General features: G+C 55.0%; 37 protein-coding genes (2 of these 37 only partly in view). 17 read left to right on the top strand and 20 right to left on the bottom strand.

Annotation, left to right across the window (positions count from 1 at the left end):
* The 7 genes from ACAW75_RS09690 to ACAW75_RS09660 all read left to right on the top strand — a co-directional run.
* A protein-coding gene (locus ACAW75_RS09690) for a fibronectin type III domain-containing protein (RefSeq protein WP_370728495.1) crosses the window boundary here: on the top strand, positions 1-2,882 show its 3' portion. 646 nt of this gene lie to the left of the window's left edge; only the last 2,882 of its 3,528 coding nucleotides appear in the window; the start codon falls outside the window, past its left edge; its stop codon occupies positions 2,880-2,882.
* Entirely contained in the window at positions 2,870-3,343 is a 474-nt protein-coding gene (locus ACAW75_RS09685; RefSeq protein ID WP_370728494.1) for a hypothetical protein, read from the top strand. Before ACAW75_RS09690 ends, ACAW75_RS09685 begins: the two co-directional genes overlap by 13 nt.
* A gap of 188 nt (positions 3,344-3,531) precedes the next feature.
* Positions 3,532-5,712 (top strand): prolyl oligopeptidase family serine peptidase, encoded by a 2,181-nt coding sequence (locus ACAW75_RS09680; protein ID WP_370728493.1) that lies wholly within the window; start codon positions 3,532-3,534, stop codon positions 5,710-5,712.
* A 22-nt stretch (positions 5,713-5,734) separates the two neighbouring features.
* Positions 5,735-6,388 (top strand): hypothetical protein, encoded by a 654-nt coding sequence (locus ACAW75_RS09675; RefSeq protein ID WP_370728492.1) that lies wholly within the window; start codon positions 5,735-5,737, stop codon positions 6,386-6,388.
* Between the two features lie 32 nt (positions 6,389-6,420).
* Positions 6,421-7,563, top strand: coding sequence for a hypothetical protein (locus tag ACAW75_RS09670; protein WP_370728491.1), 1,143 nt, complete (start codon positions 6,421-6,423; stop codon positions 7,561-7,563).
* A gap of 192 nt (positions 7,564-7,755) precedes the next feature.
* Positions 7,756-9,153: a DUF418 domain-containing protein gene (locus tag ACAW75_RS09665; protein WP_370728490.1), complete on the top strand. Its 1,398-nt coding sequence runs from the start codon at positions 7,756-7,758 to the stop codon at positions 9,151-9,153.
* 14 nt (positions 9,154-9,167) lie between these two features.
* Positions 9,168-10,580 (top strand): DUF418 domain-containing protein, encoded by a 1,413-nt coding sequence (locus tag ACAW75_RS09660; protein ID WP_370728489.1) that lies wholly within the window; start codon positions 9,168-9,170, stop codon positions 10,578-10,580.
* 76 nt (positions 10,581-10,656) lie between these two features.
* Here ACAW75_RS09660 and ACAW75_RS09655 read toward each other — a convergent pair whose 3' ends face one another.
* On the bottom strand, positions 10,657-11,229 hold the full coding sequence (locus tag ACAW75_RS09655; RefSeq protein WP_370728488.1) for a pentapeptide repeat-containing protein: 573 nt from the start codon (positions 11,227-11,229) through the stop codon (positions 10,657-10,659).
* Positions 11,230-11,531: 302 nt separating this feature from the next.
* Between ACAW75_RS09655 and ACAW75_RS09650 the strand changes: the two genes are divergently transcribed.
* Entirely contained in the window at positions 11,532-13,445 is a 1,914-nt protein-coding gene (locus ACAW75_RS09650; RefSeq protein ID WP_370728487.1) for a S9 family peptidase, read from the top strand.
* Between the two features lie 27 nt (positions 13,446-13,472).
* Here the strand turns inward: ACAW75_RS09650 and ACAW75_RS09645 are convergent, their stop codons facing one another.
* Positions 13,473-14,264, bottom strand: a complete 792-nt coding sequence (locus ACAW75_RS09645; RefSeq protein WP_370728486.1) for a hypothetical protein — start codon at positions 14,262-14,264, stop codon at positions 13,473-13,475.
* 322 nt (positions 14,265-14,586) lie between these two features.
* Between ACAW75_RS09645 and ACAW75_RS09640 the strand changes: the two genes are divergently transcribed.
* Both ACAW75_RS09640 and ACAW75_RS09635 read left to right on the top strand, forming a co-directional pair.
* Positions 14,587-15,903 carry an esterase-like activity of phytase family protein gene (locus ACAW75_RS09640; protein WP_370728485.1) on the top strand — a complete coding sequence of 439 codons (1,317 nt, stop codon included), beginning with the start codon at positions 14,587-14,589 and terminating at the stop codon, positions 15,901-15,903.
* Positions 15,904-16,107: 204 nt separating this feature from the next.
* Positions 16,108-17,268 (top strand): cysteine desulfurase family protein, encoded by a 1,161-nt coding sequence (locus ACAW75_RS09635; RefSeq protein ID WP_370728484.1) that lies wholly within the window; start codon positions 16,108-16,110, stop codon positions 17,266-17,268.
* A gap of 183 nt (positions 17,269-17,451) precedes the next feature.
* Here the strand turns inward: ACAW75_RS09635 and ACAW75_RS09630 are convergent, their stop codons facing one another.
* Both ACAW75_RS09630 and ACAW75_RS09625 read right to left on the bottom strand, forming a co-directional pair.
* The gene (locus ACAW75_RS09630; protein ID WP_370728483.1) at positions 17,452-17,952 is read right to left on the bottom strand and encodes a hypothetical protein; all 501 of its coding nucleotides are present in this window, start codon (positions 17,950-17,952) and stop codon (positions 17,452-17,454) included.
* A gap of 159 nt (positions 17,953-18,111) precedes the next feature.
* The gene (locus ACAW75_RS09625; RefSeq protein ID WP_370728482.1) at positions 18,112-18,705 is read right to left on the bottom strand and encodes an NAD(P)H-dependent oxidoreductase; all 594 of its coding nucleotides are present in this window, start codon (positions 18,703-18,705) and stop codon (positions 18,112-18,114) included.
* A 108-nt stretch (positions 18,706-18,813) separates the two neighbouring features.
* Between ACAW75_RS09625 and ACAW75_RS09620 the strand changes: the two genes are divergently transcribed.
* From ACAW75_RS09620 to ACAW75_RS09610, 3 genes are all read left to right on the top strand, one after another.
* The gene (locus ACAW75_RS09620) at positions 18,814-19,656 is read left to right on the top strand and encodes an SDR family oxidoreductase (RefSeq protein ID WP_370728481.1); all 843 of its coding nucleotides are present in this window, start codon (positions 18,814-18,816) and stop codon (positions 19,654-19,656) included.
* A 98-nt stretch (positions 19,657-19,754) separates the two neighbouring features.
* Positions 19,755-20,570: a toxin-antitoxin system YwqK family antitoxin gene (locus ACAW75_RS09615; RefSeq protein ID WP_370728480.1), complete on the top strand. Its 816-nt coding sequence runs from the start codon at positions 19,755-19,757 to the stop codon at positions 20,568-20,570.
* A gap of 201 nt (positions 20,571-20,771) precedes the next feature.
* Positions 20,772-21,599 (top strand): hypothetical protein, encoded by an 828-nt coding sequence (locus ACAW75_RS09610; protein ID WP_370728479.1) that lies wholly within the window; start codon positions 20,772-20,774, stop codon positions 21,597-21,599.
* 125 nt (positions 21,600-21,724) lie between these two features.
* Here ACAW75_RS09610 and ACAW75_RS09605 read toward each other — a convergent pair whose 3' ends face one another.
* A complete protein-coding gene (locus tag ACAW75_RS09605; RefSeq protein WP_370728478.1) occupies positions 21,725-22,192 on the bottom strand; it encodes a RidA family protein in 468 nt (155 codons plus the stop codon).
* Positions 22,193-22,455: 263 nt separating this feature from the next.
* The gene (locus tag ACAW75_RS09600; RefSeq protein ID WP_370728477.1) at positions 22,456-23,523 is read right to left on the bottom strand and encodes a DUF3500 domain-containing protein; all 1,068 of its coding nucleotides are present in this window, start codon (positions 23,521-23,523) and stop codon (positions 22,456-22,458) included.
* A 187-nt stretch (positions 23,524-23,710) separates the two neighbouring features.
* Here ACAW75_RS09600 and ACAW75_RS09595 point away from each other — a divergent pair, with 187 nt between their 5' ends.
* Positions 23,711-24,760, top strand: a complete 1,050-nt coding sequence (locus tag ACAW75_RS09595; RefSeq protein WP_370728476.1) for a methyltransferase — start codon at positions 23,711-23,713, stop codon at positions 24,758-24,760.
* 110 nt (positions 24,761-24,870) lie between these two features.
* Complete coding sequence (locus ACAW75_RS09590) at positions 24,871-25,305, top strand: hypothetical protein (protein WP_370728475.1); 435 nt, start codon at positions 24,871-24,873, stop codon at positions 25,303-25,305.
* Between the two features lie 98 nt (positions 25,306-25,403).
* Here the strand turns inward: ACAW75_RS09590 and ACAW75_RS09585 are convergent, their stop codons facing one another.
* From ACAW75_RS09585 to ACAW75_RS09565, 5 genes are all read right to left on the bottom strand, one after another.
* Positions 25,404-26,522: a trans-sulfuration enzyme family protein gene (locus ACAW75_RS09585; protein WP_370728474.1), complete on the bottom strand. Its 1,119-nt coding sequence runs from the start codon at positions 26,520-26,522 to the stop codon at positions 25,404-25,406.
* A 319-nt stretch (positions 26,523-26,841) separates the two neighbouring features.
* Complete coding sequence (locus tag ACAW75_RS09580) at positions 26,842-27,471, bottom strand: YceI family protein (RefSeq protein WP_370728473.1); 630 nt, start codon at positions 27,469-27,471, stop codon at positions 26,842-26,844.
* Between the two features lie 37 nt (positions 27,472-27,508).
* Positions 27,509-27,973 carry a MarR family winged helix-turn-helix transcriptional regulator gene (locus ACAW75_RS09575; RefSeq protein ID WP_370728472.1) on the bottom strand — a complete coding sequence of 155 codons (465 nt, stop codon included), beginning with the start codon at positions 27,971-27,973 and terminating at the stop codon, positions 27,509-27,511.
* 114 nt (positions 27,974-28,087) lie between these two features.
* A complete protein-coding gene (locus tag ACAW75_RS09570; RefSeq protein WP_370728471.1) occupies positions 28,088-30,076 on the bottom strand; it encodes a BamA/TamA family outer membrane protein in 1,989 nt (662 codons plus the stop codon).
* 72 nt (positions 30,077-30,148) lie between these two features.
* Complete coding sequence (locus ACAW75_RS09565) at positions 30,149-30,664, bottom strand: GNAT family N-acetyltransferase (protein WP_370728470.1); 516 nt, start codon at positions 30,662-30,664, stop codon at positions 30,149-30,151.
* Between the two features lie 116 nt (positions 30,665-30,780).
* Here ACAW75_RS09565 and fdhD point away from each other — a divergent pair, with 116 nt between their 5' ends.
* Positions 30,781-31,635, top strand: a complete 855-nt coding sequence (gene fdhD / locus ACAW75_RS09560) for a formate dehydrogenase accessory sulfurtransferase FdhD (protein ID WP_370728469.1) — start codon at positions 30,781-30,783, stop codon at positions 31,633-31,635.
* A gap of 271 nt (positions 31,636-31,906) precedes the next feature.
* Here the strand turns inward: fdhD and ACAW75_RS09555 are convergent, their stop codons facing one another.
* A complete protein-coding gene (locus ACAW75_RS09555) occupies positions 31,907-34,747 on the bottom strand; it encodes an alpha-amylase family glycosyl hydrolase (protein WP_370728468.1) in 2,841 nt (946 codons plus the stop codon).
* A 360-nt stretch (positions 34,748-35,107) separates the two neighbouring features.
* Between ACAW75_RS09555 and ACAW75_RS09550 the strand changes: the two genes are divergently transcribed.
* Entirely contained in the window at positions 35,108-36,970 is a 1,863-nt protein-coding gene (locus ACAW75_RS09550; RefSeq protein WP_370728467.1) for a DNA polymerase III subunit gamma/tau, read from the top strand.
* Between the two features lie 66 nt (positions 36,971-37,036).
* Here the strand turns inward: ACAW75_RS09550 and ACAW75_RS09545 are convergent, their stop codons facing one another.
* The 8 genes from ACAW75_RS09545 to ACAW75_RS09510 form a co-directional block, all read right to left on the bottom strand.
* Positions 37,037-38,551, bottom strand: coding sequence for a tagaturonate reductase (locus tag ACAW75_RS09545; RefSeq protein ID WP_370728466.1), 1,515 nt, complete (start codon positions 38,549-38,551; stop codon positions 37,037-37,039).
* 124 nt (positions 38,552-38,675) lie between these two features.
* Complete coding sequence (locus tag ACAW75_RS09540) at positions 38,676-40,022, bottom strand: MFS transporter (RefSeq protein ID WP_370728465.1); 1,347 nt, start codon at positions 40,020-40,022, stop codon at positions 38,676-38,678.
* A gap of 99 nt (positions 40,023-40,121) precedes the next feature.
* Entirely contained in the window at positions 40,122-41,909 is a 1,788-nt protein-coding gene (locus ACAW75_RS09535) for a hypothetical protein (RefSeq protein WP_370728464.1), read from the bottom strand.
* Between the two features lie 9 nt (positions 41,910-41,918).
* Positions 41,919-47,264 carry a hypothetical protein gene (locus ACAW75_RS09530; RefSeq protein ID WP_370728463.1) on the bottom strand — a complete coding sequence of 1,782 codons (5,346 nt, stop codon included), beginning with the start codon at positions 47,262-47,264 and terminating at the stop codon, positions 41,919-41,921.
* 51 nt (positions 47,265-47,315) lie between these two features.
* Entirely contained in the window at positions 47,316-50,471 is a 3,156-nt protein-coding gene (locus ACAW75_RS09525; RefSeq protein WP_370728462.1) for a hypothetical protein, read from the bottom strand.
* Complete coding sequence (locus ACAW75_RS09520; protein WP_370728461.1) at positions 50,468-53,920, bottom strand: DUF6603 domain-containing protein; 3,453 nt, start codon at positions 53,918-53,920, stop codon at positions 50,468-50,470. The genes ACAW75_RS09525 and ACAW75_RS09520 overlap by 4 nt, the downstream gene beginning before the upstream one ends.
* Positions 53,921-53,932: 12 nt before the next feature.
* Positions 53,933-56,299, bottom strand: coding sequence for a S8 family serine peptidase (locus tag ACAW75_RS09515; protein WP_370728460.1), 2,367 nt, complete (start codon positions 56,297-56,299; stop codon positions 53,933-53,935).
* 291 nt (positions 56,300-56,590) lie between these two features.
* Positions 56,591-57,671, bottom strand: partial view of a hypothetical protein gene (locus ACAW75_RS09510; protein ID WP_370728459.1) — the 3' portion only. It continues 260 nt past the right edge of the window; only the last 1,081 of its 1,341 coding nucleotides appear in the window; its start codon lies off the right edge, out of view; it ends in the stop codon at positions 56,591-56,593.

Raw genomic sequence — 57,671 nt, 5'->3', positions numbered from 1 at the left:
TTACGCCCACTAACATCCGGAATTTTGGGGCCAATGCCAACGGCAGCAGCAATTCCATTAAACTGACCTGGACTGGCTATGGTAAAGAATCGGGCATTACAATTGAGCGCAGCGAGGATGGCGGACGTACCTGGAGTAGGGTGAAAGACTGGCTGGCCGATGGGGGCGAATACACCGACACGGGTTTGCAGGCCGGTAAAGAATATTGCTACCGCATTCAGGAAAGTGGCCATGCCGTGTCGGAAACGAAATGCGCCACCACAGCCCAGCTGGTGCCCGAGCCCCCCCGCAACCTGCGGCTAACGGTCAACTCGTCGCAACAGATTACCCTCAACTGGGATCAGAGTCCATCAACCTTTGCCAGTGGCTATTACATTGAAGTAGCCGACAACCAGGGAGGGAATTATACGCGGCTGGACGAGGTCAGTGGGGTGGGTACGACCGAGTATGTGCACAGGAACCTGACGCCCAGCAGGCAATACTGCTACCGGGTAAAGACCAAATACAATACTACCCTGTCGAACCCCGGTAACGAACGGTGCGAAACCACCCAGGCACCGCCCATCACGCTGCCGAGCCCACCAACTGAACTGGCTCTACAGGTCGTCGGCGATAAGCAGATCACGCTTCGCTGGAAGGATAACAGCGATAACGAAACGAACTTCGCCATTGAACGGAGTACGGATGGAAAACGTACCTGGCAGCGTCATAAAGAGGTAGACAGGAACACAACCAGCTACGACGACGGTGGCCTGAACGCTAACACCGAGTATTGCTACCGGGTATTTGCCTACAACACGGCGGGCAACAGCCGTACTACCGACGAGCTTTGTAACAGCACCCAGGCCCCACCGGTTGTTAAGCCCAGCGCCCCGGCCCGGTTATCGGCCAGTGCCATCAGCTCATCGCAGATCAGGCTGGAATGGGCCAACACCGCAGGCAATGCCACGGGCATCCAGGTGGAGCGGTCGGAAACGGGAAGCGGAGGCAGTTACAGCAAGGTGAAAGACCTGGGGCCAACTGAAACGAACTGGACAGACGGAGGGCTTTCGCCTGCCAAAGCGTACTGTTACCGCATCCGGGCGGTCAACGGAAACGAAACGTCCGATTTCACCGAACCCAAATGTGCCACTACGCAGGCGCCACCCGTCACCGTACCGGCCCCACCTACCGAGCTGGTGGTGCAGGCCGTGAACGAGAAGCAGCTCGCCCTTCGCTGGAAAGACAACAGTGACAATGAAACGGGCTTTGCCATTGAGCGCAGCACCGACGGGAAACGTACCTGGCAGCGCCTGACAGATGTAGGGCCAAACAGTGGCACTTTCGACGATGGCAACCTGGCCGCCAGTGCCACCTACTGCTATCGGGTGCTTGCCTTCAATTTGGCCGGCAGCAGCCGGCCAACCGATGAGGTGTGTGCCACGACGCAGGCCCCGCCCGTTACGGCCCCCGCCCGGCCAACCGACCTGAAAGCGACAGCCACGTCGAGCACCGACATTGCTCTGACCTGGACGGATAACAGCCCGAACGAAACGCGCTTTGAACTACAGCGGTCGTTGACCGGCAATGACCCCTGGGAAACGGTAGACGCTAATTTGCCCCCCGATACCAAACAGAAAACGGACGGTGGCCGCGTGCCATCGACCCGTTACTATTACCGGGTTCGGGCGGTAGTGGTCGCGCCGACGGGAGCATCCCTATACAGCGACTGGTCAGACGTTGCCAATGACATCACGCAGGCCCTGCCACTCACGGCTCCAGACGTGCCGAGGGGGTTGAACGCCGTTGCCGTGTCGAGCACGGAAATCCGGCTGACCTGGACGGATGGCAGCGCCAACGAGTCGGGTTTTGAGGTCGAACAGTCCGACAGCCAGACAGGTACGTTTGTGAAGGTATGGACAACCGGGCCCAACGCCAGCGAGTACACGGTAGGGGGCCTGCAGGCCAGCCGCACCTACTGTTTCCAGGTACGGGCTGTCAATGCGGCGGGCCGGTCAGCCGTTGCGGGTCCAGCCTGCGCCACCACGCAGGCCCCACCGCTTACGCCGCCGACGGCACCGCTGGCGTTCAATGCCAGTGCGGCATCGACGTCGCAGATTAACTTAAGCTGGACCGATAACAGCAACAACGAAACCGGGTTTGACCTTCAATGGAGTACTGCCAGTGCCGGCCCGTGGACGAGCTTACCCACGCAGGCGTCGAACGTGACCACGTTTGCCCACACAGGCCTGTCGCCCAACACGCGCTATTATTACCAGCTTCGGGCAACGAATACGGTGGGCAGTTCGGTCTGGGTAACGGCCAACGCCATCACGCCCGCCCTGCCGGTTCCGTCAACGACGGCTGACCTGAAAGCAGAAGTTGCCGATTACGACCAGATAAAACTGACCTGGGGAGCCATCACCAATACCCCAGCGGGCATTGTGGTGGAGCGGTCGACCAGCCCAACTGGTAGTTTTATACAGGTTGGACCGGTGCTGCCGGGAACGGCTACCACGTTTACGGATACCGGCCTCCCCGAACTGACAACCTTCTACTACCGGATTCGGTCGACCAACGCCAATGGCCAGTCGGGAAACAGCAATATCGCCTCGGCCAAAACCCCGGAGTCGATCATTGCGGTACGGCCACAACCACTGCCCGAGGGAATCTACGCCCATGTAGACCGGGGCACCCTGTTCGTCACGCTGAACTGGAACCAGTTCAAGGAAACACAGCTGCGGGTAATCGGCCTCACTGGGCGCGAGTTGCTAACCGATCAGTGCCGCGTCAATGGTGGGATTCTGTTCCAGTATGATGTGGCCCACCTGCCTGCCGGGGTGTATGTGCTTTGCCTGGATACCGACAAAAACCGATTCACGAAAAAGATATGGATACCATAAAAAAATCCGCTGCGGGCCGCCGCAGGGTTTATTGTCTGCTGTTTTCAGTTGCTACGCTGCTCTTCCCGGCCTGTCAGCCTAAAGCACCGGAGCCGCTGTCGATTGGGAAAGTCTGGAAAGCGCAGGTGGTGAAGGAAGGCGATCAGGTGGTGTATACACAGGGCGGTACCGGCAATACGCAGCCTGGGTACGTTAATTTCCGCCTCGACCTGACCAACCCGCAAAAGGTGACGCTGATCGACCGCGATGGGAAGACCATCGTAGGTACGTGGTCAGTCTCGCCGGATAACAAACGGTTGATTCTGGAAAACCTCAAGCCCATTCCGTCCAGCACTATCGGGACCATCGAATATTACATCACCACTCCGCCAACGCCAGGTACGTTGCCGTTGCAACGTACCGCTGAAAGCAGGAAAACGGGTAACACGGTGAATGACTACCAACTCGTGCCACTGGAATAGGTGACAACGATTCTATTGGTATACCCAAGGCCCACTCAACATGCATTGAGTGGGCCTTGTTGGTTCTGGTCACCGATAAAACATTGATTTACCGGTGGCTCAAGTCATATATATATCCGATAACTGCCTATTAGTTAGTTAAATACCTTTGGCTCATTCTATACGATCACCTTAAAATCGATCTACTTATGCGCCAACTCACTGTTCTGCTCGCTTTTCTGGCCGTTCATACGGCCGTAGCACAGGCACAACCTGCTTTGCCCGCCACGCCCAGGCGCCCTGTGTCTGATACCTATTTCGGCAAGACCGTCGTCGATAACTACCGCTGGCTCGAAGATATGAAGGCGCCCGAAGTCAACGAGTGGTTCAAAGCGCAGGGCGACTATACCAACGCCACACTCGCCCAGATTCCGGGCCGCGATAAGCTGATTCAGACGTTTGTCGAGTACGACAAGCTGCTGGCCGTGCGGTATGGCGAGATCAAAAAGCGGGGAAATACATACTTCTATCGGAAAACGCTGCCCAGCGAGAAGGCGGGTAAGCTTTACATGCGGCAGGGTAAGGCCGGTGCCGAAACGTTGCTGTTCGATCCGATGGCCTACGAACCCGGCAAGACGTATATGATGACGGCCTTCACACTGAGCTCTGATGGAAAAAAGCTGGTCATCGGTTTGCAGGAAGGTGGGGCTGAACTATCGACTGTGCGGACGATGGACCTGACAGCCAAAAGCGGAACGCCGCCCGCATTCAGTCCGGAGAGTATCACGGCGGTATTTGGCGGGGAAGTGAGCTGGCTACCCGACAACAGCGGCTTTCTCTACACGCCCAACAACTCGATGGATACCAAAGACCCGAATGGTACCCTCAACACCAAAGGGCGGCTTCACAAACTGAAGACCGACCCAACCACTGACCCGGAGCTGTTCTCCATCGCGAAAAACCCCGACTTCGGCATCAAGCCCGATCAGTACCCGATCATGTATTACTCCGATGACCAGACGCAGGTTTACGGCATTCTCGGCACGGTGGATCGCCGCACTACAGCCTGGGTAGCCCCGGCAGCGGAAGTGGGCAAGCCGGTGATGGCCTGGAAGCGGGTTTGCGCCGTTGCCGACAGCGTCAGCAGCTTCCTGAAACTGGGGAACCGACTCTTCCTGCAAAGTGTGAAAGGGGCACCCAATGGCCAGATCTTACTAACGGATGCCGCGAACCCTAACCCGGCCACGGCCACGGTGCTCTTGCCCGAAAGTAAGCTGAACATCACCCGCATGGCTTCATCGAAAGATTTTCTGTTTGTGATCCTGAGCGACGGCATCAACGAGAAAATCAGGCAGTACGACCCCCGCACCAACCAATGGGCCGACGTACCCGTTCCCGGTACAGGCACGATGGGGATTGAGTTCTACGACGCCCCCCGATCAAACGAAGCACTGGTGTATTCAATGTCGTGGAATGACCCAGGTACGTTGTATGACTACGATCCGGAAACCCGCAAACTGACGACGAGCACATTCCACGTGCCCATGAACTACCCCGGCGTAGCTGACCTGGTGGTGGAAGAAGTCGAAATCCCCGGCCATGATGGAACGCTGGTGCCGCTGTCGATCATCTACAAAAAAGGACTGAAACGCGATGGTAGCGCGGCCTGTCTGATGAACGGGTACGGCGCTTACGGCATGTCGGGAACGCCTTATTTTAGTCGTCGTAACCTGGCCCTGCTCAATATGGGCGTTGTGCTGGCTGAGACGCACCCCCGCGGTGGCTCCGAAAAAGGGCAGGCGTGGTACAAGGCAGGCTATAAAACAACCAAACCCAACACCTGGAAAGATTTTATATCGAGCGGAGAATACCTGATCAAAAACGGCTACACCAGCGCCAGCAAACTGATCGGCATGGGAACGTCGGCGGGGGGAGTGCTCATTGGCCGGGCCATCACGGAGCGGCCCGACCTGTTTGCGGCAGCTATCAGCAACGTGAGCTGTTCTAACGCGCTGCGCATGGAGAACTCACCAAATGGCCCCATCAATGCGGCTGAGTTTGGCACGGTGAAAGACTCGACCGAGTGCCTGGCGCTGTATGAAATGGATGCGTTTCAGCACGTGAAAGAAGGCGTGAAGTATCCGGCGGTGATCTGCGTAGGTGGTATGAACGATCCCCGGGTGATTGCCTGGCAACCCGGTAAACTCGCCGCTGCGCTGCAAGCCGCCAGCACAAGTGGTAAGCCAGTGCTGATGCAGGTCAATTACGACAATGGCCACTTTACCGAAGACAAACTGGTGACTTTCCGCAACTTCGCCAACATGCTTGCTTTTGGGCTCTGGCAGGCTGGTCACCCCGATTTTCAACCCAAGGCGACGGCAAAGAAGTGATTATCTCCGTGAAACAGGCCTTATGAAAACATTATGCTTTCTGTTACTACTGGCAGGACCTTTCGCCGCCCGGGCGCAAAAACCACTTTCGGCCACGCTGACCAACCCCAAGAGCGTGACGCTGCAGGTGCCGAAGAACCCGAAACTGCCTGTATTGAACCTGCCGTGTAAGATGGCGAATGGGGTAGATGACCGTCCGTTTGCCTGCGAGTTCAGGCTCGACCGGCTAGAGTTCTTGGGGAAAGATGGCTCGCTGCTGGGTACCGTTAAGCGCACGAATGCGCATGTATCGCTGCCATTGAACCAGGCTAAAAAGACCCCGGCGGGCCAGATCACGTATGCCGTCAAAGCCTATTTGACGCGGATCAATAAACCCTCTTTTCCCGTGAATAAAGGGTATCTGATTCAATCATGCGCTGGCGTGGCGTGTACAGCGGCTCAGTACTCTGATATGATCACCCAGCTAACGGGCTTACAGATACCAGCGACGTTGGGGAAACAAACGGTAGTGCCTTTCGATCTGACATGGGCGTATAGCAAAGGCAATGAAAGTCTTTTTCAGATGTATCTGGAGAACGACGTGACGGCCAACATGTTGACACCCAAGCCGGGAACGGTGCTGGCGATGAGCGATAAGGCCGAAGCCTCGATGATTGTAGCCCCCACCGTTAAATAATCCCTCACCGGCCAGACCGTACCCATATTGCCATGTTTCCTTCGCCGCTATACGCTCGTACTACCTGGTTCTTTAAATGCTGCGAATCGGCTCTGGCTGCCATTGCGGTGCTCAATGTACTGATGATGGGGCTCGAACTGCTCCCTCGGGCAGTCATGGTGAAATATGGGTCGTATCTCGACTATGTACTGTTGGGGATCGTTGGGGTGGCGGTGCTCGGCAGCATGGCGTTCAGCTGGCTTTGGCACCGGCGCGAACAGGCTGGGAACAGGGAGGGTGGCCTCTACCACGCCTGGATGCAGGGGGTTATTCGGTACTGGCTGTCGCTGTCGATTGCCACCTATGGGTTTGCCAAAATTCTGAAGACCCAGTTCCAGTCGCCTGACTTTCGGATCGATACCCCCCTTGGCGAAGTGAATGGGTTCGGCCTGACCTGGTATTATTTTGGCTACTCCTACACGCTGGCAGTCATCATCGGCCTGATTCAGGTGGGCGGTTCCATACTGCTGCTCTACCGCCGGACTACCCTGCTGGGCGTTATCATCTTACTGCCGGTGATGGTCAATATCGTCCTGATCAACCTGTTTTATCAGATTGCGCCGGGGGCTTTTTTCAACTCGGTGATGTTTACCCTGGGCCTGATTTTTCTGTTGCTGCTCGATGTACCCAGGCTCAAAGCCGCCTTCTGGGATTTGGTCGAGCACTTACCGCCCGTTACCCTGGGCCGAAACTGGGTAAAGCACGCACTTCGGGTACTGTCTATTGCCCTGGCGTTCGTGTTCATAGCGCAATTTGTTTTCACAGATAAGAGCGACACGTTACTGAAAGGTACCTGGCGCGTTGACCAGCTTACCCGGAATGGAAAGGTAGTGCCCACGTCGGCCTGGCTGACCGATACAACAGCCTGGAATCGGGTGTATTTCGCCGGCTGGCAGGGGTGCGCCTTCAGCCCCAACCCCTATCGCTACAAAGCAACCGAAAGCATGCGCGGTACCTACGAGTTCGATAGCCTGAAAAACAAATTACAAGTCGTGAAACACCTACCTATGGGCTCCGATGCTACCCCCGATGATACGCTTCTGCTTACTATCAGTGAACGAACGGGAAAATCGATGCGGCTCTCAGGTATCATGCAGGGCGACACCATTACCATGACACTGGCCCGCCTGCGCTAAACGCCACCTGAACGTTGGCCCAAGCGCTCACCTGATTTAGTCTGCCAGTACAGACCGGCGAGCAAGTATGGATTGATTCCGGGAAGGCCGTTGCCCTGCCGCTTACACAGTATGAATTTTTAAAAATTGTGTAACCTATTGTTTGGCAAGTATTTATGTTAGATTTATGACCGCTTCTTAAAGCCACTACTTATGGAAAATCAGTCTACTTATACGGTAGAAACAGACACAAATACGGCACCGATAGCTGGTGTTTCTCCGGCAGACGATGAGGCCGCCGTTTACCGCCGGTTCACCCCGCTCAATGTGTTGTGGGGCGTAGCTATTCTGGGGCTGCTGGTGGTGACAATCCGCCCGTTTGGGCTGACTCAGGCGCAGGTCATGCAACTATGGCGCGGGCCTTATGGCGGTACTTACCAGTTGCTGAAGTGGACGCATCTTTTGCTCGATAACGCCATGGCCCCGCTGACGGCGCTCTTATTCGGGGCGGGGATTTTGCCGTTTCTGTCAAGGCCAAAAACAACGGCTGGTTTCTCGGTTCCTGAACGCTACATCCGGGCCAATCTCTGGCTGCTTGTGTTTGGTATTGTCAACGCCTTTGTCCTGCTGTCGCCCGTCGATGTGCTGTTTCATTACGGTATTCTGGGCGTTTTCCTGTTTCCGTTACATCGACTGTCGGCACGCGGTTTTCTGATCGCGGCCATCGTAACCGGCCTGTTTTTCAGTGGGAAAGGGTATTGGAATTACACCGACCAGCGCGAAAAATATACCAAATACCAGAAGGTGGTGGCGTTGGAAAAGAAGAACAAAAAAGTGAAGCTCACCGATGACCAAAAGGGCGATAAATCGGCCTGGGAGGGGATGGTGAAGGGCGTGGCGTATGACGGTGTCAAGGATAAAAAAGCCATTGCCACTACCCGCTCCGCCGATTACAGCGATGTATGGTCATTCCTGGTGCCGCGCTTTCAGTTCGATCAGGCCTGGCAATTCTACCAGCGCAAGATCTGGGAGATTGCTTCGCTGATGTTCCTGGGGATGGCGCTGTTCCGGTGGGGCGTTTTCTCCCACCGATTCTCGACGGGCCAATACGTTGCCCTGGCAGTAGGAGGGCTGGCGGTCAGCCAGGCGGTGGCGTGGTTATCGTTACCATCCTACGAAGCAGCCATGGTCGATTACCCGAAACTGATCAGCTCAGGTACGTTGCCGCTTTCCGACCTGTTAACTCCGGTTGAACGCGCTTTTGGCGCCGTTGGGCTGGTGGGTTTGCTGATGGTACTGTACCGGGTTGGGCGGGCAGGTATGTTGAGCCGCGCGTTGGGCGCTGTCGGCTATATGCCGTTGACCAGTTTCCTGTTGCAGGCGGCTCTGTGCACCTTCTTTTTCTACGGGTATGGCATGAGCTATTTCGGGAGTTTACGCCTGCCCTACCTGTATGTGCTGGTGGCCGAAATAGGACTGATTCAGCTGGTCGCCAGCACACTCTGGTTGCGCCGCTTTGAAATAGGCCCCGCCGAATGGCTTTGGCAATCCCTTACGCTGGCCCGAAAACAACCACTGCGCCCGGCTTCATCTACGCCTATTCTCGCTTAAACTGCCCTGTCAACATGAACACATCGCTACCAACGTACCCAGTCGATGACGCAGCCATTGATTTGACTATTGTCCCGGCCGCAGGCAAAGAACACGCCCCCCGCCCGGTAGAGGCTACCGAACGCATTCAGACGGTTGATCTGGTGCGGGGAATGGCCTTGCTAGGTATTCTGATGATGAATATTCCGCTATTCGGCTACCTGGAATCGGGCATGGCGGCCGTCGTAAAAGACCCTGGCAGCCGCGATTATTTTGCTTTTGCAGCTGTCGGAACGGCTTTCGAGGGGACCATGCGGGCGCTCTTTTCGATGCTTTTCGGCGCAGGGATGGTACTGTTTGCCACCAATAAACCCGAGTCTATCGACGGACCGTCGGTGGTGGAATATTATTATCGGCGACTGCTGTGGCTGGTACTATTTGGGCTGCTCGACGCCTATATCCTGCACTGGCGGGGCGACATCCTGTTTATGTATGGCCTGATGGGTATGCTGCTCTATCCGTTCAGAAAGCTCAAACCGGTTTGGCTGTTGGGTATTGCGCTAGCCTGCCTGTTGATCGGGCTCTATAAAAATGAAGGCTGGCAAAGCAACATGCGCGACGCCAGAGCGGGTTATTTGCAGGCAGTGAAACTGGAGAAGGCCGGGAAAAAACCCTCAGAAAAGCAACTGGAGCAGAAGGCAAGCTGGGAGCGTATAGAAGGCCGCACCAAACCCGACCCGAAGGCTGATGCCAAAGCGCTGAGAGAGATGCGCGGTAACTACGCGTCCGTATTCATGCATATACTACCCGAAAACGCTGGTAGTGAAGTCTGGTATGTCTATCATGGGGCCTGGGACATGCTGGTGATGATGTTTCTGGGGATGGCGCTGCTCCAACTCGGCTTTTTCAGCAACAAACTCTCGACCGATACCTACAAAACGATTTTGCTGCTGGGCTATGGGATTGGTTTGCCCATCAGCTGGTTTTATGTGCAGCACACGGCCCAGATGTACCTGAACCCCGGTTTGGCAGTAGATACCTATCGAATTTCGCCCAACGCACTCTATGACCTGCGGCGGGGGCTGTTGGCCCTTGGGCATGCCAGCCTGCTGATGCTGGTATACCGCTCACAACTGGTGCCCTGGCTCATGCGCGCGCTGACGGCGGTGGGGCAGATGGCGTTCACCAACTACCTGACCCATAGCATCGTATGTGCCTTGTTTTTCAATGGCTACGGCTTGGGGAACTATGGCAAACTGGCTTATCACCAGCTTTATTATGTCGTGTTCGCTATCTGGGTATTCCAGCTTATTATCTCACCCATCTGGCTCCGCTATTTCCGCTTTGGCCCCTTCGAATGGCTCTGGCGTAGCCTAACCTACTGGACGCCGCAACCCATGCGCCGACGGGTAGAACAACCGATGCTGAGCCAGGCAGCAATCGGGTAGTTGGTACTGGCCTGGCGCTGCGTCCCCTGAGCCTGTCGGGGACGCAGCGCCAGGCCAGTACCGTCAGGCAACGTACCTAATCAATAGCAATGTCGTACTTCACCAACAGCCCGGCCACGCCCGACAGGGAGAATTTTGCCTTGGCGAGGCGATTCAACTCGGGGTCGAGCGAGTAGTTGTAAGCGGTTCTGAAGTCAGCTTTTTCCAGGATGGTATGCTCGAAGGCCGCCCGCCGGAGGTCACAGTCGTCGAATTCAGCGCCGGTGAGGTCGGCACCCATAAAGTCAACTTCGTGCAGAATCGATTTTTTGAACGTTGTGTGCTTGATTTTCTGCTTGTAGAAGGATGACTTCGTAAGCACGCACGTATCGAAGCTAACGGCAAATAGAAAATCGTTGCAGTGCTCGAAATGAAGCCCTTCAGCTTTGCAGTTTCTAAACCGCACATCTCGCAGTGCCGTTTTTGTTAGCTTAACGCCACTCAGCTGACAGTCGATGAAGTCACAGTCGTAGAAAACGTTGTTTGATAAGTCGGATCTGGTAAAGTCACAACCTGTAAACCGGCAAAGTTCATACTCACCCGCAGGCAGTTTGCTTTTTGTATAATTGATTTGATCGAACGGCTCGTTAATAAAAAATAAATCGGTCATAGGTAGCATATATTTTGAAGCGAGGCACTTTCGATTCAGAAAGGTCTAGTCAATTTTTGAATAAATCGCCTTCGAAAACAGTGTCTATATGGCCAGATTGTCTTTCCAATCTTCTTGATTGTTACGTACCACTATCGCTTGTAAATATATCTGCAAATTTGTTGACCCAAAAGCAAAGCGATTGGCTGTTCTTACCATCTGTTCGGGAGTTTCGCCGTTTACGAAATAGGTAATGGCTGGTTCTGAACTGTTTAGTAGCTTACATGAACTAGCTATCCCGTTCATCCGTCTACGTCTATTCTATGAAATCACTTCTGTTTCTGCCTGTTGTTGCCCTGTTGAGTGTGGGGTACGTTGCTCGTCCCGCGGCTGGTGATCCGCCGGTCAAAGCGGTTCGTCAGTACACGATCGAGCAGTTTATGAAAACAATTCGTTTTGGGGGCGCCGATCTGTCGCCCGACGAGAAAACGGTGTTGTTCAGCTCGAATCAGGATGGGATCTTCAACCTCTACGAAGTGCCGTTTGCGGGTGGGCAACCCAAACAATTGACTTTCTCAAAGAAAGAATCGCTGTTCACACTTGGCTACTTGCCCGATGGTCGCATTCTTTACGCCGCCGATCAGGGCGGTAATGAACTAACACACATCTACTTACGGGAACGCGATGGAGCCGTGACGGACCTGACACCTGGCCCCGATGCAAAATACCAGTACGCTGGGCTGAGTCACGACCGCAAAGGATTCTTCTATCAGTCGAATGCCCGTGATAAAGCGGCTTTCGATCTGTTTGAGATGGACCTGGCCACCATGAAACCCCGGCTGATTTACCAGAATCCCGGCGGGTATTTTCCCGGCGGCGTTTCGCCCGATCGCAGGTACGTTGCGTTGAGCAAAACCATCACCACAACCAACAGCGACGTTTGCCTGTATGACACACAAACGAAAGAGACGAAATTGGTAACAGCCCACGAAGGCGAGGTTGCCAACAGCCCCGAAGGGTTTAGTCCCGACGGTAAAAAACTGCTTATCGGTTCCGATGCGGGCAGCGAGTTCGCCTACGTATCGGCCTACGACCTGAAAACCGGTAAAAGCGCTCCCCTTGATAAAGCCAACTGGGATATTGCGGCCGATTACTATTCGCACAAAGGGCGCTATCGGGTCGTGTCGATCAATAACGACGCCCATACCGAACTGAAGTTGATCGACACGCGTAGCGGAAAGCCCGTGGCGCTGGCGGCCGATCTGCCCGCTGGTGATGTAACAGGGGTGACAATTGGCGACAGTGAGCAGCGCATGCTATTTTTTGTAAACAGCTCAAATGCCCCCGCCACGCTGTTTAGCTATGATTTCGACTCGAAAAAGGCTACATCATTGGTACAGGGCCTGAATCCGGAGATCAACCCGGCTGATTTGGTTACGGGCGAAGTGATCCGGTATAAATCGTTTGATGGAATGGAGATTCCGGCCCTGCTTTATAAACCAAAGGATGCATCGGCTACCAATAAACGCCCGGCTATATTGCTGATTCATGGCGGGCCGGGTGGGCAAACGCGGCTGACCTACTCGCCGCTGGTGCAGTATCTGGTGAACAACGGGTATGTACTGCTAGCCGTTAATAACCGGGGATCATCTGGATACGGCAAAACGTTCTATGCCGCAGATGACCGCAAGCATGGCGACGCTGATCTGCGCGACTGTGTGGAATCAAAGAAATTCCTGACGGCAACCGGGTACGTTGTTCCTGAAAAAATTGGGATTATGGGCGGATCCTACGGTGGCTACATGACGCTGGCAGGCCTGACCTTCACGCCCGATGACTTTGCCGTTGGCGTCGACATTTTCGGTGTGGCCAACTGGCTGCGCACGCTCAAGTCCATGCCTGCCTGGTGGGGACCACAACGCGACGCCATGTTCAAAGAAATTGGGCATCCGGTCACTGATTCACTGGCGCTGTATAACAAGTCGCCACTGTTTCATACGCAGCGTATCAAGAAACCGCTGATCGTGATTCAGGGCGCCAATGACCCACGCGTACTGAAGGTCGAGTCGGATGAGATTGTGGCGAATGTGCAGAAAAACGGCGTTCCCGTCGAGTACGTCACTTTTCCCGATGAAGGCCACGGCTTTCTGAAGAAAGAGAACGAGATCACGGCGTATCAAGCCATTCGGGTTTTTCTCGATAAGTACCTGCTCGGGAAAGATACAGCGCTACGGTAGGCATATCGGCAGCGTTGACTGACGGGGTCAGTCTGTCAAAAAACCTCCCGGCCTGGTAATTTGTTGCGGCCGAACAGATGGTTGATCTTTCATGAGAACGGCATAGTCGTAACCTGTCAATGGCTGCATGCCGTGGGCCGGAAGTCCCAGTGATTCGGAGGCTAGGTCCCCGTAGAAGAAGTTGAAAATCAGGGCATAATCGTCGCTTTGCTGGTGAATCCGATAGAAAGTGTCGACCGCTTCTGATACCGCCCGGTCGGGCTTTTCTACTGACCTGGCTGTGTGTCTGGCTACAAACTTTTCCTGCTCAACGTGGTCAGCCAGGGTGATGGGTTTGGGGTGAGTCAGCCAGTAGATGGTCCGATAAGCGTATTCGATTGTTCGCTCGGCGATCATCGATGGCGTATACACGTCGCTAGCCCAGAACAACGGCGTGCAGAAACTTCGGCTTACTAAGGCGTTGAGGTTGAACTTGCTGTCATAGTCAGTGGTGAACCGATTGGTCCAGCCCCCGGCAATGTCGTCGGCCAGATTGAGGGCAAGCCGAATCACGTGGTTACCCGGATAAACCGAGAGCGTTGTATTTAACTGGTGCAGCGTATGCCGAATCACGTCTTCAGCGCCTACCTTGTTCAGGTCGATGAGTTTCTGACGAACAGGCTCCTTCGCCATCGGATTGAAACCGCTGATCGGCAGGGCCAGATTTCCCCTGGTATCACCCTGAAGGAGCGCTAGATAAGCCTGAAACCGCTCGATCGTTCGTGGCTTTTCGTAGAGATCGAGCATAACATCCAGCGTTGGCAGTAGCTCAAAAACCATGTTCTCCTTTCGGTTTGATCGCTTTTGTTGATCGGCGTAAAGATAGTCAACTAACTATCTGCCTGAATAGTCGACGCTTGTGGCATGGGTGGGCGGAGGTACAACGTCCTGCCGGTCCAGTCTACCCTGGATCTGCCTGATACCGGCCGGTATCAGGAGGTAGCCAACAATCAGTTACGTAGGCCAGGAAATCCGGTTCTGGAGGAAGCCACACCGCGCAATCATAACAATCCATTCACAAACCGGACTGTCTGCTTTACATAGGGTTAATAGATGAGATCGACTTTTGTAGGTACATTCAGTTCACCTGTTAATCCCTATTATGAAGCACGTCTCACTTCGTCAGACTGTATTTGCGTCACTTGTTCTTGGCCTGGGCGTTGCTGCCTGCGAAGACCACCGCCTATCACCTGAACTTGGCTTCCCTGCCGTTGTTGACGCCACGAACCCAGGTACGTTTTTGCCCAATGTGCTGGCAACGGTAAATGGCGTACAGGTATATAATGGCGGCTTTGGCTCCGCTATCGCGGCTGACCCCAACGACCCGGGCGCTTTTTTCATGCTCACTGACCGGGGCCCAAACATCGACGGTACGATCGCCAATTCCAAAGTGTTTGCAGTGCCGGGTTTTGTGCCGCAGATCGGGAAGTTCCGGGTCAAGAACGGGACAATGGTGCTGGAGAAAATCATTGAACTGAAGAATAGTGCGGGAGGTAAACTGAATGGACTGCCTAACCCGATCAACCAGGGTGGAACCGGCGAAACGGCACTGGATCTGTCTGGTAACAATCTGGGGACAAGCGTGGATGGGATCGATTCGGAAGGGATGGCTGTTGCCGCTGACGGGTCTTTCTGGATCAGTGATGAATACGGGCCGCACCTGGTTCATTTCGATGCCACGGGCAAAACCATTGAGCGGATAAACCCATTCGGTACTGGCACAGGCGGCCGTACGATCCCCCTTGTTTTTGCCACTCGCCGGGCCAATCGGGGCATGGAAGGGCTAACGCTAACGCCCGATGGGAAAACGCTGGTGGGGCTCATGCAATTCCCGCTGTATAATCCATCGTCGGCAGCTGTGACCGGTTCATTGGTGACCCGGATACTGACGTTCGATATTGCCACCGGCGTTACCAGGCAGTTCGTTTACCTCATCGAGCGGGCAAACCTGCAGGCTAACAGCGAAATAACGGCCATCACAAACACAACGTTTCTGGTGCTTGAACGAGATGGCGAATATGGCACCGACGCCAACAAGAGTACGCTTTTCAAGCGGGTATATAAGATCGATCTGGCTGGTGCTACCGATATTTCTGACCCCGGCAATGGCGCCAACGGGAAGCTGTATGGGGGCAAAACTGTGGAAGAGTTGAAAAATGCCGCCACATTACAGACCAACGGAATTGTGCCAGTTAGCAAATCGCTGGTACTCGATCTGGCTACCGACGTTTCGCCCACCTACCCACACGACAAGGCAGAGGGAATGGCGCTCATTACGCCTACCTTACTGGCTATTTCCAACGACGACGACTTTGGCATTGGTGGTGTAGGTACGTATAGCCAGAAAATCCTGCCCGCTACGAATGCCGTTGACAGAAACCGGGTTTACTTCATCGTGCTGAAAGCGCCCGTGAAATAAGCCCGCCGTTAATCGCACAGCTTTACCAGCCCTGTCTGCTGGTGACCATTTTCTAATATGGTCACCAGCAGACAGGGCCTTGTTTTGGGTAATAGGGGCCCGTTAACGCTGGTCGCCTGTTTTGCAGATGGTCGCCCTATGTAGCTCGATCTATGCGACTCAGCAGGATATTTGTACTTTTGCCGAACGATCTTCATACAACCTATGCAACGCGTTTATTTCGATAATGCCGCCACTACCCGGCTCGATCCTGCTGTGCTGGAGGCTATGCTCCCCCTAATGCAGGATAATTTTGGGAATCCGTCATCGATCCACGGGCATGGCCGTGTGGTGCGCTCCGCCATTGAAAAAGCGCGTAAAACGGTGGCCTCGCTATTAAACGCTGCTCCCGCCGAAATCTTCTTTACCTCGGGCGGAACAGAAGCCGACAACACAGCTATTCAGGGTAGTATCGATACCTACGGTATTACCCACGCCATTACTTCGCCGCTGGAGCACCACGCCGTGCTGCACACGCTGGAATACCTGGCAAAGACGGGGAAGATCAAACTAAGCATGTTGCAGGTAGACGAACGGGGCAATCTGGATTATGATCAGCTGGGTACGTTACTCAAGGCGAATCCAAATTCGCTGGTGTCACTGATGCACGGTAATAACGAAATAGGTAACTTGCTGGATATGAGCCTGGTGGGAGAGCTGTGCCAGGAATATGGTGCCGTCTGGCATTCCGATACCGTACAGACGATGGGGCATTACCAACACAATGTTCAGGAGTTGACAGTCGATTTCCTGGTGGGTGCTGCCCATAAATTTCACGGGCCCAAAGGCGTTGGTTTCCTGTATGCCCGCCCCACTAACCGCCCCGCTATCCATCCGTTCATTCATGGCGGTTCGCAGGAGCGTAACCGGCGCGGTGGTACCGAAAACGTGTACGGTATCGTAGGGTTGGCGAAAGCCCTGGAGATCGCTTATGCCGAAATGGCTGCCCATCGCCAGCATATCGAATTCCTGAAACAACGGATGATCAATCAACTTCAGGCGACCATCGAAACTGTTCGCTTCAATGGTGAATCAGCTGATCTGGAAAAGAGTCTGTATACAGTGTTGAGTGTCAGCCTGCCCGCTACCGATATGAGCGACATGCTCTTGTTCAACCTCGATATTGCTGGTATTTCGGTGTCGGGTGGGTCGGCTTGTTCAAGCGGTTCCGACGTAGGGTCGCATGTATTGGGGGCGCTCCCGGGACTCGATCCTGACCGCGGAAATATTCGCTTCTCTTTTGGCAAATACAACACGGCCGATGAAGTCGATTATGCTGTTGCCAAAGTCGCTGAGATGTTTCAGAAGGAGCCTAAACTGGTGTAGGCTCGCCGAGCAAGAAGCTCGGTGCCACGACGACCAATAACGATTCGTAAGCAGCACCGAGCTTCCTGAGCAGACGTCTACCGCGTTGAGAAGGCCCTTTCAGCCGGCAATGGCCTTTAGCTACCCGTTTCCAGAGCGAAACTTGGACGCTCCTGGAGCCTGCTATAAAGCATCTGGAAAGAATCACACCTGAACAGCCGTAGAGTCTGGGGCAACCTGCGCTTCTGACCAGGTGGCGGCAACGAAAAGGCCGATCATAACCAGTAATATGTCGGTTAGCGCATACTGTATGACCAGTGTCGGCGCGTAGAGCAGCGAAAGAACCAATTCGCCGGGGAAGAGAAACAGGGGAAGTGTCGCTACGACTAATTGTAACACGAGTAACCAGACCCCCAACTGGATCAATCGCCTGTTGAGAAAACAGACACCCGCCATGCCATTGAGGCTGATGATACAGTAGCCGCCAACAGGCATAGAGAGTACTCCCCCCGACAGCTGGGCTAGCGTGTGGGTTGCCAGCCAATAAAGTGGCCCACCACCCACGAAAAGCTTGATCAGGCCAAACTCCAGTAAAACAAGCCCGGTGACGATACGCAATATATGACCACTATTCTCGACAAGCCAACGGTTACTGACTGTATCGAGCCGGGCAATTCGGGCAGAAAGGGTATAAAAAACATGCATAGGTTTAATTGTCACTAGACTATACCTACGTATTAAGTATAATAATGGATTGCCCAATCCGTATTAGTCGCCATAAATAATTTGCGGGTAATACGAATTGGGGATAACTACTTAATGAGGAGGCCTTCTGCCGGGCAGATGGATGGGATTACCGGTCAGCTAAACTTCTATGCCAATACCATGCCACCGCTGCGCAACGGCCAATGAATAAGTTATAAAAGCACGAACGGTACGGTCATACACTTCATGGCCAATGAACTGACCAGCTGCGTCGAGGTTTTTATCCGTTTCATGCGACTCGTATAGCTTGGGCGAAATAATCGAGTAGCTGTTGGTGAAACTGATCACTTTGTTGAGCACCGTGGTCATATCGAGCGCGGGCTGGCGACCGCCACGACCGTTGGACGTACCCACCATGGCAAACACCTTGTTTTCAAACAAGTGTTTAAACGCAGGCCCCCCCAGTGTATTAAAGGCATTGATAACCTGTGGCGTAGCTGTCCAGTTGTATTCAGGTGAGGCAAAAAAGACCAGGTCTGCCTCGCCCCAGGCCGTGATGAGTTTCTCTTGAAACGGACTCAGGGTATCTGGCTGCACCCAGGCTGTACCAACAAAAGGCAGGTCATAGGCTTCGAAGTCAACGACCGTTACCTCGTGCTGACCACTTTCCTGCAAAACGTTTTTTGCGAAGTGGCAGAAGCGAAGCGTATTGCTTTTCGCCCGTGGCGAGGTGGAAATCAGAGCAATTTTCATAAGAAATGATTAGTCGGAGTGGGCCGGGAAAAGCCCGGAACTGCCGACAGGAAAACCACTATCTCAGACAGATAGTTTACTCCTCGTAAGTCAACCGAACAGATCATTATGGCAGCGTCACGTATCTGCGTTATTACCGGGGCCAACTCGGGTATTGGAAAGATCACGGCCCAGGAACTGGCCCGCAAGGGATTTTCTATTGTTATGCTTTGCCGGGATATGGAAAAGGGCCAGGCGGCCCAACAGGAAATCCAGGCAATTAACCCAACCGGTACCGTTGATCTGATCCAGTGCGACGTGGCCAGTATAGCCTCTGTTCGGGCCGCCGCAAACGAATTGACTGATCGCTATGACCACGTTGATGTATTGATCAATAACGCCGGACTGTACATCGATCAGGAGCGGTACTCGCCCGATGGGTACGAGCTAACGTTTGCCACCAACCACCTTGGTGCGTTTCTGCTCACCAACCTCCTGCTCGACCTGCTGCGTAGCGGGGAAGAGGCCCGCGTGATCACTATCTCGTCGGAGGCGCATCGGTTGGCAGGTACGTTCCGGCTCGACGAACTGGCCCGACCCACTTCGTACAGCGGCATGAAAGCCTATGGTAAATCGAAACTGTGTAATATTCTGTTTGCCAATGAATTGGCCCATCGCCTGATGGGCGATGGCATCACTTCGAATAGTGTACACCCGGGGGCTGTCAACACCAATTTTGGTGGGGAGATAGGCAGTATCGCCGGGGCTTTGTTCAAACTGGCCAAGCCGTTTATGCGAACGCCCGAGCAAGGAGCCGAGACGAGCATCTACCTGGCGTCGTCGTCGGCGGTGACCCACGTAACGGGGCTCTATTTTGCCGATTGCAAGCCCAAAATGCCTGCCAAAGACGCCCTGAATAACTTTTATGCGAAACGTCTCTGGGACATGAGCGCCGAGATGGTGGGGTTATAGCGGGCGTCGACAACCAACACGAATCCTGTTCCAAAGGCTGAATGACTGCTGCTTCTCGCTAAAATGCGTACTTTAATGTAGTTTTATCGAATACGCTCATGGCGCTCAACTGGCTCAGAATACCCACTTTTTTGCTGCTGAATTTGCTCGTGCTGGTTCACCTGGCAAAGGCGCAGCCGACCGTAGATAAGTCGCCGTTTTCGGTCACAGAATATGAGAACCATGGTAAATATTATGAGCAGATAACCTACATCGGCAAACGGAAAGACCATTTCATCGTAAACACGTACCTGAAGGATAGCACCCTGTACCGGATTGATAATTACAGATATATCGATCAGGGAAATCTGATTGGTGCGCTGGCCGTTCGGCATGGCCCATCCAAAATTCTTTATGACGACGGCCGGCTGTACCTGACCTGCGATTATAACATGAATGTGCTCAATGGCGCATTTATCGTCTATTACAACAACGGCGCCATTAAGCGAAGGGAGTTGTACAAAAATGGAACCCGCAAAAAAAGCGTCTGCTACGATTCGGATGGGGCTGAACAGCCCTGCGAGCCGTTCTATCAACAGGTGAAGTTCATGGGAAATGACCGCGAACTAACAGATTATCTGACGAAAAATCTGGCTCCGGTCTTTGATGGAACTACCGTCAGAATTGCGATGATAAAACTGGTTGTGAATGACATAGGGCAAGTGATCGACGTAGCTTCGGATGTAGGCCGAGACAACCCAAAGGTACTGGCGGGTATAAGGCGCGTTGTGCAGGAGATGCCCCGCTGGCGCGAAAACGAATCGAACTGGAAGTCGGCGCAAATGGATAGCGTACCGGTCTCGGGCGTATGGGTGATGCAGGTATATCGGGATCGGAGCTACATCCAGGTAAACATCCCACACAACGTGGATTAGTGGCTTGGTTGATTTGGTAAATAACCGATCGGGGGGCTGCTCCAGGCACCCGGCTGGTACGTGATCTCAGGTAACAAATTGCCTGGTGCATCAGTTTTTCCTGCTTGTACTATGTATACCGGGTTGGTAAGGACACCTTAGTGAAAAGCTATTGTGAATGAAGTAATTGATTCTATTGAGCCCTATATAGCCTTGTCGATTATGAAATCGTATTTACAACAAATAGCTATTTTTTTAGTCGCTTATTTTCTTGTGCCGATTTCACTAGTGAAAGCCCAACCTAGATTTGGCTCGAATTCATTGATTAGTGAAGGATATCAAATGCACGACGACTATTACGAGCGCATAGTCTATTTAGGTAAGAAAAAAGATAATTTTATCGTTGAGACCTACCTGAAAGACAGTACGTTATACAGCACAGCCTCGTTTACGTATAACAAGCCAAAGTTCATTTGGGAGGATATTATTGATGGCCATGGCCCGGTCAGACATGGTCTGACAAAAATTATGTATCCTGACGGAGGCCTCTATTTATCCTGTACTTATAAACTGGACTATTTGGATGGCGCTTTCATGGTATTTTATCCAAACGGCAGGATAAAGCGCAGGGGATTATATCACAAAGGTGTCTTGAAAAAAAGCGTCTGTTATGCGAATGATGGCCAGGAAATAACATGCGACTTGTTCTTTCAGCCGCCAGAATTCGCTGGCGATGCGGCGATATTGACGGCTTATTTCAACGAAAAGTTGATGCCGATCGTTGACGCCAACGTGTTACTTGGCGAGATGAGGGTGGTAATTAATGAAATTGGGCAGGTGGCCGACGTGGAGCTACATACCAGTAAGCAGGATACATTGCTCGCGGCGGTTATTCGGACAGTGTTTAAGGAGATGCCCCGCTGGCGCGAGAATGAAACGAACTGGAAACCGGCCCGTATGGATGGCGTCCCGATCGCGGGAAGCTGGATGATACGCATGTATCGGGATGGTCGTTTTTTACGCCTCAGTTTCCCCGGCTCATCGAAATAAATTAACAGGTTCCGACCGGAACGACTGATTAGTAATCAGTCGGCGTAGAGTCATTGCTGATTGTAATTATGGAGAAAAGAGAACGTACCTGACAACCAAGTTCAGGTACGTTATGGAAATGACGCCTACTCCTCCAGCTCGAACACTGCTTCGATCTCAACCGAGATGTTGCCGGGAAGCGATCCCATACCTACGGCACTGCGAACGCCAATGCCGTTCTCTTCACCCCAGATTGTAGCGAACAATTCGCTACAGCCATTAATAACCTTTGGGTGTTCTTCAAAACTATCTGCGGCATTAACCATACCCAGCACTTTCACCACGCGTTTCACCCGATTCAGGCTGCCCAGTGCGGCTGTTAGGGTCGACAGAATGGCGAGGCCGGTTTGCCGGGCCGCTGCTTTGCCAAAGGCCAGATCCACTTCAGAGCCTACGCGGCCGGTCATCAGGCTATCGTCGGGGCAATAGGGGCCGTGGCCCGATACGTAGATGAACTGGCCAACAATCAGGCTGGGTTTGTACACGCCTTTGGGGGTAGGGGCGGGGGGGAGTTCGAGGTGTAGCGCGGCGAAATTTTGGTCAGGAGTCATCATGTTGTACGGGCGTAACTAGCGTCGCCTTCCGGCTATTTATTGATTTAGACAGCAATCAGTACATTCCCGGCCGTTTCTCCAAATGAGCCGTAGCCCGAATTCACAACCACCATACCCCTGAAACCACTGGCGAAGGCGCATCAATCGACCTGCCCCTTCCTGTAATGCCATTGGTTGTGTCGTAGTCGTGCATGGTGTCGTAATGCCAGATGCTTTTCCGGTACTTGCCTAAACAACAGGGAGAAAATAAGGTAAACAAGTGACTAATGCTTTCCTTCCAGGTAATGCTGTTTGAGCAGGTCGTTGCCAAAATCCTGACCTTTTTCGCGAAGGATGGCGTGGATGTGATTGCCGTCGTTCTGAAAACCAACGTTATCGTATTCGATCAGGAAATCGGGCCCGTTGATAATGTAATAATGCGGTTTGTTGTTTTCGAGGCTGCCAACCCAGGCAAAATATACCTTGTCGATACCCGACCTGGTTATTTTCTCGAAGAGTTGATGTGCCTTAGTGTGTTCAAAATTGTGGGTATATTCCTGAATCAACAGGGTCAGTATGTCTTGCTGATCGGCTGTGAACTGACTGGCAGAAATTCCGTAATAGCTCGTGATGCGCTGACTGCCCTGTGGCGACGTGATGATGTCTTTGGGTACGTCCTGCTTCAGCATGGCCACCGATTTTTGCCTATCGGTTAGGGCATTGATCAGCAGAAAACCGTAGTCTTCTTCCTTGCTCAGCACGCGTAGGCCGGCATATTTTCCAGACTTAACCTCCGATGGATCGGTGCCGATAAAATAGGGAGACATGGACACCGATCGGCCATTGGAGGTCAGACTCAGTGCCAGATGGTGGCCCCCGAAGTTTAACCCCCAGGCCGCGCCAGCCTGTGGTTGGCCCCAGACCGAGATGAAATAATTGCCATGTGCCCACTTCATGTTCTGCATCATGTTGAGCATGCGCTGATCTATTTTTCCGTTGTCGAAAGCCTGTTGATAGAGCGTGTTCAGGATATCGTCGAGCTGCATGAGGCTGGTCGTTTTCAGATACCCCTGCGAACTCAACATGGCCGACAACACCCGGTGAAAAGCCAGCCGACTCTGATCCGACAACGAACCGTAGGCAATACCGGGCCGGGGCACCAGCCCCACTGGCAGGTTGGTCCATTTATAGCGCAGCGAATCAGAGAAAGCATACTGCGTTTTTTGCCTTTCTTCACCTGACAACGTACCCAGAAACCGGCTGGTCGATTCGGTAATGAGGTTGACCGACTGAGTTCGGCCAGTAGCCACCAGAAAGGTTAAAAAGAGGCAGGTGAAGACGATGGGTTTCATGAATGCAGAAAAAGGCAGGGGTTCATATGCCTGAACAATAAGCCTGTCTGATGGCTAAGATACTCAGTCTGAACGGGGCAACCAGCGGTTAGTGGTTAAGCGGGCAACGTACCCGAGATGGGGAGTCAGCAGCACAGCCGTCCGTCGCCTATCTTTGTTCGATAGCGCAAAAACGATCACTCAACGTATGGCTCTACCGCCCGACCCAGCTCCCATTACCCGTCACCTGAGGGCCATGTTCGGTTCCCGATTAATGCTGGCAGCGATTCACCACCTGCACGTATTCGAGACGCTCAGCGCCGAGCCACTTACATTGGCTGATCTTCGCGATCGGCTGGATCTGGCCGAGCGCCCCGCCATGGTTCTGTTTCCGGCGCTTTGTGCCCTGGATCTGTTGCTGTTCGACGAGCAGCGCCGGCTGACCATTAGCCCATTGGGGCATTACCTGACGCAGGCACACGTACCTACGCTGACGGGGTATACCGGGCTGGAAAAAGAGGATCCGGGCGTGGTAGAAATGGCCCAGCTACTTCGCAACGACGGTCCGCTGGACGCTCCGCAGGGAATTTCTTTCGTGAAAGAAGGAGAAGGGCCCTCCCCCATGGACGATGCTGCCCTGGCGCGCAAGTTCACCATGGGGCTGGCGGGTCGGGCTCAACTGCTCTCCCCCCTTGTAGCGGCCAACCTCCCGAAACGAACGGGCCATCTGCTCGATGTCGCTGGCGGTTCTGGCTATTACACCTACGAATGGCTGCTGCGTAACCCTGCCTCAACGGCCACGCTGTTTGATCGACCGGCCGTGCTGGCCGTTGCGGCCGACCTGCTCGATGAATTTGAACAAAGCAGCCGGCCGGGAGCCGACACGGTGAAAGCCCGGCTGACCTTCCTGCCAGGTGATATGCTGACCGATGATCTGCCAGAAACAGATTTGTTGCTGGCCGCCAGCCTCTTCCATGACTGGCCAACACCGACCTGCCAGCAGCTGGCACACCGGTTTGCCGATGCCCTTCGTCCCGGCGGAGAAATCTGGGTGCATGACTCGTTCCTGAACGACACGCTGGATGGCCCACTAGCCGCTACCGATTATTCGGCGCAGCTTTTTGTGGTAACAAAGGGTCGCTGCTACAGCCGGGCCGAATACCAAAGCTGGTTCGCGGATGCCGGATTAACCCCACTGCCCGCCGCCATTCCCACTCAACTGGACTACGGATTGATAGCCTCCCGGAAGCCCTGGTGAAGGAGGCTTCCCATCGCCATGCGCGGTATCGGGCCGATCGGAGGCTCATCCTGACAGCTAGCCGGATAAGTCGTCAAAACTGTAAGCCAGCTAATCAGGTTAACGGTACTATGAACAACAAACCTGGCTACCTGGTAACGTCTTATCTGACCGATGCTGCCTGCTCTCTTCAACTGTGGTTGCCGGCGCTGATGGGCTGCCTGCTTGCCATAACACTGTCTTGCCAGACAGACCGCTCCGGGCTGGCGAACGGACAGAAAATCAAGCTCAACGTGGGGGATATCAGGGAAGTGACGGTAGCTGCACGTGCTGATACAACCTGGCAACTCGCGGCTACCTCGGATAACCAGGAAATTGTGGATGTGTCGCGCAAGGCTACTCTGCCGGGGGTGGGCACCGGAGCATCAGTAGCGGGAGATGCCGTATTTTTGATCAAAGGCGTTACCGCTGGTACAGCCAGGGTTGTCTTTTCCGAGAAGCAACCGACTACCGACGGCAGCGGACGGATTAAAAAGACGTATACGGTCACCGTCGTTAGCCAGTAACACCGCTACCGATCAGATCAGCCCAACTGTTCAAGCTGGCAGAATAAGGGCTAGGCCATGACGGGCCCATTCCTTATTCTGCCAGCTTATAGTACGATCTAGTCCAGCGCTCGTTTCAGGTCGAAAATCAGGTCGTCGGCGTGTTCGAGGCCGATCGAGATGCGAAGCAGGTTAGGGGGCGTCTGGCTGGTTGGTCCTTCTACGCTGGCCCGATGCTCGATCAGGCTCTCAACGCCGCCTAGGCTGGTGGCACGGGTAAATACCTGCACCTTCGCCGCCGCCCGAATGGCTTCGTCGGCACCACCACGTACCTGAACAGACAGCATAGCCCCAAAACCGGTCATTTGTTTTTTGGCCAGCTCATGGCCGGGGTCAGCGGGCAGGCCGGGATAATGAACGGCTTCCACGTTGGGGTGCGTTGCCAGAAACTCGGCTACTTTACCTGCCGTTTCAGTTTGCAGGCGTACCCGGGCGGCCAGCGTCTTGATACCCCGCAGGACAAGCCAGCATTCAAACGGCGATGGCACCGCTCCACCAACCGATTGTAACCGCCGGATGCGCTGGTACAGTGTCCCGTCTTCCTTGAAGACAAGCGCGCCACCCAACACATCGGAGTGACCGCCAAAATACTTGGTAGTGGCGTGCATCACCACATCGCAGCCCAGGTCAAGGGGACGTTGCAGGATGGGCGTAGCCCAGGTATTATCGCAAACGCAAATGGCACCGCCTGCGCGGGCCATGTCGGCCAATGCCCGGATATCGACGATCTTCAGAAGTGGATTCGACGGCGTTTCGATCCAGATAACCCGTGTATTCTCATGCATGGCGGCACGTACCTGGTCCAGATCCGTCATGTCGACGCGGGTATAGGTCAGCCCCCACGGATGCATTAGCTCTTCGAGCAGGGCGGGAGTGCCGTAATAGGCATCGGTCGGTATCACCACATGATCGCCCGGAGCCAGGGCCAGAAACAGGTTCATGGTGGCGGCCTGTCCCGATGCGTACGTGGTCGTAGCAAAACCGCCTTCAAGCGCAGTCAGACTGCGTTCCAGCGCATCGCGGTTAGGGTTAGCGTTGCGGGCATACAGGTAGCCATGCTTGAACGTACCATCGGCGTCACGTTCATACGTTGTCGACAGGTAGATAGGTGGGGCAAGGGCACCAGCATTACGGTCGTAATAATGCGTTGAGAGAAGGGCAATAGTTTCAGGCTTCATAGCTGCAAACTAATAGAAAAACTGTCATTCCGGCGTTAGGTATTGCCGCTTACTCAAAAGTGCGTCCGGTTGCCTGCTATTCTCCAGCACGTGCTTTGCCATCTCCGGAACGTCTGGTAATATGTACGCAAACAGCCTCGATGATGATTACACAACCTCAGATTGCCTTATTAGGAAGCCTTATAGTCATACTCTGCATGCTGGCGATGGGGCGGATGCTCTGGCTACTTTGGCGCCCCAACGACAAAGGAACGGCATAAAAAAAGCCCCGGCATTAACCGGGGCTTCCCCAAAAAACCGTATTGGTTTTAAAAACTACCTATTTATTGGCGGCTAATGTCAAATCAACGGTGAAGTCGTCATAAATGGCTTTGTCACCGATGTTCTCGAAGAACGATTTCGACCCGTAACGGATATCATATTTCGTACGGTCCAGCTTGGCCTTACCCGTTGCTGTGATCCGATCACCAGCCACTTTCACCGTAGCGGGGAAGCTTACTGCGTTGGTAATGCCTTTGATCGTCATGTTGCCCGTAACATCGTACTGATCACCGCCCTTTGGTGTCACTTTCGTGATCTTAAACGTAGACGTTGGGAATTTAGCGGTGTTGAAGAAATCTTCCGATTTCATATGCCCGATAAATTTCGCGTTGTACTCTTTGTCAGTAAGATCGGTACAGGTAATGCTGTTCATGTCGAAGGTGAACTGGCCACCAGTCACTTTCGTGCCATCGACGGTAAATGAACCGTCCTGCACTTTAATGTTGCCGGAGTGCTCACCCGTTACTTTTTTGCCGTTCCACGATAGAACGCTCTTCGCAGCATCAATTTTATAGGTTGCCACTTTAGGGACAATAACAGCTTTGCTCGACTTGCCAGGGCCAGTAAATGCAGTTGTGGCAGTTAGTGCGATGGCGGCGAAGCCAGCCAGAATCAGGTTGTTTTTCATTGGTACTGTATACTATATAGTGAATAAAAAATGGTAATTAGTCGCTGGTAGCTACGCTACGAAAATCGTTCAGCAGGGCATTGAGTTCGTCGGCGCTGGTGCCTTCATAGGTGCTGAACTGCGCCTCCCAGGCTTCCTGGGCCTCGTCAATTTTCTTAAGTAAGGCCAATCCTTTTTCCGCAATCAGCACGTCAACGGCACGGCGGTCGCTCGGGCACTCATTGCGGATAACCAGTTTCTTGAGAACGAGTTTATCAACCAAACGGGAAGCATTAGACATCTTGTCCAGCATCCGTTCGGTGATGTCATTAATTCGTACAGGGTTGGGGTGCTGCCCGCGCAGAATGCGGAGCACGTTGTACTGAGGCAAGGTCAGATCAAACGGTTTTAACAACCGCATCTGGCTGTCGCACAGCCAGTTGTTTGTATACATCAGGTTCACAATCAGCCGGTGAAGGGGTGATTTGAACTGAGCCTGCTTAATTTCCTCTTCGATGTTCATACGTGTGGTATCGCCAGGATAAGAGCCGGAAAGGCGTCGCTGTCAATATAATGTAGATACATTAATTACAAGCGTAATTTTGTGGAGATAGTTCACGCCAGCCAAAAAAACAGCTCACTGAAAGGTGGTTACCTGGGGGGAATTGATATCGAAGTCGCGGAGGCGTAGCACGGGCACCCCTTCGAAAGCATAGCGCAGGGCGGCGGCATTGTTGGGCAGATTGGGGTAATAGGCAAACCGGATCTGGAGGCTATTGAAGGTCAGGTTTTCGTTGCGTAGCCGGAAGCCAATGCCGTACCCATGATACAGCGGACCAGCCAGTAGTGATCGTTCGGGATAACTTACCAGCCCCAGGTTGAAGAACGTCAGAAAGGCCACCCGGAACCCGGCGATATTGACCCGCGAAAAAAGAAGATTTTCATAATCGACAATCAGTCGTTTGGTACCAAACAGGCCATCACCGCCGGCGCCAAACAGGTTATTGTTGTTCAGGTTTATAGCCTCATTATTGAACCGGTCGGCCCCCACGGTCAGGTGTGTATTCAGAAAATGACGCATCTGGCCCCATTTTACCCGGTGCAGGGAACTGAAGTAGTTTGTCTCCAGATTGAACACCGACTGCTCGCGCCGACCTTTTCTGAAAAAAGAGCCAGTGTTGAGCAATCCGTAGACGTACCCGACCTTATGAATATACTGCCCCCGCGAAAAGCTGACACCCACATAGTTACGCAGGCCAAGCTCGGCTTCCTCGAACCCGCCAACCAGCGACATCAGGCTGCCGTATGGCACGTCTTCCGTACGGCCAAAGCCGTAAATCAACACGTCGCGAACGTACCTGCGTTGTGAGTAGCCCAGACTGAAAATGGTTGTCCGGCGATTCTGATACAACTGGTTACTGTCAGATGTTACCTCGGGTCGTCGGGTATAATCATAGGCAGTTAATCGGCCAGCTATGACAATGCGGGCCCGGTCGTCGGGATTTTTTACCCGGAAGGGCGACGGAAACGACCGACCGATCCAGATATCGCTGTAGTAATAATAGAGTGGGAAACTAAGGATGCTATCCTGGCGGTCTACTACCCGGTTGTTTAACCAATACCGACCCAATTCAAGTTGTCCGGCCCATTTCGTGTCTGGATTTAGAAATGGTCGATAAATTTTAGCCGAAATGAATTTCTGGTCGCGCAGGAGCACCAGATCGGCTTGCCCGGTCAGAAACGTTTTGCCAATATAGGGAATTTGATAGCGCCCCTGATACTCCGTTTTCTGCCCCGGCAGTGTGGCGTTGTAACTAACCCGGTTGAAAAGTTGATGCCCCAGCCCCCGGAAATTGCGTTGATCCAGGCCAACCTGAAAGTTATTGAACCCACTGAACCCACCATCGGGCAGCAGCGACCAAACGTCCTGCGTAATAACGTAGACATCAACGAACTGTCGGCTGCCGGGGCGGGGCACTACCAAAATACGGACGTCAATAAAGAGGCCAACGTTACGCAGCAGTCGTTCGTTGTCGCGCAGCACGGTGGGGTTCACCCGGTCGCCTTCCTGAAACTGAAGGTATGACCGGCGAATCACGTTTTCGCGGGTGTTCACGTGTAGCCTATTCGCCAGTTTCTCTACCCAGTTGGCCGAATTTCGCGCTGTATCATACACGCTGGCCCCGAATACGCCCAGCCGTTTGATGAAGATCGTACCGATTACCCGTCCTTCATACACTTTATACGGGTTTACTTCGATCTGATTGACTTCGCCAGATGGTCGGCTGTTGTACACATCGCGAAACAGCACGTTGTACAACTCCCTGGTTAAGCGTCCTTTCGACATCCGCTGTTTCAGGCGGGTGTAGCGCACACTATCGCGGACCCGTTCGGCACTGTCGGCCAACATAAGCCCGTAGGGCGTAATCATCGAGTCGAGGGGAATCGGCTGTTTGGCGGTTGGCTGAACCGCTGTTGTGGTGGCCGCGGTGGTAACGGTTACTGGCTGGGTTTGGGTTGTCCGGGTGGTATCTTCCGGTTGCTGCGCCTGTGCACACGTCATGCTGGCAAGCCAGAGCAGCAGGCAGCTCATCAACAGACAGAACGAAAGAGAGGCGCGTATCAATGGACGTATAGGAGAGTTGAATTAGCTGAATAGCTACGTATAGACAGCCAAACAGGATTGACGTTTAATTGGTTATAAACTCTTCCACAGCCAGAAGTCACGCTGCCGCTCACCGGCGAACCAGAATACGTGCCAGCCGAATTGAGTGAAGCCTAGTTTCTTATAAAAAACAAGCGCGGGGGCATTGTGTTCCCAAACGCCCAGCCACACGGCCTGATACCCCTGCTGCCGGGCATAATCCAGGCAGTGCTGCATGAGTTGCCGACCGTATCCGCGCCCAATGTATTCATCGAGCAGGTAGATACGAACGATCTCCAACGCATTACGCACCGGCATCCGACGGGGTGGCGCGTGGGCATGGAGTTTCAGAAAGCCAATCGCTTTTCCCTGCTCATCTTCGGCCAGCCAGAAGGTGGCCCGTTTATTGGCGAACTCCCTGGCGTAGATGGGCGCTGTTACAGCCTCATCAAGGTATTGCTGGATGGGGTTGCCCGGATACTTTTCGGGGCTGAAGGCATCGTAAAGACTCTGTCGGGCAACGGAAACAAGCGTAGGTAGATCGGCCAGGGTGGCCTGTCGAATGGTCATGGCTAAAGATATAAGTTTTTCTATAGTAGAAAGTTTACACCTACTTAAACCTATCAGCTCCCGAAGCTCTTATAGCAATAAGCCTGCTTTTCCGGCTTTTTGCTATAACGCACACGATGATGTCGCTTGTCACCCCAACCACCGTATATCGCTTTTCGGCGGGCGGTATCACCGAAAGCCCTGATCTGCTGGCTGCCGAAGAGCCACTGGAGATCCGGCTGGGCTACGGCCCTGCCAATGACCGGCAGCAGCGGGCACTCGCCGTGACCATGCGAACGCCGGGGCATGACGTGGAACTGGCGCTGGGATTTCTGTTTACGGAAGGGATTGTGCAGTCGCGAGGAGAAATTATGTCGGCCCGTCACTGCTCGCGGGAGGAAGCCGAGAAAGGAAACGTGATCCGCGTTGAGCTTCACCCGGATGTGCAACTTGACTGGGCCAGGCTGGACCGGCACGGCATCACGGCCTCGAACTGTGGCGTCTGCGGAAAAACATCGATCGACGCGATCCGAACAGCTTGCCCAAGGCCGGTGGCGGGTACGTTCCACCTCGACTCAGGTACGTTGCGCACCCTGCCCGATCAGCTACGTACCCGGCAGCAGGCGTTCGCCTACACGGGTGGGCTGCATGCCTCGGCCTTCGTTGATGCCGCCGGTCAGTTGGGATCGGTCCGCGAAGATATTGGCCGCCATAATGCACTCGATAAGCTACTGGGTATTGCGTTCTGGAACGGCAACGTACCTGCGGCGCAACAGGCAGTGCTGGTCAGTGGTCGGGTTGGTTTTGAGCTGGTACAAAAATGCTGGATGGCGGGTGTACCCATGTTGATAGCGCTGGGCGCTCCGTCGAGCCTGGCCGTCGATCTGGCCCGCGAAGCCGGCATCACCCTGGTCGGTTTTCTGAAAGCCGATCGCTTTACCCTTTACACGTACCCGGAGCGGGTATTAGATGCGGAATTGTCAGCACGCTGATTTGGATGGTGCGATCAGCGGAATAAAACAGATTTTCGCAGCTTGTGGACGCGAGCAGCTATTGATTGAAGGCCAGGTACGTACTAGGTCATGTTATCGGTAAGTAGCTACGAATGACTCGAACCAGTCGCGGTGGCCCATTACTACCACAGCGGGGAGATAATCAATCTGGTCGAGCAGGTGCGCTTCTAACAGGCGTTGAATCATGCTTAAAATCCATGTAAATCTTTCGTGAGACAAAAGATTTACATGGATTTTAAGCATGATTTACCTATTCCTTCAGCACCTTCCGTACCTGAGCCCCTTCAGTTGTCTGTACATGTAGCAGATACAGACCGGCAGGCAGCGTCTTCAAACTCACAGACTGCCGAAGCGCTTGGGCCGTTTTCTGCACTGTCAGCGTTTGCTGGGTACGTCCCGACACGCTATTGACAGTCACAGTAACGGGTCCGCGGTAGGCGCTTTCCCAGTCCAGCGTGGCTATATCGGCGGTGGGGTTCGGCGATACTGTGAGGTTAAACAGGGGTTCAGTGGCCAGTACAACGGGAGCGGGCGGCACCAGATTCCAGGGCACAATATTGGCTTCGGGCGTTGGTAATTTGGTAGTTGTCAGAATATGCCACTGACCGGGTTGCATGGTCAGGGCCGTACTGGCCGTGGCATCAATCGACTGGCCGGTAAAGTAATCATACCACGTACCGGTTTTGGGTAGATCGAGCACCACCGTGTTCGCCTGTACGTCGAAGTTGCCAATGATGACCACCGGTTGAGTAGTGTTGTTGAGTACCAGCCGTTTCACCGGTTGATTAGCAATAAACGTATAATCGGTAGTCTGGAAAGCAGGTTGCGTCAGTTTCAGCTTGATCAACTCCTGGTACACGCGGAGCAGCTTGGCCCGGTTGGCGTCGGCAGCATATTCCCACCGAATGGGCTTTGCACCCGTGCGTCCGTTCTGTTCAATAGACACGTCGTAGCCCAGTTCCCCGAACTGCCAGATCAGCTTGGGGCCCGGCACCGGAATAAATAGAGCGGCAGCCAGTTTAGCCCGTTCCAGCGCTGTAGTGATGCTTTTGGTGCTATACGAACCCGACGAAGCACCGTTCTGGGTAAGGTCATACACCATCCGCTCTTCGTCATGACTCTCCATGTAGCCGAGGATATTCGGCGTGTTCCAGCCGCGTAGTTTATACGAGATCCAGTCGAAGTTATCGTCGCGGCCGTTTACCACGCCACGGGCGGCGTAGCGGTAATTGTAGTTGTGGTTGCCCCAGAGCAGCATGCCGTAATTGGCCAGTTCCTTTTCTTCGGTGTTATCGGCAAAGTGCTCCAGAATCACGTAAGCCGATTTGTCGTATACCCGGATCTGGTCGTAAATCCGTTTCCAGATTGCTACCCGGCTGGCGTCATAGGCCCCCCAGGCATCTACATTGTTGGGGTTGTTTTTCTGCGTGAAGCCTTTCGAGAGGTCGAACCGGAACCCGTCCATTCTGTATTCCTGCAGCCAGTACTGATTTACCCGTTGCACCAGCGCCTGCGTAGCCGTACTCTCGTGGTTGAAATCGAAGAACACACTGAATGGGTGCGTGGCGGTCTGGTTGAAATACGGATTATCGGTCGAAGGTTTGGTGCCATCCCAGTACATTTTCACGTATGGAAATTCGTAGTCGGCCTGGTTCAGAACCATGTCGAGGATGACGGCGATGCCATTTTCATGGCATTTGTCGATAAATGCTTTCAGGTCATTTTTTGATCCGTATGCCTTGTCGGGTGCGAAATAGTAAATAGGATTATAGCCCCATGAATCATTGCCCGAGAACTCCATCACGGGCATGATCTCGATGGCGTTGATCCCCAGCTTTTTCAGGTAAGGCAGCGAATCGCCCACGTTCTTGTACTGGCGCGAGGCAATGAAATCACGGACCAGCAACTCGTACACTACCATGTTTTTAGCGTCGGGCCGCGTAAAATTGGTCACCTTCCAGGGGTAGGTCGCCTGTCCGGTTTGCAGCACCGACACGATCTGTCCCTGCGCTTTGGTCGGGAATGCTTTCAGACCGGCGTAGGTAGTGGTCAGGTAAGCGTCGTTGTCCCGGTCAAGAATCTTGTCGCAGTAGGGGTCTCCGGTTGGGATCTGCCCGTCAACAAGGTATTGAAAAGCCAGTTCCTGCCCCGATCGGAGGCCCGTTAAAGCCAGCCAGTACCGCTCTCCATCGGGCGTTTTGTTCATCAGCGAACCCAGGTCGGGCGTCCAGTCGTTTTGTTCGCTCAGCACCAGTACAAACGATTTTTTGGGGGCGTACAAGACTAATGTAGCGCTCGTAGGGTCGGTTGCATTGTAATTGATACCGTCTTTCAAGCCGGGTGGCAGGGTAGCAAGGGTGGGGGTGGGTTTTACGTAAAGCAAAAACGAATCGGAGGCCGTTTCGGAGGCTGTCTGGGCCGTAGCTACCACTTTTCTGATGGTGTTGTTGGTGGTGCCCGTGGGTACGTTCGCCACCAGCGAATCGGCATTCGTGGCCGAAGCTATGGGTACACCGTTGACGCGCAACGTCAGCGTAGCCTTGTCAGACACGTTGGCGCGCACTGATACCGATGTGTTGGGTTCGACTACTAAAAATTTAGCGGTGGGCCGGGCAAACGAGACCGTCAGTTTGGCGTCGTAGACCGGCGTAAAAAAGTCTTCGGTCTGGGCTTTACCGTCGCCGCTTTTTACCACCATGCCCAGCCGCCGGATGGGTGTTCCTACAGGTACGTTATAGTAGGTGCGGGGAACCAGCTTAATTTGCCATTTATCGTTACCCAGCGAGGTCATGGTGCCGGGTGCGTAAGGGGCATTGAAGTTGGTTTGTCCGGTTGGCCCGAATTCAAAGGCGTTGCCCGTTTCGGTTCGGCCTGCGCCAGACCACAGGTACACATCATCTTTTTTGCCGAGCAGCCCTGCCGCCCGACTATCTTTTGCCTGTTTAAGGTCAATAATGATCGTTACCTCACGGTCTGCCGTGGGGAAAGCTGGTTGCGTAGTAACCAGTTGAGCCAATGAAGGGGCGAGGCTGCCAAGCCACAGAATGGTAAATAGCAGACCCTTAGTGCGTTGATAAAGTTTGGTACACATACGTTGTTTTTTTGGATTATCAAAGGTAGGAAACCTGCGTGCGGGGTCAAACGCCCGGGAGCAGATGAGGTGGCCAGGCTGAGCGGTTTAGTAACCGCCGCAAAGCAGGCCTGTTCGAGACATACCCCAAGCGCGCCCGGCCAGCCACAAGGGCATAGGCTGAATAAACCGCTAAAGAAATTCTAGACCCGCGCCGGGGAAAATTATAGCCGTGTTGGTTGCCTGTACCGGGTCAAAACTACGTAGTGTGCCTGCCTGGTGAAAAATTGGCGGCGCTTTCTGGTTGGTGAAAAGAGGAGCGCCTTTGCGTAGTGGACCGATCGGCCTTTGGGGTTCGAGGGCTTTACGCTATCTTTGACTATGGATAATTTTGTGGTTTCGGCCCGTAAATACCGCCCCGCCACCTTTGATACGGTTGTGGGTCAGGGGCATATTACCACCACCCTCAAGAACGCAATCAGGACCAATCAGTTAGCGTCGGCGTTCTTGTTTTGCGGCCCTCGGGGGGTAGGTAAGACCACCTGTGCCCGTATTCTGGCCAAGACGATCAACTGCACCAACCTGACCCCCGACGCAGAAGCCTGCGATCAGTGCGAGTCGTGCGTGAGCTTTAATCAGAGTGCGTCGTTCAACATTCATGAACTTGATGCCGCGTCGAACAACTCGGTTGATGACATTCGGAATCTGATCGATCAGGTACGTTACCCGCCGCAGTCTGGTAAGTACAAGATTTATATCATTGATGAGGTGCACATGCTCTCGGCGGCGGCCTTCAATGCGTTTCTGAAAACGCTGGAAGAACCGCCCACCTACGCCATCTTTATCCTGGCCACGACCGAGAAGCACAAGATTCTGCCCACTATTCTGTCGCGCTGTCAGATCTTTGATTTCAACCGGATCAAGACGGCCGATATGGCGGCTCACCTGGCCAGCATTGCCCAAAAAGAGGGCGTCACGACCGATGCCGACTCGCTGGAACTCATTGCCCAGAAGGCCGATGGTGGCTTGCGCGATGCCTTGTCAATGTTCGATCTGAACGTGACGTTCTCCACAGATCGTACGCTGCGTTACCGGGAAGTGCTTGATAATCTGCACATTCTCGACTACGACTACTATTTCCGGCTAACCGATCTGCTGCTTCAGGGGAACCTGCCACAGACCCTGTTGGTGTTGGATGAAATTTTGCGGAAAGGGTTCGATGCGCACCAGTTTGTGGTCGGACTGAACCGTCATTTCCGCGATCTGCTGGTTTGTAAAGACGCCGCTACCGTAACACTGCTTCAGGTAACCGAGCGGGTGCAGCAACTATACCTGAGTCAGGCTGCGCAGGCTCCCCTCTCATTCCTGCTGTCGGGGCTGAGCGTCGGCGGGCAGTGCGACATGAACTTCAAACAGGCGAAAGACCAGCGGCTGCACGTTGAATTATGCCTGATGAAACTGGCCAGCCTGCGAGACCTGTTGAACTGGGAGGCGCTTCCTGAACCAGCCGTTCCTACTCGTGCGGCGGCTCCGTCGGTACCTGCCCCCAATGGCATCGCGATCAGCCCGGAACAAGGGGCTGAAAAAAAAAACGGCCAACTCCCGCCTGATGGTGTAGAACCAGCAGCCAGCGATAGCCAGCCAGCACCCGTAGCGGCCGAGGTGCCTGCCTTTACCAGTGAACCGGCTGGTAGTTATCAACCAGCTCGGTCGACCGCTGCCCGACCGGCTACTCCGCCCCTGCCTCCGCGCACCGCTGCCCCCGCCACAGGCGCCCCGCTACCGGCAACCAGCCGATTGCGATCAACCGTGGGTATCGGTGCTAAACCGCAGGCAGCCGAAACAGAGGTGGCCGTAACGGTGGGCGAGCGGCCCAGTCAGCCATTCACGGTTGTGGCGTTGCAGGCAGCCTGGAAAGCCTTTGCCGCTCTACGCCGGCAGCAGACCGATAACGCCAGTGAGCAGATCATCCTGAACCGGGATTTTACGCTCGAGGGTACTACCGTTCGGCTGAACCTCGACAATCATATACAGGAAGACCTGTTTACCGGCATGCTGCCCGAGCTACTGGCCCACCTGCGGCAAAACCTGCAAAACTGGCAGATCCAGATCGAGCATGCCGTTGTGATGGTCGAAGTGAAGAAGATGATCTATTCGCCCCAGGATAAGTTCAACTACCTGGCTGAGAAGAACCCGGCACTCCACCAGCTGCGCCAGGCGTTGGGGCTGGAAGTAGACTATTAAGAGTTCAGCCTGTTGCTGCCGCGTGGAGTTACGCCAGCGGCAGCAACAGGCTGACTAGCAGATCATTTAGTTCACGGCGGCTTCAACCCCTTTGGTCAGCATCGTAATCAGGTACGTTGTCACGGCATCAGCGAAGCCGGGGAGGGTGGTCAGGTCAGTTTGCCACAGATTTTTGTCGGATAGGACGGCCGTTACAAAACGGGCAACAGACTGGCTGTCTGCTGGCTGAACCGCCTGCCATTTCTCGTAGAAATACGCGGCCTGGGCATCACGAATGGGGTACACCAACTCGCCGCCAGGAATAAGGATCTCGCCACTATATTCGCCTTCTTCAGTTTGCCGACTGGCGCGCATGAACAGCAGATAAGCGGCAAAACAAAGGGCCATCCGCCTGGGTACGCTACCCGTAGCTTCGGCCATTCGCTGCATGGTGGGTACGTTCCGCACCTGCATTTTAGCCGACTGCTGGAGCGTGATATTGAGCAGGAAGTGTTCATTGAACGGGTTTCTGAACCGATCCAGCACTTCCTGCGCAAACTGCGTAACGGCAGCTTCACCATTATCGCCAGCCATATCGGTTGGTACGCTGGGGGCAATGTCGTTTAGCATCAGGTCACTAACGAGAGGCCCCATCAACGGATGTTTCATGGCATCTTCGACCGTGACGTTACCCAGCAAATAGCTCAGCGGAGTCATAAAGGTATGCGTACCATTGAGCAGGCGTAATTTTCGCTCACGATAGAAACTGATATCTTCGTCGATAACCAGATGGGTGGGGCTGACCTCCGCAAAAGAAAGCACCTTTTTAACCCGGTCGTCCCCTTCGATAGCCCAGAAATAATAGGGTTCAGTGGCCGTGAGCAGGTTGTCGGAATAGCCCGCCTGCTGTTCGAAAAGGGCCGTTGACTCGTCGTCGGGCTTGCCCGTTACAATGCGGTCGACGAGGGAGTTACAGAAGCGAACGTGAAATTTCAGCCATTTCATGAATAGCTTACCCAGTTCATTATGCTGCGCGGTGCGTTCCACGGCCTCGCGTAGACGCAGGCCATTATCGGGGAGTAGTTCGGTTGGTACCACCACCAGGCCCATTTTACGGGAGCCACCTGCGCCTTTGAAGCGTTCGTAAAGAAAGGCGGTCAGTTTGGCTGGAAATGATTTCGGCGGTGCCTGAAAAATGCTTTCCTCAACATACTGCAACCCCACTTCGGTTGTGTTGGAGACCACGACCTGTAGCGAGGGTTTACGGGCTAACGCCAGAATGTCTTCCCACTGCGTTTGAGCCGCCAGCACGCGACTGATCGCCGTCACGACGGTTTGTTCATCAACATTTTTGCCGTTCTGGATACCCCGCACCCAGACCGAATAGCGGTTGTCTTGCTGGGCGAATTCACTCACATCGCTCCCCGTCGATTTCACGACGACAACTGACCCGTTGAACGTATTCTGTTTGTTTGCTTTATCAATTAGAAAATCGACCAGGCCACGTAGTAAAACGCCGGTGCCAAATTGAAGAACACGTTCAGGTAGTTCGGCAGCAGGGGCCCCGACGGCCGAGAGGACAGAAGATGGGAGTTGATTCATGGGGCAAAATAAAAGGTGGCGGCTTAGACAGGTACGGACAACCGCGATTTATTGGTAAAAATAAGCTTACGGCAGTTACCAGCATGCATACCGTACTGATTGATCGGGAATTGAGACGTAAGTATTATCGGGCAATCGTAAAATCGGGCGATAGTTCGGCGGCTGATACGGGTTCGAGGCGGGGGAGCACCAGATGGATCAGCAGCAGGGCCAGTAAATAGGTGCTGCCCGCCATAATGAATAACGGCTGGTAGCCCAGTGTGTTAATGATGTCGCCCGAATAACGAGCCAGCAGAATACCGCCGACTGCACCGAACATACTGCCAATACTGGTGACGGAGGCCGTCACATTTTTGGGGAACAGGTCCGATGCAAAGGTATAGATATTGGCCGCCCAACCCTGGTGCGCGGCCGTGGCCATTGAGATCAGTGCGATGGCGACGATCAGGCTATCCGTCTTGGCGGCATACATGATCGGAACTACACAAAGGGCACAGATCAGCATGGTGGTTTTACGGGCCCGGTTGGCCGACCAGCCGCGGTTCATGAGTTGGGTACTGAGCCAGCCAAAGAAAATGCTGCCAGCGTCGGAGACAACGTAAATGATCAGGAAGGGCACGCCAAACGATTTAAGATCCAGCTTCTGGTCGAGGGCGTCGTTGGAATTGAAAAAATCGGGGAGCCAGGCCATGTAGAACCACCAGATTGGATCGGCGAGGAACTTACCAATGGCGTAGGCCCAGGTCTGTTTATAGGAAAGCAGCCGAAGCCACGACACGCGCAACGGTGGCTCACTAATGGCTTCACGCCGAATATACGCCAGCTCAGCCGGAGAGACACGGCGATTTTTGTGGGGTTTGGTATAGGTAAACCACCAGAGGATCAGCAACCCAAAACCCAGCACACCCGTTGCCAGAAACGAGCTCCGCCAGCCAAAATTCAGGATCAGGTAGGGAACCAGCAGGGCCGTGAGGATAATGCCCACGTTGGTGCCGGCGTTGAAGATGCCATTGGCATACGACCGCTCACGCCGTGGAAACCACTCAGACACCGTTTTGATGGCTGCCGGGAAATTAGCGGCTTCTCCCAGGCCCAGCGTGACGCGCGCCAGCGTTAAACCCGATAGGCTCTGCACCAGCGACGTACCTACGGCGGCTACGCTCCAGGTTATAATGCCGAGCGAAAATCCGCGCCGGGTGCCGATCCGGTCAATGAGCCAGCCCATCAGCAGAAACCCAATCGCATACGCAAATTTGAACGCCGAGTCGACCTTGCTATACTCGACCCGAAACTGATCGATGCGCTCCTGCGTGAGTATGTCAGTGGTGGCCATACCCAACATTTCCTTCCGGAAAAGCTCATCCGTCATGGTGAAAGACAGCACCTGCCGATCGATATAATTGATGGTTGTTGCCACGAACAGCAACGCTACCATTCGCCAGCGAAATGTTCCGGGAGAGGAGAGATTCATGCCGTCGAAAGCAGCCCGGCAACCCGATTTACTTTGTAGCCGGTAAGTTCAGCGGCAGGGTTCAACGTTCAATACATAAAGTCCAAGATCGGCCGCCGGTTAGCTTACCTGATCGAATTGCAGGCCGCTCGATCCTTCGCCCCGACCCGCTTCTTTACGCTTCGCCACCCAGGTAAATACCCGGCCATTGTACCAGCGTGTACGGTTAAATTGTCGTTTCACGATAGCCCCGGCGCGGGGCACCTCTTCTTCATTGACTCGTAAGGGCTTGTCGGCGCTGGCAGGCTCCAGCAGCGAGGTCCGCGACTGAACCAGTGTATCACCATAGTGGGCAATAAATTCGGGCATGGCTGCTTTCTGCAGGCGGATCTGTGGCGAACCCGGATTGATATTGACGGGGATGAAGGGTATCCAGTTGCGCGGTACCGTGGTGCCAAGCTGGTAGGTAAGCAGTGGGGCGGGGGGAGTGCCCTCTGCGGGGGCGGGCCCGGGCGGGTCGGCTGGGATAGCCTTACTACGCTGTAGGTACGCCAGCAGCTGATTGGCCGATTCGTAGCCGTCTTCACCGGTAGCCATCTCCGTCGAGAGGGTCTGTTCGATGCCCCATACCAGGTTCGCCATTTCATCGCGCAGGAAATGAACTTCTTCCAGTGGGGCGCCATCCATCGTTTTGATCGTGGCGGGCGGTACAAGCAGCCGGGTATCGGCGGTATCGTGCTGAGCCAGGGTTGTCAGGTTGAACATCGACCACCGCTGCCAGTCGTCATCGAGGCCACGGCCCGCCGGACGTACCCACGTTTGCAGACCAAACACGTCGGTTACCAGTACACCATCCAGCCGGGTGAACGTACCTACGGGCAACTCGCAGGGAACCAGATGCCAGTCATTGCTGAACAACAGGGCAAACTCGGCAAAGAGGAGCGTGGCCAGATCGGAGGTCTGGGTGTTGAGCTTGCCAAGGTTGGTGACGCTATCTTCAAAGGACCACCAGCGGCGATGGGGCATACCGTAATAGTGAACAGGCGTTGGAATATAGGCCTGTACGCTGCGCTCTGTGGCTGGCATCAGCCCATCAAACTGCGACGCCCCCCGGTCAAACGAATACCAGTCGAGGTGTCCCTGATGGTATTGTTCCGCTTCGAGCGAAACCAGGCTGTCTGTTTCGTTGATTGTCACCCCAAACTGGTACTCAAGCCGTTCCTGCTTCCAGGCGTCGCCCGAAGCCTTATCGGGTTGACTGTAAACCCGGTCAAACAACTGTTGGAGTTGCTGGCCCAGGACCATCAGTGCCGAACGGTCGGGGGCAGGCAAGCCGGTGAGCCAGGTGGCGTGGGAGCCATCGCTTATGGCGTTGAGCAGCGTTTCCCCGTTCGGGACGCGTTTATCGGTCAAACTGAGCCAGGCTACCGTATCTGTCTGGCTGGCACGAAGATCGTTGGCCAACACCCCCACTGGCTTAATGAACGGACACCTCACCAGATAAATCGAGTCGATGTATGGCTGTAACCCTTCGGTCCGCAACAGGCGAATCCAGGTTTTGCCCAGTTGCAGCTGGGTAAATAAATCGAACCGGATGGCTTCCTGTTCAACCTGCACTTCCAGCGGTACATTGTCTGAGTACGGTGTAGGTGGGCCACTACCACCCACATAGTGCTGAATGCGCGACGAATCGGTAACAAAGCGGGCTTCCACAGCCGTACCGGCATCTTCCCCTTCGAATTCGCCCATTTGCCACTGCCGACACAGCATCCAGAGCGGGTCGCGCACTTCGGCCCGCAGGCTGCGCGAAAAATCTGTGTCGCGGGGGCGACCTTCCAGCCGGTTCCAGGCTGTAATGCTGGGTTTAAACGCCCAGTTGGCTGCTTCGGAAAAGATAAGAGGTGGCATGGCTGCTGGTTAAACGTTGCGAGTGGTGTACAACCGGTCGTACTGAAGCGAGATGCTGGTATCTGGTGCTGAGCCCTGAGCCGTAATGGTGGCGGGTAAGAGCTGACCCAGATTTGAGTGGGCAGCAATATGGTCTGGCTCTACAGCGCGGCGCTTGGCCTGCTCGAGTGTGCTGTTCAGAATAGCCACCAGGTTGTCCCACGACCAGTTACCGACAAGGGTAGGCGACACCGCCAGCAACCAGCACTGTGGCGACTCGGCATTGGGTTGGTTGTAATTGACGGCTACGCCCGTTGTGGTTTTTTTCGTCGGGATCACCTCAGTCCATTCGTCAAGCAGGAAGCCGCACTGGGGTGTGCCGAAGGCCGGCGCAACGGCCGGATTCATCAGGACGATGGAGAGGTAGTCGCGATCGAGCTGAAACGGAATGGTCTGGGTCGAATCGGCCGGGTCAGGTATGTTCTCCGGCATGTCGAGCCCAACCCAGTAAGGCTGATTGAGGTAGGGGAGTTGTATAACCGCGAGCGACGTACCTGACGGATCACTGTCGAGTTCAGCCGCCAGCTTCACGCGTTCCAATTGCCCTATCTGTGGTCTCACCCGGCCTACGCCCTGTAGCCATTCTTCCAGGATCAACAGCTGGCTGGCCGCTGTACTAAGGGTGGGCAGCTCGGCCAGTAGCTGCGTTCGTTTATAGGTCATCGTTTTGGCCTGATTCTGGAACGCGACCTGCACTTCCGGGGCATTTTCGAGCGAAAATCGGGGCAGAATACTGGTTGCGCCCAGCCCTGCTTCAAACGCCTGCGTCAGTAATGGCAACTGGGCGTCGACAGACAGGCCGGGCTGGCTGGCACTGGTTAGTGCGCTCGTCATCCGGGCAATCTTAGTGGCCAGTTTATTCCTCACGGTTAACAGTTGCGTCAGAAAAAGGAACGTGGCACTGCTGCGTGGGCTACCATACAACTGGCTGGCAAATAGTTTGGTCAGGTCGGTTTGCGCGTCCGCATAGTTAAAATCCTGATCAACGCTGGCGTTGGTGAACGTAACGGGCTGATCGGGGTATGCTTCCGGTAAGTCGCTATCGGCGGTCTGTTTCAGCAGGGTTTCCCAGGCCAGCTGATTGGCCACAATCAGGTTGCGCAGATTGACCAGGCGGCTGGCTGGCGGGTCATTAGCCATGATGTTGTCTGCTGCGGCTATAGCGGTATTGATTGCCGTTTGCTGCGCCTGAAGCGCTGCCAGCAACGTAGTGGCACGGCCAAGCAAGTCTGCCAGGTTAACGTTGCCAATGTTCTGCTGATCGCCCGGTTTGCTTTCTCCCGGTACACGGTAATCCATCGCTGTCAACGGTCGGCCCTTCCGAATCAACTGCTGAACATGGCGGAGCAGTGGTAATACAGCGCCGAACGGGGTAGAACCTGCTGTAATGACCGGCGCATCGGGCAGGACCTGCACACGCTGATTGGGGTTTACGGGATGGGTACGTCGGTATTCATACAGCACCCGCCGAACTAGCTCAGCCTGCTGATTCTCGATCAGGTTTACGAGATCGACTGGAAAGAGGTTCAGGGCGGAATAGGCAATTTCGGCCAGTTCAGAGGCTGTGGCTTCGCCTGCCGCATTGTAGGTTGTTTTCTCGACAATGAACAACGTGGTGCCTAGCTGGGAGGCTAACAGATCGGTCAGCCACTGGTTCAAGGCTGGCTCGGCCAAAACGCGTGGGCTGGCGTTTGCTGGCGGCGCGGCCGTGGGGTCGAGAGAGAGCACGACACGGCTGGTGATGGCGTGGCCGTTTCGGGGTGTCTGTACCAGATCAGGAATGGCCGGATTCTGCCCCTCCTGAATGGCTTTCAACGATGACCCCGCCGTTAGTTGATTGCCCTGCACAAACTGATGAACGCTCTCAGCCAGCATCAGGTCCGCCGCTGCGTCCATGGCATTGCGCACAGCATCAATGGCCGCCACGATACCCTGACCGTCTGAACTACCGGCGGCAGGCAGGCCAGACTGGCCATACGGATACGGCGTCGGTTCATTGGCCAGCGCATAGCCATCCACTACATTACGGGCCGACACCGCCTCGATAGACTGACCGGCAGGCGTATCCATTTCTTTCACCTTGAACGGGAACCGTTCGCGAAAGGCATAGATGTACACGTCGAGGTTGGCGTCGTGCAGGCTTCGTTCAAACTGGTAGCCCAGCAGGGCGGCCAGTTCCTGGCCTTTCCGAATTCCTTCGATAAACCAGAGCGCCTGCCGCACCCGCGACGACGAGAGGTTGATCGCCAGCCGCTCCTGTTCGCCGGCCGTTCGGTTGGCGTAGGCCAGATACCCACTGCGCAACAGCGCGGCGGTAACAGCCTGCGGCAGCGAGGGGGCATGAATGAACGAGCCATCGTGCGCAGCTTCCAGTACCTGACCGGTCACCTGCAGTTCGGCAGGAAACGCAGTGAGGGCCACGGGTCGCGCCGGGGCCGGCTTAATGTTTTCCAGCCAGCCAAAGGCCCCCAGGTAAATTCCCTTGGAGTGTCCGTTATTCTCCTGCTGGTTCGGCCGGCGATAGTCGTAGCGAAGGTAGTTCAGCCGTTTTTGCAGGAGCCCGTTGCGCCAGCCATCCAGCCGATAGCTACAGAGGTCAATGTGTTCGGCCAGAAGGCGCTCCAGTCGGGCGGTAGGCAGTTTCTCCAGTGTAGCCAGGGCTTCTTTTACCAGGTGGAGGTTTGAATCCCGCACGATGGGCAACTGCGCCCGCTGGCTCAGGTACGTTGCCATTGTCTGGTTGGTAATGCCCAACTGGGGAATGTTACCCATGTCGGCCAGCAGGTAATCCGGTTTTGTCCACTGGCGTATTTCCTGGTTGCCGGCAGGCGACGCGGCCACCTGGCGTAGCTCTACGTCGCGCCGGGCCGGCCGGTCTACAACCGCATAGTCCTCGAACAGCTTCATGGCTGTGTCCCAGAACGATTGCTCGGTCGCATGCTTCAACAGGGCATAGAGCAACGTATTGGGCGCTTTCACCAGTTCGCCCTGTTCGTTCAGGATCGCATCGGCCTGTATAGCGCTGAGCGGACTGTGCCGAAGCCACTCCAGGTAGTTGGGTCCGGCGGTGCCGTCGGCTTTGTTAAACAGGGGCTGCACGGCATTTTGCTCCGAGAGGGGCAGCGAGTCAATCAGCGGCACGCTTTTCAACGGGATGGCCGGGTGCGCAAAGGTCTTGCTCAGCAAGGCAGGTTCGGCGGAGATGCCCAGTTGGTCGAGAAGCGTAGCCGCACGTGTTTTCCAGCGTTCCATTTCCTCCGCCGACACATCGCGACCCAGCAGGATGTATACGAAACTTCGGATGAACTGGCGGCCATACAGCCACCGCTGCCCGTAGGTGACCGAGGCCGGTTGCAAACCCAGCAGGTCCAGCAATTGCTGATTACTGGTCAGCGACTGCCCGGCCTGACCCGCGTGTGACGCGTAGGCGGTAAGGCCGCCCCAACGGCGATCGAAAAACTGGATGAGGCTCACCAGTTTTTCGTAGAAAGGCACGGCGAACTGTCGCCCTTCGTGCATCTCATCGTTGGTCCATTGCCAGCGCTCCAGGGCTGTGGTGGGCAGAACGCCGTAAGGCTGCCGGCCAACGCGCAGGACGGGAAGGCTACCCCGTGCGCTCACGTGCTGCGTAAAAAATTGATATATTCGGTGCTGGTCGGCCCGCGATACCAGCGGGTCCATCATTTCGTCGAAGTAATAGGCCAGTGTGGCGTTATACAGCGCTACGTTCATGGCCTGTGCTTCGGCCAGTTCAACGTCGCTGCTGTGGGCAATATGCTGGAAAACGCTCGATCTGATACCCAGGTAATCGGCCATGCGCTGCCCGTTTGGCCGCTGGTAGAACGCAGCGGTTGGCTGGTCGGTGAAGAGGGGGCCGCTGCGTTCGAGAACAAAACTGTCGCTGGCGGCCAGCTCGCCACCAGGCCCGGCATCCTGAGCTTCCGTGTTGTTTGTGGGCGTTCCCTGTGGTACAAAACTCAGACCCGTTTGCCCATAGTGGTGGTTATCGAATAACTTTTCGAGCAATACAGGGCCATTTTCCCGTCCATCAACGGCATTGATGCCAACGACCAGCAGCCTGGTGAGCCCCAACGTGGTGACCTGCCTGAGAATGACGTCTGCCAGCTCCTGGGTACTGTTCTGCTCGTTCACCACCGTTTGGGTAATGGCTTCCTGAAGGTTGATCCGTAGCCCAAGGCCCCTATCAACGGCCGCGTCGAAGTCTTTCATCCAGGCCAGTTCGCCCTCGAAGTGCAGTTTTCCATCGGCGGCCCGGCTGATACTGCCGTCGAGCGGATCGACGTTTGGCGACAGCCAGATGCGGTCGGGTATGGCTCGGCCCGTTACGTCAAACACTTTGCGCTGATCCCGATACCCGATCACCACAAACTGATCGGGCAGTACGTCGGCATAACTGGCATGTTGCCCTTCCTGACCGGTTGGCACAGCGGGCTGGGCCAGAACAACCACGCTGGCAAATTCGTCGGCCGGTGCTTTGTCCTGAAGGCTGTCCCATCTGGCTGGTTTCGTGGCGGTACTCACTGTTGCCGCCCGACTGGTGCCCACAGCTGCGTCAAGGGTTGCCTGTGCCTGATCAGGTACGTTGCCCAACCAGCGACTGCGCCAATAAACCTTCCCGGCCCGTATGTCAGGGGCGGTAAACCCGAGGGCCAGCAACGCGGGATCGGTAGGGAACTGGAAAATGGCGTCGTCGACCTGCCCGATGTTTGCCGGTTCGGTCGTATGCACGATCCAGGCGGCCCGACGGGAGCCAAACCCCCCAACGAGGGCTGTCCAGGCGCCAAGCTTTTCAGCGTCGGTGTTTGCCTTCCAGGTTTCAAACCAGAACGTGTTGGCGGCGGCAGTTTCCGCCTCGGTGAGGTCGGGGTTATGTTGCACAACCGTTGCTTCGTCGGGGTATATACGTACCCAGAGTTCGGCGTCACTCAGTTGTTGAACGGGTGAAAACCGTGTTTCTACCCGAACCGGGAAAAGCAGAATGGGGAGGTGGTCGTCCCAGGAGCGGATGTATTGCTGCGGGGTTTTGTACCGTTGTACCAGTTTGTCCAGACCGTTGATGGCCTTTGTGCGAGCCTGAATGTAGCCTTCTTCTGCCTTCGCAAGCTGAGCCCGTAGGCGCTCGCGCTGCTGATTGAGCTGTTGCTGCCGCTCCTGATTGCCTAGCCGGGCTGCTTGCTCGGCGGCTTTGTCGAGCTGTTGCTGGTCGCGTTGAAATTGGGCCAGCCGGGCTACTAGCTGGTTCTTTTCGTCACGAATTTGCCGCAGGTCAGCGCGGTCTTTGTCGAAGGCGTCCATTGGGTAGAACAGGAACGGGTTACGAAGAGTGACTAGGGGATAGTGAGTGGTTCAGCCTACACCTTCCAGCATTTCAGTGGCGTGGACGGCTACTTTCACGGGGGCCTGAAACAGAATGTAGGCGAGGCTGGCAGACTGGGTGCCCCAACTGTGGGCATTGTCTTCTGTGCGTTGCTGCACGTCGTCGGGGTCACTGGGCATCGGTCCGTTGAGGTGTGGCGTGTGGGCCGGGTCCAGCTGAAGGATATCCAGTTGGTCATAGGCCGTTCTTGAGGGCACCAGATGCCCCCAGGTCAGGTCATTCCACAGGCGGATAGCTGGCGGACTGGCGAAGTTGAACGCCGGATCTGGCTCGTCCATGCCAAAACGGGGTTCACCGGGACGCTCCATCACCACAAAATACCAGCCGGGGTCTGTATCGGTGCCGCGCGCCTGCGCCAGCGTGAGATCGAACCCAAAGCACTTTACATCGGGTGGAAATTCGCCGCCGAACAAAGGTGTTTTAAGGATATCCGTGTTGTAAACTACGTCGGGATTCACTTCCAGCGTTTCGTCCATTTCGCGCGTTTGGGCGGCCTGGTTGAGCCATTTGGCCCGCTGGGCAAACACCACCGTGTTCGGGTACCGTTTGAAAAGGTCGCTCCGAATGGTCAGCACCACTTTTTCGGGGGGCTTTATGCCCGAAGCAGGGGGCGGGTTGGGGTGCGCACCCAGCTGGGTACGTTTCCCCCAGGTGTGCAGCTTCGGAATGTCTTTCTCGGCTTCGGCGCGCTGCTCGGCTGTCAACGTCGGATTGGGAACGGTAAAGCCATTCTTTTCCCAGAACGTGCGGAAATAACTTCCCCGCTGGTCGGTGGGATACTCGCGCCACAGCAGTTCGCGGCCCATCTCGTGGTTCAGGCCAACCATATACGATTCAACGAATGGTGAATTGGTGAGCAGCAACGTGATCTTATTGGGCGGAAGACGGCCAATTCCAGGACAAACGTTATCGTTACCCAACTCACGCAGCGGACGGTACATGGCTTCTTTGAAATCAGGGTACGCCATCACCGGCACGATAGCTTCTGGCAGCCGGGCGGGCGGAATGGTCTGCAAACCGGGCAAGATGACACTGGCGGCAAACCGGCGGGCAATGGCTGTGCGGGGTTCTATTACGTCGTAAACTCGTTTCTGTACCCGCTCGAGGTTAAGCGGTAGGGGCACCGGAACGGGCGGTGGCAACGTACCTGTGTGCCTAAACAGATCGCGGGTAGCCAGTTTAAAACGTTCTGCGTCAGGACTGTCGGGGCCTAAGTCGGCGAAAATGCCCGTCAGTATGTTGCTGCCCTGCGCTGGCTGCTGGGGGGCATTGCCTGCAACTACCTTAAAGCCGGGCCGCGGTGGTAGTTTATCGACCAGGTCGGGCGTTAGGGCAGGCGCGGTCAGCACGTCCTGCACCTGCTGCGCTTGCTTGGCATACCGAATCAGCACAAAAGCCACCACCGACAGAATACTCACCAGTAACGCCACCAGCCAGAAGCCTGTAGCCAGACAGCTACTACTGATCGTCAATCCGATCAATAGCGTAAGCCATTCGTTCAACCCGGCCAGTAGTGTCCGCAGCCAGTCGGGAAGCCAGCTACCACTGACCGACCCGTTCACTACAGCCGTATAGCTAGTCGTATCGGCGGGTTGCGGGGCTGGGGGGGCTGTGGTTAATGTGCCGCTGTTTAATCCCTCTACCAGTTCTGCCGGCCCTACAGTGCCGTTCCAGCGCCGCATGAGGGGACCACCGGGCCGGATTATTCGCCTGAACGCCCCGCTGAGTGCCGCCAGCGGTAACTGACTCTGCCCAATGGCGTAGCGAATGGTTGTTGGGCTGTTGGTTATTTTAGTATGCATCAACTGCGTGATGCCGAGCGCTTTGGCGGGCGACAGGGTCGCAAAATGTTTCACGAACAGGCGCTGCCCTGCCTGCATAGCCAGCTGAACCAGGCGGATACGCTGGTTCAGCTCGTTCACCTGCTTCACCTGTTCCCAGGCTTTTCGCATGTAGGTTTCCTGGTTGGTTTGCACCACCTTGGTGCCAAAGCCTGCGGCTGTGCGGTTTCGTGGGTCGCGGTTTAGCTCAGTCAGCCAGGAATCCTGCTCAGGTACGTTGGTAATCGTTATCTGTTTTTCCAGAATATGCCTGGCCCCATAAAAGGGCACCGTGATGACTGACTCTGTCTTGCCGGTCGTAACCAGCGTTTCGGGCAGATTGATGAGTCGTTCCAGCCCGGTCTGGAAATCAGACAGCGGCGCTGGCGGATTGGGCCAGTTGTCCGACACCATCAGGGGTGATTTCAGGGCGCCCTCCAGGCCAAGCGTGGTGTCGGGCTCGGTCCATTTTGTGCCAAAACCGGGTGTCGAGACGTCCATCTCGCGCCGTCCGATGTCTTTATCGGCGGTATACGGTTCCAGCAGGGTGAGCAGGTACTCAAAGTCCCCTGCTTTACCGGTGTGAAACGACCAGCTGTAATAGTACGGAAAGGCTGCCCCTGCCACTTTGCCGACCCAGGAGACATGGCCGAAAACGGTTGCATCATCAACCGCTTGCCCCAGTCCGGCCAGCCGCCCCAGTTCATAGGTAGGGATCAGAAATGCCTGGTAGGGCGTATCGGGATGCAGTTTACGAGCGGCAAACAGCCGCGAATAGGCCCGGTCTGGGTTTTGTTCCACCACCGTATCCAGCTCACTTGCCTGCTGGATGGCCCCGTTCACGTGTACGTGTGCCCAGGCCCAGAGCTGATCGGCAGGGGGAAAAAGCAGACTGGCGTCGGCCAGGATCTTGATGGATGGCAATGGATGGCTATGCTCGTCGGTGTCAAACTCGCCGGGCTGTAGGGCGATCAGCGTGAGCCAGGGCGGCAGCAGGGCGCCGTTGGGCAGGCGGGGTGTATACCGCCAGGGGAAATCTTCTTCGTAAAACTCGATGAACGCCAGGTAGTTCGGTTCAAAATCGGTGATGCCGGGCCGTGGCTCCGTCCGAATCACCATGTCGGCGTTCATACCAATTATATCCTGGGGGGCAAGCACCTCAACGGTTTGCGAAACCGTTTGCCCGTTCACAACGATGCCCAGTTCTACGGCCGCCCTTGTGCCTGTAGCTGCTACCGGCGACAGGCTGTTGACAAGGCCTTTTCTGGCCCATGACAGAAACGTGTATTGGTTCGTAGTGCTCATAGGGCGAGTTGATAGGCCGATACCACTTGAACAGTTCCCTGAAAACCAGGGTTGTCACGCACCACTGTCTGCATAGCGGCGTGGGCCGATGCTTCGTCGTCGAAAACAGGTGTGGCCGTTACGGGGGCCAGCGAATCAATAAAGCTCACGACATATTGTTCGGGCTTCACGGCCATGACTGGCGGGGCTAACGGCGATGCCGACCGGCTGGCCATTGACAGCGACGACTGCGCTACAGCGTTGCCGTTCAACAGGGTGGTGAACAGTTCTGCGCGCAGGTAACGAAGTTTGCCCAGGGCCCGCGTCAGTTTCTTCTTTACCAGGTATTTAAAGTCATAGCGGATCGTGCGAACGGCCGCAAACCCAATCATAAATCGGTTCGACCCAGCTAGCAGAATACCGCTGTCGAGTTGCTCAAAGGCTTTCCGGCTCAGTTTGGCCGCGTCATCCATTTTCACAAACTGCGCTACGGCAAACTGCTCTTTTACCGCCTCCAGGCCAAACTCATGGCCGTTGCTATCCCGAACGTGCTCGACGCGAAAGGTTTTAACGTTGTCGGCTATTTGCTGATTACCAAGTAGTTGAATGTCTATGTTGAGCGGCACCAGCTTTTGGCTGACCGTCAGGATGCCAAATGGGTGAACGATCAGCTTGTCGGCGTCGGGGCCGTCTGCGGGCCGCTCACGCAGGCTGACCTGCTGGTGCGAATTGGCGGGAATCAGCGCCTGCCAGTTACGTTTATCGCCGAGAGCGGTGACCAGCCTGGGTAACACATTCACCGGTGGCAGGCTGGTATCGGTACGATCCCCCCAGCTGACATCGAACTTGATAGTCGCTGATACGCTGAAGAACAGGAACGACACCGATACCCGCGCTGATCCGTAGGCACGCCAGAGCGAGGGGCCTTCGAGGGTGAGATCCAGCCCAACGGCGAAGAGCGTCACACCGGCAATTTTCGCTGACAATGCCGCCTGAATACGGGCAATGAAATGGAAAGGCGAAAACTGGATCAGCACGTCGAAGGCCAGAAACCCTTCAATGCTGGCAATGGCTACCGACGCATACAACTCCAGCTTAGCCCCGAACTGCACGGTATTGGCCGTGATGGCGAAGTAGGCCTCAAGGCGCAGTCGTGGGTTGTCGCCATCCAGGAGGGCAATAGTGAGCCGGGTAAGGGCAGGCAAGCCCATGGGCGGCGGTGTGAACGCCGGGTGGAAACCGCCGACGGAAAGGACAAAATTGGCGTTGGCGCTCCAGTTGATCAATAGCAGCATATCGCCCGCGAGCGTGAAGGCCAGCAGGCGCGAATCGTAGATCGACGCGAAGAAAAAGAGCTGTTTTTTCTCGAAATCGAGTACGCCAATGAAATTGACCTGGATCTTGATAAGCGGCAGGTGTTCTTCTGGCAGCAGACAGCGAATAACGCCCAGAATGGCGATACGAACCGGGTTGGCGACCTCGATGAGCAGACCCAGCTCAACGGTAATAAGCGTTGGCGTGCCCCAGCCCAGCTTACCCATTGGCCCAAAAACGAACTGCCCGTTTCTGGGCGGGAAAATGGCCCCGATCGACGCAATGATCGTGGGTGCATTGGCCACCACATCGGTCGGGAACAGGATGTAGTTGAGCGATCCGTCTTTCACCCCGGCTGCCAGCCGTTCAACCACCATGGTACGGTTCAACCCCAACAGACCGCCTACACCCAGTAGGGTAAACCCAAACCCGAGCTGAATGGGCGGGAATTCGGCGGTGATCAGAATAATCAGCGAAAAGCCCGGTGAGCCATCAGGCATTTTGGTGTTCAGGATCCCGATGGCTTTTACCGAAAACAGCGACTGGAATTCGAGTTCCAGCACCCCGGCATATTCCCCCTTGTCGACGTTTATTTTCAGGAAACCACCGCCTTTGAATCCGCCGCCGTCGAGCGAGAGACCAATGCCATTGGGCGGACTGAACGCAAAGTCGATGTTGGCAAAGCCGAGGTTACCACCGCCACCAGCCGGAAATGAAATCGGAATGTCGGTACCAATGTGGTCAACAACGGCTTTCAACGGACCCAGGTTGGTACTGAACTGTGCCGCGACGCCCAGTTTCAGGGGCGCCGCCGTTGAGAAGCCGATCGAAATATAAAGTCCCTGCACCTGAATAATGGCCAGGTCGAGGTGCATCGGAATGAAAACCTCGACGCCACCACTGCCCTGTAACCGAAGGCCCTCTGTGGGGCTCCACGTACCCAGCAGTTCAATGGCGGCTTCAAAACGTACTCCCGACAGCAGCGATTTGATGAAGCCATCGCCCTTTGAAAAGTCGATAATCAGTTTCCCTTCATCAACCCGAAACTGGATGGCTGGGGAAAGTGTACTGCCCGACGTACCCAGTCTGGCATCGATACCCACGCTGCCACCGATGGTTTTGGCCTGTAGCCTTGTTCCGCCCGTATCACCGATCAGGATGATCCGTTCGTCGCCTGGTTTCTCGGCCCTGATGCCCGCCAGAATAGTCAGTTTCAGGTTGCCGCTGGGTGGTTGAGCCGTGATCGAGAAGGGTGGTCGTAACGTACCTGACAGGCCGCCAACAAAGGCTGCTTCCGCGCTGAGCGTCCCTTTCCACAGGTCAGAAATCGGGATATTGTCGGTGCGGGTTAATTCGCCCGGCAGGTGGAAACCCCATGTTATGCCGGGTGGGTTGACCGTTGGGTCGACCTGGAGATGGAAAAACGTGGCATCGAGCCGTAGGGGCTGACCCGTAGTGTTGATCAATGTACTGGGCAGGCCGAAGCCAGTCAGTAAGTGCTGAAGCCGACTGAATAGGCGTTGGCCATCGAAGGCGGCATCGCCCAAACCGAACGCCTGCTGAAATAACTGATCGGGATGTTGCAGCAGTAATCCGATCCGGTCGACATAAAAGCGGCGCGGCAGACGGGTCTCGGGAACAGGTTGGGTTTCGAGCAGGCTGGGCGATTCCATTTCCTTGTCGATCAGCCCCAGCATAGACAAGGTCGTTGTCAAGGCGGGTAACCGCTGGTCAAGGTACCCGATCAGCATGTACTCGATGGTTCGGCTAGCCAACGTACCTGCCAACTGATCAATGGCGGCCCGTTCGCTGGCCGGTAGCCCCACGGCCGCCGCCGATAGCTGCGTGCCTATAGCTTTTAGGTGGGCAATCAGCTGGTTGACTGCGCTGATAAGGCTGGCAGTAGCCAAGCCGATAGGGCCGACATTGTCAGCGGCTATCGCATTGCCCAGGTTGGTAACCAGCGCAGGCAACTGCCCGGCTGTGGTGGCAGCCGTTGAGAAGGCACTCATTACGGCCGCATTGGCAGCAACCGACGAGGGCAGCTGAAGCCCAAGCCGACTTGTAAAATCGGGTTGTAGCAGCGTTGCCAATGGTTGTAAAGCTTTCCCCAGTTCATGCGTGAGGTGGGCCACGGTGCCAGCTTGTGTGGGCATACTGGTCAGGATCTATAAGGTTGCTTCAGCCGTTGTTACCAGTATGGTCGGCTCAGTTTGCTCCAGCAGGTTCACTAACTGGAGTAATGAGCGCCCGCTTTCGACCAACGCCAGCACAGGGCTAAAGCGCTGTAAATCGCTGACCAACCCGGCGCTCCCATAGCGTTGCAGAATGGCCTGCATCCGGTCTATTCCCTCATCGAGTGAATGGCCCCCCGCTGTGGCCGGAATAGCCATAGTCGGCATATCGATCAGTTGCAGGGCAACACGTACCCAGGCCGGTCCACCGCAGCGATGCCAGACCGTTGCTACCCGTTTGTTCGTGTTCACCAGCGTGCTGATCTCGCGTCCGTAGCGGTCTAAGAGGACTTCCAGATGCGGCCAATGGGGGCTACGCACTACCCGGCGCTGGAGTAATTCGATCTGGCTGGGTGGTGGCGCCATAAATGGCGTGGGGGGCGGGGTGGGGCCGGGGGGCGGGGGAGTGGGGGCCGGTGCGAAGTCGTAGGATGCTTTCACATCCAGCTTGCCTTTCCCCCACCCCAACTGATCGTCTACTACCGTCGTGGCAACAGCGCGAGCCTTATTGATCAGGCTATCTTTGACCTGTACATGGGTAAGCGCTTTATTTTTTTGAAACAGCAAGGCGGCTGCCCCTGCCACATGCGGCGCTGCCATGCTGGTGCCGTCCAGGTTTTTGTAGAAACAACACCGGCAACAGAGCCAATTGCAACACCCCCGATAATCACCACTATCGGTTGACACCACGCTTACGCCCGGTGCCGTAATTTCAGGCTTTTGACCGGGACCCAGAGCCACTCCCCGGCCCGAAAAGTCAGCCAGCTCGTCAGTACCGGCGGTATAAGCCCCTACCGTAATTGCCTCACGCGTGGCCCCTTCCGTCGACAGCGTACTCTGAGTGTTCGTATGGTCTAAAAAATAGGGCGGGGGTACCTCGTTATGCCAGGACCCGTAGAGCCAGAACGCATCGAAAAGGGTGGCAACGGGGGTTGTACTCTGTAATTCAAGCGTCCAGTCACCTTTTCTATTCGTTCCTTTTGTGGGCGGAATCAGCGCAATTTCGATCTGATTCGGGAAGCTGGTGATCTGAACCGAGCCTCCGCTGCCATTGACTGTATCGGTGAACGTTTTGGTCGGGTCGGTGCTGATCACCCAGGGTGTTGGGGTAGACGTTTCTTCAGACGATAGACGTACCCGCAAGTTGTCTCCCGTGTAGCGCAGGGTCATCTGGCGTCTTTGTTTATCATCTTTTCCGATCTTGAACTTAAGTGATAAACTGGCTGTCGGTCCGGCGGGAACAGTGGCCCTGGCGTGGAATTTACTGTTGGCGTCGTTGCCTGCCGCGAAGACAATGGCAGCACCGGTAGTATTGGCTTTCAATAAAGCATCTACCGATTTCGACTCACCGTTTTCGCCAGTCAGCTCGGCCGAGTATGACCCGAGACTCAGGTTGATCACAACTGGCTTACTGTGCTTCTTGGCCTCATTCAGAATATAAATGATCGCATCGACCATAGTGCTGCCTGCACCCGTTGGTCTTGGTTTTTCATCGTCGCCTTTAGTCAGGCCCCATAAACGGACAACGATCAGCTCCGCGGCTGGGGCTACACCGATGTACGTATAAGGTCCATGACAACGCCCTCGCTGTATGCCACTACCCCCCGCTATTCCCGACACGTGTGAGCCGTGGCCATCTTCATCTTCGTGGCGAATCTCGGGCGTTGCCGAACCGTTGGCCAGGTAAGCATTGATTTGCTCGCCCGTGTATTCAACGCCGTAATTCAGACTGACAGGGCGGGCGGGGTGGGTAGGGTCGGCTCCTAAGGGGATGGTAATAGGTGATCGGGGAGTGGCCTCACCAGTGCCGGCGGCCAGGGTCTGGTCCCATACACTCAGCAACCGTGTCTTATGGTCGGGGTGGCTACGGAAATTATGACTCCGGTACTCGATCCCCGTGTCGATGATGCCCACAATAACCCCCTGTCCTCCGTTTGTGAACGCATCGCCCGTTCGGGTCCAGACCTGGTTGGCTCTTATATCGGGAATACTATCGTTCAGAAACAAATTTTTCCGGCGCAGCTTCGTAATAGACGCTGTGGTATCGAGCTGGTCTATGCGATCCAGCGCAGCCAGCGTGGCCTGTCCGTAGGCTACCGGCCCCACCACATTGGCGATCTCCATACCGGCTGCTTCAAGCGCATCGGGAGTGCCTGTAAACTGCACATAAATCTGAACGAGCATGGATGCGCCGGGCACCACTGATTCGGCCGTATCTGCATCCAATGGCCGGGTCTGCGCTTGAGATTGCTGCCTGTACTGGTGTAGTAAGGAGTGCAGTTCGGGATCGAGCCGGGCCATAACTGACGTTGAGTTAGGAAGTGATTAGTACATAGCAATGAATGTAAACTGTTGATAATGAGTAGGCCGTATGTATATTTTTAAACGGATGCTGTAATTTATTTAGCGTACGCCTAACGCGAAGAATATGGGCCAACCGACGACAAAAGCGCCTGGCCGGTTACCCACCAAACTGAATTCGGCACGCGATCAGTTTAGTGGATAATCGGCCAGGCGCTTCGCTAACCGGCCGTTTTTGGCCGGTTGTCAGGGAATGAATTTTTAAAACGAGTGATACAACAGCAAGGCTTGCTACGGCTCAGGTACGTACCAGAATGGAATAGCGACAAGTTCATCGGAAACTGACTGGCCTGGTCGGAGGATCCCTACCCGAAGCAGGTTACGGCCTTTGATGAGGTTGCCCGGCACAAGCACCGTTTGCCAGCCGCGTTGCTGCATCGTGCCGGCTTGACCAAACAGTAGTTCGGGACGAGCAAACACTGAATCGTTGACCGTTAGCCTGATAAGCTTGTTGATCTGCTGATTACTCCAGGCAGCGTACTGGCGTCGTACTTCCTGCCTCGACAGTGAATCGGGCCAGACTGGCTCCGGGGCTACGCGCGCCAGCAAGGTGTCGAGGGCTTTGGGGTAAGCAATGAAGAGCCGTAAATAAGGTTCACGAATTACGTCGGCCTGAATAGCGGCTACGTCGATAAGCTCACCCTCAGGTCGTTGGTTATCGTAAGCGTCGGGGTCTACAAACAAGCTATCTACCCGGGCCGAATACAGGTGACGGCTGTTGAAAAAAGAGCTACGCCGATTGCTACGCGCCTGATCAGCGGTGTATTCAAGAAAAAACACTAGGCCAAACACGGTCATAAAAATCGCAAACGTGCGCGTAAAGCGTTGCTTCGGTATGTGACTGTAGAAGGTGTTTGTGATGTACGACGAAGGCTTGTGGATACCCAAAAACAGTAGCTGGAAGGCCTTCGTCAATCGGTAGTGCAACTTCGTGCCTGTTGGGTGTTCTCGTACGTTTTTCAGGCTCAGCACGATCAGCGCGATGTAAAAACAAACGACCAGCACACCCGCCCCGATTTTAACGCCCTGCCAAACCTGCGCCGATACGTTTGGCTGAATGAGCATGTACGCTACCAAGCTCAGCACATAAAATATGCTGATTATAACCAGAAAAAACACAAACTGAAAAGCAAGGGCAAACACGATATTACACCGCTTGTCGAGCCAGAGAATGTAGCGATCGAGCGGGCCTAGCTCGTCGGCCATCCGTTGCTGGGCGAAAGGTGTTGAGAACGGTATGCGATCGTAATGAATGCCCGACGGGTATACGGCCAGCAGCCCCACCAGCCCTACCCAAAACGCCCGCATGACG

Source organism: Fibrella arboris (assembly GCF_041321095.1).
GTDB classification, from domain to species: Bacteria; Bacteroidota; Bacteroidia; order Cytophagales; family Spirosomataceae; genus Fibrella; species Fibrella arboris.
This window is presented reverse-complemented; position numbering and strand designations above follow the sequence as displayed.

What these genes read in the sequence shown, in the direction of transcription:
- ACAW75_RS09585 (WP_370728474.1), bottom strand. Translation starts at nt 26,522, where the DNA reads ATGAAGCCTGAAACTATTGCCCTTCTCTCAACGCATTATTACGACCGT.
- ACAW75_RS09680 (WP_370728493.1), top strand. Translation starts at nt 3,532, where the DNA reads ATGCGCCAACTCACTGTTCTGCTCGCTTTTCTGGCCGTTCATACGGCC.
- ACAW75_RS09575 (WP_370728472.1), bottom strand. Translation starts at nt 27,973, where the DNA reads ATGAACATCGAAGAGGAAATTAAGCAGGCTCAGTTCAAATCACCCCTT.
- ACAW75_RS09615 (WP_370728480.1), top strand. Translation starts at nt 19,755, where the DNA reads ATGGCGCTCAACTGGCTCAGAATACCCACTTTTTTGCTGCTGAATTTG.
- ACAW75_RS09530 (WP_370728463.1), bottom strand. Translation starts at nt 47,264, where the DNA reads ATGGACGCCTTCGACAAAGACCGCGCTGACCTGCGGCAAATTCGTGAC.
- ACAW75_RS09600 (WP_370728477.1), bottom strand. Translation starts at nt 23,523, where the DNA reads ATGAAACCCATCGTCTTCACCTGCCTCTTTTTAACCTTTCTGGTGGCT.
- ACAW75_RS09565 (WP_370728470.1), bottom strand. Translation starts at nt 30,664, where the DNA reads ATGACCATTCGACAGGCCACCCTGGCCGATCTACCTACGCTTGTTTCC.
- ACAW75_RS09660 (WP_370728489.1), top strand. Translation starts at nt 9,168, where the DNA reads ATGAACACATCGCTACCAACGTACCCAGTCGATGACGCAGCCATTGAT.
- ACAW75_RS09515 (WP_370728460.1), bottom strand. Translation starts at nt 56,299, where the DNA reads ATGGCCCGGCTCGATCCCGAACTGCACTCCTTACTACACCAGTACAGG.
- ACAW75_RS09625 (WP_370728482.1), bottom strand. Translation starts at nt 18,705, where the DNA reads ATGAAAATTGCTCTGATTTCCACCTCGCCACGGGCGAAAAGCAATACG.
- ACAW75_RS09650 (WP_370728487.1), top strand. Translation starts at nt 11,532, where the DNA reads ATGAAATCACTTCTGTTTCTGCCTGTTGTTGCCCTGTTGAGTGTGGGG.
- ACAW75_RS09670 (WP_370728491.1), top strand. Translation starts at nt 6,421, where the DNA reads ATGTTTCCTTCGCCGCTATACGCTCGTACTACCTGGTTCTTTAAATGC.
- ACAW75_RS09550 (WP_370728467.1), top strand. Translation starts at nt 35,108, where the DNA reads ATGGATAATTTTGTGGTTTCGGCCCGTAAATACCGCCCCGCCACCTTT.
- ACAW75_RS09535 (WP_370728464.1), bottom strand. Translation starts at nt 41,909, where the DNA reads ATGCCACCTCTTATCTTTTCCGAAGCAGCCAACTGGGCGTTTAAACCC.
- ACAW75_RS09635 (WP_370728484.1), top strand. Translation starts at nt 16,108, where the DNA reads ATGCAACGCGTTTATTTCGATAATGCCGCCACTACCCGGCTCGATCCT.
- ACAW75_RS09555 (WP_370728468.1), bottom strand. Translation starts at nt 34,747, where the DNA reads ATGTGTACCAAACTTTATCAACGCACTAAGGGTCTGCTATTTACCATT.
- ACAW75_RS09620 (WP_370728481.1), top strand. Translation starts at nt 18,814, where the DNA reads ATGGCAGCGTCACGTATCTGCGTTATTACCGGGGCCAACTCGGGTATT.
- ACAW75_RS09645 (WP_370728486.1), bottom strand. Translation starts at nt 14,264, where the DNA reads ATGGTTTTTGAGCTACTGCCAACGCTGGATGTTATGCTCGATCTCTAC.
- fdhD (WP_370728469.1), top strand. Translation starts at nt 30,781, where the DNA reads ATGATGTCGCTTGTCACCCCAACCACCGTATATCGCTTTTCGGCGGGC.
- ACAW75_RS09655 (WP_370728488.1), bottom strand. Translation starts at nt 11,229, where the DNA reads ATGACCGATTTATTTTTTATTAACGAGCCGTTCGATCAAATCAATTAT.
- ACAW75_RS09675 (WP_370728492.1), top strand. Translation starts at nt 5,735, where the DNA reads ATGAAAACATTATGCTTTCTGTTACTACTGGCAGGACCTTTCGCCGCC.
- ACAW75_RS09595 (WP_370728476.1), top strand. Translation starts at nt 23,711, where the DNA reads ATGGCTCTACCGCCCGACCCAGCTCCCATTACCCGTCACCTGAGGGCC.
- ACAW75_RS09520 (WP_370728461.1), bottom strand. Translation starts at nt 53,920, where the DNA reads ATGCCCACACAAGCTGGCACCGTGGCCCACCTCACGCATGAACTGGGG.
- ACAW75_RS09630 (WP_370728483.1), bottom strand. Translation starts at nt 17,952, where the DNA reads ATGCATGTTTTTTATACCCTTTCTGCCCGAATTGCCCGGCTCGATACA.
- ACAW75_RS09580 (WP_370728473.1), bottom strand. Translation starts at nt 27,471, where the DNA reads ATGAAAAACAACCTGATTCTGGCTGGCTTCGCCGCCATCGCACTAACT.
- ACAW75_RS09640 (WP_370728485.1), top strand. Translation starts at nt 14,587, where the DNA reads ATGAAGCACGTCTCACTTCGTCAGACTGTATTTGCGTCACTTGTTCTT.
- ACAW75_RS09610 (WP_370728479.1), top strand. Translation starts at nt 20,772, where the DNA reads ATGAAATCGTATTTACAACAAATAGCTATTTTTTTAGTCGCTTATTTT.
- ACAW75_RS09545 (WP_370728466.1), bottom strand. Translation starts at nt 38,551, where the DNA reads ATGAATCAACTCCCATCTTCTGTCCTCTCGGCCGTCGGGGCCCCTGCT.
- ACAW75_RS09605 (WP_370728478.1), bottom strand. Translation starts at nt 22,192, where the DNA reads ATGATGACTCCTGACCAAAATTTCGCCGCGCTACACCTCGAACTCCCC.
- ACAW75_RS09525 (WP_370728462.1), bottom strand. Translation starts at nt 50,471, where the DNA reads ATGAGCACTACGAACCAATACACGTTTCTGTCATGGGCCAGAAAAGGC.
- ACAW75_RS09665 (WP_370728490.1), top strand. Translation starts at nt 7,756, where the DNA reads ATGGAAAATCAGTCTACTTATACGGTAGAAACAGACACAAATACGGCA.
- ACAW75_RS09590 (WP_370728475.1), top strand. Translation starts at nt 24,871, where the DNA reads ATGAACAACAAACCTGGCTACCTGGTAACGTCTTATCTGACCGATGCT.
- ACAW75_RS09685 (WP_370728494.1), top strand. Translation starts at nt 2,870, where the DNA reads ATGGATACCATAAAAAAATCCGCTGCGGGCCGCCGCAGGGTTTATTGT.
- ACAW75_RS09540 (WP_370728465.1), bottom strand. Translation starts at nt 40,022, where the DNA reads ATGAATCTCTCCTCTCCCGGAACATTTCGCTGGCGAATGGTAGCGTTG.